Source organism: Pseudomonas sp. NY15356 (assembly GCF_048068175.1).
Classification (GTDB): Bacteria; Pseudomonadota; Gammaproteobacteria; order Pseudomonadales; family Pseudomonadaceae; genus Aquipseudomonas; species Aquipseudomonas putida_K.
Genome location: NZ_JBLUPW010000019.1, coordinates 54,616 through 98,260, shown reverse-complemented (window position 1 = coordinate 98,260; position 43,645 = coordinate 54,616). Strand labels below are relative to the sequence as shown.

Annotated in this window: 42 protein-coding genes (1 of these 42 cut by a window edge); 27 read left to right on the top strand and 15 right to left on the bottom strand. The window is 64.6% G+C overall.

Annotated elements, in window-relative coordinates:
* The 3 genes from ACNFCI_RS16200 to ACNFCI_RS16190 all read left to right on the top strand — a co-directional run.
* Positions 1–190: hypothetical protein (locus ACNFCI_RS16200; RefSeq protein ID WP_324724994.1), on the top strand; the 190-nt coding region annotated here is incomplete at its 5' end.
* 305 nt (positions 191–495) lie between these two features.
* The gene (locus ACNFCI_RS16195) at positions 496–1,128 is read left to right on the top strand and encodes a hypothetical protein (RefSeq protein ID WP_368829715.1); all 633 of its coding nucleotides are present in this window, start codon (positions 496–498) and stop codon (positions 1,126–1,128) included.
* A gap of 16 nt (positions 1,129–1,144) precedes the next feature.
* A complete protein-coding gene (locus ACNFCI_RS16190; protein WP_084858356.1) occupies positions 1,145–1,774 on the top strand; it encodes a helix-turn-helix transcriptional regulator in 630 nt (209 codons plus the stop codon).
* 52 nt (positions 1,775–1,826) lie between these two features.
* Here the strand turns inward: ACNFCI_RS16190 and ACNFCI_RS16185 are convergent, their stop codons facing one another.
* Positions 1,827–2,552, bottom strand: a complete 726-nt coding sequence (locus ACNFCI_RS16185) for a TorF family putative porin (protein WP_368829714.1) — start codon at positions 2,550–2,552, stop codon at positions 1,827–1,829.
* Positions 2,553–2,697: 145 nt separating this feature from the next.
* Complete coding sequence (locus ACNFCI_RS16180; RefSeq protein ID WP_368829713.1) at positions 2,698–4,419, bottom strand: amidohydrolase; 1,722 nt, start codon at positions 4,417–4,419, stop codon at positions 2,698–2,700.
* Between the two features lie 244 nt (positions 4,420–4,663).
* Here ACNFCI_RS16180 and ACNFCI_RS16175 point away from each other — a divergent pair, with 244 nt between their 5' ends.
* From ACNFCI_RS16175 to ACNFCI_RS16165, 3 genes are all read left to right on the top strand, one after another.
* The gene (locus ACNFCI_RS16175; protein ID WP_224456531.1) at positions 4,664–5,593 is read left to right on the top strand and encodes a LysR family transcriptional regulator; all 930 of its coding nucleotides are present in this window, start codon (positions 4,664–4,666) and stop codon (positions 5,591–5,593) included.
* A 153-nt stretch (positions 5,594–5,746) separates the two neighbouring features.
* Positions 5,747–6,817, top strand: a complete 1,071-nt coding sequence (locus ACNFCI_RS16170; protein ID WP_368829712.1) for a C45 family autoproteolytic acyltransferase/hydolase — start codon at positions 5,747–5,749, stop codon at positions 6,815–6,817.
* Positions 6,818–6,876: 59 nt separating this feature from the next.
* Positions 6,877–8,211 (top strand): MFS transporter, encoded by a 1,335-nt coding sequence (locus tag ACNFCI_RS16165; RefSeq protein ID WP_324819213.1) that lies wholly within the window; start codon positions 6,877–6,879, stop codon positions 8,209–8,211.
* Between the two features lie 119 nt (positions 8,212–8,330).
* Here the strand turns inward: ACNFCI_RS16165 and ACNFCI_RS16160 are convergent, their stop codons facing one another.
* Positions 8,331–9,221: a LysR family transcriptional regulator gene (locus ACNFCI_RS16160; RefSeq protein ID WP_368829711.1), complete on the bottom strand. Its 891-nt coding sequence runs from the start codon at positions 9,219–9,221 to the stop codon at positions 8,331–8,333.
* Positions 9,222–9,544: 323 nt separating this feature from the next.
* Between ACNFCI_RS16160 and ACNFCI_RS16155 the strand changes: the two genes are divergently transcribed.
* The 5 genes from ACNFCI_RS16155 to moaB all read left to right on the top strand — a co-directional run bounded on the left by ACNFCI_RS16155 (position 9,545) and on the right by moaB (position 17,118).
* Positions 9,545–12,100: a type VI secretion system Vgr family protein gene (locus ACNFCI_RS16155; RefSeq protein ID WP_416768057.1), complete on the top strand. Its 2,556-nt coding sequence runs from the start codon at positions 9,545–9,547 to the stop codon at positions 12,098–12,100.
* Positions 12,097–14,103, top strand: coding sequence for an effector protein Tle3 domain-containing protein (locus ACNFCI_RS16150; RefSeq protein ID WP_368829709.1), 2,007 nt, complete (start codon positions 12,097–12,099; stop codon positions 14,101–14,103). The genes ACNFCI_RS16155 and ACNFCI_RS16150 overlap by 4 nt, the downstream gene beginning before the upstream one ends.
* Before the next feature lie 17 nt (positions 14,104–14,120).
* Positions 14,121–15,782, top strand: a complete 1,662-nt coding sequence (locus ACNFCI_RS16145) for a type VI lipase adapter Tla3 domain-containing protein (RefSeq protein ID WP_368829708.1) — start codon at positions 14,121–14,123, stop codon at positions 15,780–15,782.
* A complete protein-coding gene (locus ACNFCI_RS16140) occupies positions 15,782–16,051 on the top strand; it encodes a PAAR domain-containing protein (RefSeq protein ID WP_084858367.1) in 270 nt (89 codons plus the stop codon). Before ACNFCI_RS16145 ends, ACNFCI_RS16140 begins: the two co-directional genes overlap by 1 nt.
* 527 nt (positions 16,052–16,578) lie before the next feature.
* Positions 16,579–17,118 (top strand): molybdenum cofactor biosynthesis protein B, encoded by a 540-nt coding sequence (moaB, locus tag ACNFCI_RS16135; protein ID WP_084858368.1) that lies wholly within the window; start codon positions 16,579–16,581, stop codon positions 17,116–17,118.
* Positions 17,119–17,148: 30 nt separating this feature from the next.
* Here the strand turns inward: moaB and ACNFCI_RS16130 are convergent, their stop codons facing one another.
* Positions 17,149–18,048, bottom strand: coding sequence for a bestrophin family protein (locus ACNFCI_RS16130; protein WP_368829707.1), 900 nt, complete (start codon positions 18,046–18,048; stop codon positions 17,149–17,151).
* 20 nt (positions 18,049–18,068) lie between these two features.
* On the bottom strand, positions 18,069–19,073 hold the full coding sequence (moaA, locus tag ACNFCI_RS16125; RefSeq protein ID WP_368829744.1) for a GTP 3',8-cyclase MoaA: 1,005 nt from the start codon (positions 19,071–19,073) through the stop codon (positions 18,069–18,071).
* Between the two features lie 279 nt (positions 19,074–19,352).
* On the opposite strand from moaA, the gene ACNFCI_RS16120 reads away from it, so the two are divergent.
* The gene (locus ACNFCI_RS16120) at positions 19,353–21,677 is read left to right on the top strand and encodes an FdhF/YdeP family oxidoreductase (protein ID WP_368829706.1); all 2,325 of its coding nucleotides are present in this window, start codon (positions 19,353–19,355) and stop codon (positions 21,675–21,677) included.
* A gap of 117 nt (positions 21,678–21,794) precedes the next feature.
* Here the strand turns inward: ACNFCI_RS16120 and ACNFCI_RS16115 are convergent, their stop codons facing one another.
* Positions 21,795–22,253, bottom strand: a complete 459-nt coding sequence (locus ACNFCI_RS16115; RefSeq protein WP_224456519.1) for an Lrp/AsnC family transcriptional regulator — start codon at positions 22,251–22,253, stop codon at positions 21,795–21,797.
* 156 nt (positions 22,254–22,409) lie between these two features.
* Between ACNFCI_RS16115 and ACNFCI_RS16110 the strand changes: the two genes are divergently transcribed.
* Positions 22,410–23,591, top strand: a complete 1,182-nt coding sequence (locus ACNFCI_RS16110) for a PLP-dependent aspartate aminotransferase family protein (RefSeq protein ID WP_368829705.1) — start codon at positions 22,410–22,412, stop codon at positions 23,589–23,591.
* Positions 23,592–23,676: 85 nt separating this feature from the next.
* Here the strand turns inward: ACNFCI_RS16110 and ACNFCI_RS16105 are convergent, their stop codons facing one another.
* Positions 23,677–23,910 (bottom strand): YdcH family protein, encoded by a 234-nt coding sequence (locus ACNFCI_RS16105; RefSeq protein ID WP_084858373.1) that lies wholly within the window; start codon positions 23,908–23,910, stop codon positions 23,677–23,679.
* Between the two features lie 265 nt (positions 23,911–24,175).
* On the opposite strand from ACNFCI_RS16105, the gene ACNFCI_RS16100 reads away from it, so the two are divergent.
* From ACNFCI_RS16100 to ACNFCI_RS16075, 6 genes are all read left to right on the top strand, one after another.
* Positions 24,176–25,816: a phosphoethanolamine transferase gene (locus ACNFCI_RS16100; protein WP_368829704.1), complete on the top strand. Its 1,641-nt coding sequence runs from the start codon at positions 24,176–24,178 to the stop codon at positions 25,814–25,816.
* A gap of 79 nt (positions 25,817–25,895) precedes the next feature.
* Positions 25,896–27,026 carry a ribonuclease D gene (gene rnd, locus ACNFCI_RS16095; RefSeq protein ID WP_324817005.1) on the top strand — a complete coding sequence of 377 codons (1,131 nt, stop codon included), beginning with the start codon at positions 25,896–25,898 and terminating at the stop codon, positions 27,024–27,026.
* Positions 27,026–27,319, top strand: coding sequence for a YcgL domain-containing protein (locus tag ACNFCI_RS16090; protein WP_043215465.1), 294 nt, complete (start codon positions 27,026–27,028; stop codon positions 27,317–27,319). The genes rnd and ACNFCI_RS16090 overlap by 1 nt, the downstream gene beginning before the upstream one ends.
* A 78-nt stretch (positions 27,320–27,397) precedes the next feature.
* Positions 27,398–28,330, top strand: coding sequence for a D-2-hydroxyacid dehydrogenase (locus tag ACNFCI_RS16085; protein ID WP_368829703.1), 933 nt, complete (start codon positions 27,398–27,400; stop codon positions 28,328–28,330).
* 258 nt (positions 28,331–28,588) lie between these two features.
* Positions 28,589–29,038: a YcgN family cysteine cluster protein gene (locus tag ACNFCI_RS16080; protein ID WP_084858377.1), complete on the top strand. Its 450-nt coding sequence runs from the start codon at positions 28,589–28,591 to the stop codon at positions 29,036–29,038.
* A 48-nt stretch (positions 29,039–29,086) separates the two neighbouring features.
* Positions 29,087–30,295: a hypothetical protein gene (locus ACNFCI_RS16075; RefSeq protein WP_368829934.1), complete on the top strand. Its 1,209-nt coding sequence runs from the start codon at positions 29,087–29,089 to the stop codon at positions 30,293–30,295.
* Between the two features lie 18 nt (positions 30,296–30,313).
* On the opposite strand, the gene ACNFCI_RS16070 is transcribed toward ACNFCI_RS16075, so the two are convergent.
* From ACNFCI_RS16070 to ACNFCI_RS16060, 3 genes are all read right to left on the bottom strand, one after another.
* Positions 30,314–30,649 (bottom strand): DUF2892 domain-containing protein, encoded by a 336-nt coding sequence (locus ACNFCI_RS16070; RefSeq protein WP_084858379.1) that lies wholly within the window; start codon positions 30,647–30,649, stop codon positions 30,314–30,316.
* Between the two features lie 103 nt (positions 30,650–30,752).
* Positions 30,753–31,223, bottom strand: a complete 471-nt coding sequence (locus ACNFCI_RS16065; protein ID WP_084858380.1) for an RNA methyltransferase — start codon at positions 31,221–31,223, stop codon at positions 30,753–30,755.
* A 68-nt stretch (positions 31,224–31,291) separates the two neighbouring features.
* A complete protein-coding gene (locus tag ACNFCI_RS16060) occupies positions 31,292–31,663 on the bottom strand; it encodes a YajD family HNH nuclease (protein WP_084858381.1) in 372 nt (123 codons plus the stop codon).
* Between the two features lie 131 nt (positions 31,664–31,794).
* On the opposite strand from ACNFCI_RS16060, the gene ACNFCI_RS16055 reads away from it, so the two are divergent.
* Entirely contained in the window at positions 31,795–32,070 is a 276-nt protein-coding gene (locus ACNFCI_RS16055; protein ID WP_084858382.1) for a hypothetical protein, read from the top strand.
* A 62-nt stretch (positions 32,071–32,132) separates the two neighbouring features.
* Here ACNFCI_RS16055 and ACNFCI_RS16050 read toward each other — a convergent pair whose 3' ends face one another.
* Positions 32,133–34,175, bottom strand: a complete 2,043-nt coding sequence (locus ACNFCI_RS16050; protein WP_368829935.1) for a S9 family peptidase — start codon at positions 34,173–34,175, stop codon at positions 32,133–32,135.
* Between the two features lie 192 nt (positions 34,176–34,367).
* On the opposite strand from ACNFCI_RS16050, the gene ACNFCI_RS16045 reads away from it, so the two are divergent.
* The 3 genes from ACNFCI_RS16045 to ACNFCI_RS16035 are packed head-to-tail and all read left to right on the top strand — an operon-like array spanning position 34,368 to position 36,185.
* Positions 34,368–34,862 (top strand): MFS transporter, encoded by a 495-nt coding sequence (locus ACNFCI_RS16045; protein WP_084858384.1) that lies wholly within the window; start codon positions 34,368–34,370, stop codon positions 34,860–34,862.
* Between the two features lie 16 nt (positions 34,863–34,878).
* The gene (locus tag ACNFCI_RS16040; RefSeq protein WP_224456509.1) at positions 34,879–35,652 is read left to right on the top strand and encodes a class II glutamine amidotransferase; all 774 of its coding nucleotides are present in this window, start codon (positions 34,879–34,881) and stop codon (positions 35,650–35,652) included.
* Positions 35,653–35,663: 11 nt separating this feature from the next.
* The gene (locus tag ACNFCI_RS16035; protein ID WP_196167096.1) at positions 35,664–36,185 is read left to right on the top strand and encodes a DUF2937 family protein; all 522 of its coding nucleotides are present in this window, start codon (positions 35,664–35,666) and stop codon (positions 36,183–36,185) included.
* 104 nt (positions 36,186–36,289) lie between these two features.
* Here ACNFCI_RS16035 and ACNFCI_RS16030 read toward each other — a convergent pair whose 3' ends face one another.
* Positions 36,290–37,201, bottom strand: coding sequence for a LysR family transcriptional regulator (locus ACNFCI_RS16030; RefSeq protein WP_084858387.1), 912 nt, complete (start codon positions 37,199–37,201; stop codon positions 36,290–36,292).
* 130 nt (positions 37,202–37,331) lie between these two features.
* Between ACNFCI_RS16030 and ACNFCI_RS16025 the strand changes: the two genes are divergently transcribed.
* From ACNFCI_RS16025 to ACNFCI_RS16010, 4 genes are read left to right on the top strand one after another with little or no spacing between them, the layout of a single operon-like run.
* Positions 37,332–38,618 carry an MFS transporter gene (locus tag ACNFCI_RS16025; protein ID WP_084858388.1) on the top strand — a complete coding sequence of 429 codons (1,287 nt, stop codon included), beginning with the start codon at positions 37,332–37,334 and terminating at the stop codon, positions 38,616–38,618.
* Positions 38,619–38,655: 37 nt separating this feature from the next.
* The gene (locus ACNFCI_RS16020) at positions 38,656–39,408 is read left to right on the top strand and encodes a 5-oxoprolinase subunit PxpA (protein ID WP_416768058.1); all 753 of its coding nucleotides are present in this window, start codon (positions 38,656–38,658) and stop codon (positions 39,406–39,408) included.
* Positions 39,408–40,103 carry a 5-oxoprolinase subunit PxpB gene (gene pxpB, locus ACNFCI_RS16015; RefSeq protein WP_143515241.1) on the top strand — a complete coding sequence of 232 codons (696 nt, stop codon included), beginning with the start codon at positions 39,408–39,410 and terminating at the stop codon, positions 40,101–40,103. The genes ACNFCI_RS16020 and pxpB overlap by 1 nt, the downstream gene beginning before the upstream one ends.
* Positions 40,100–41,017: a biotin-dependent carboxyltransferase family protein gene (locus tag ACNFCI_RS16010; protein ID WP_368829938.1), complete on the top strand. Its 918-nt coding sequence runs from the start codon at positions 40,100–40,102 to the stop codon at positions 41,015–41,017. Before pxpB ends, ACNFCI_RS16010 begins: the two co-directional genes overlap by 4 nt.
* A gap of 226 nt (positions 41,018–41,243) precedes the next feature.
* Here the strand turns inward: ACNFCI_RS16010 and ACNFCI_RS16005 are convergent, their stop codons facing one another.
* The 3 genes from ACNFCI_RS16005 to ACNFCI_RS15995 all read right to left on the bottom strand — a co-directional run.
* A complete protein-coding gene (locus tag ACNFCI_RS16005; protein ID WP_368829939.1) occupies positions 41,244–42,422 on the bottom strand; it encodes a VWA domain-containing protein in 1,179 nt (392 codons plus the stop codon).
* A 12-nt stretch (positions 42,423–42,434) separates the two neighbouring features.
* On the bottom strand, positions 42,435–43,280 hold the full coding sequence (locus tag ACNFCI_RS16000) for an AAA family ATPase (RefSeq protein ID WP_084858393.1): 846 nt from the start codon (positions 43,278–43,280) through the stop codon (positions 42,435–42,437).
* A 168-nt stretch (positions 43,281–43,448) separates the two neighbouring features.
* On the bottom strand, positions 43,449–43,645 hold the 3' portion of the coding sequence (locus ACNFCI_RS15995; RefSeq protein ID WP_084858394.1) for a DUF748 domain-containing protein. It continues 877 nt past the right edge of the window; only the last 197 of its 1,074 coding nucleotides appear in the window; its start codon lies beyond the right edge, outside the window; the stop codon is at positions 43,449–43,451.

Below are 43,645 nucleotides of genomic sequence, written 5' to 3'. Positions count from 1 at the left end.
GAACCAGTCGGTGGCCACCGCCACCGAGGAGCAGAGCGCGGTGGTCGAGAGCCTGAACCTGGACATCACCCAGATCAACAGCCTCAACCAGCAAGGGGTGGAGAACCTCAACGAAACCCTGCGCCATTGCGATGCCCTGAGCCAGCAGGCGGGGCGTTTGAAGCAGCTGGTGGGCAGCTTCAGGATCTGAGGCGGCCCAATCGCCGGCAAGCCGGCTCCCACCAGTCCTGCGCTGTTTTCGCACCTGTGGGAGCCGGCTTGCCGGCGATAGGCTGCGCAGCAGCCATAAAACCTGCCACATCGATGTGCCAGGCAGACACAACGTGGCCTGGTTCGCGGCTGCTGCGCAGCCGATCGCGGGGCAAGCCCGCTCCTACAGAGGAAAGCGTGCAGGTCGGTAAGACCATTGATCGGAATTCCCGCTTGGCCCTAATAAAAACATATTTTGATGCTTAAATTATTCTTGTCAGTCCAATCCCACCCGAGGGTGCTGCCATGAATCTCAAGATCGCCGCCTTGCTGCTGCTGGCCCTGTGCGCCCAGCCAGCCTGGAGCCAAACTTCTGCCCCCGCTGCTTCTCCCACCACCGACTCCGCCGCGCTGACCACGCGCCTGGCCCTGCGCGACCTCTGGGTCGAGCATGTGTTCTGGGTCAGGAACTACGCCATGGCCAACCAGGCGGGTAACCACAAGCAAGCCGAGGTCGCCGCCAAGCAGGTGGTGGGCAATGCCACCACCATCGCCAACAGCATCGCCCCGCTGTACGGCCAGTCCGCCGCCGACCAGTTGCTCAAGCTGCTGGCCGGGCACTGGGGCGCCGTGAAACACTACAGCGATGCGACCGTGGCCAAGGACAAGGCCGGTAAGCAAACGGCCATCAACGAGCTGTCAACCAATGCCAAGGCGTTGTCTGCCTTCCTGGCCAAGGCCAACCCCTACCTGCCGGAGCAGACCCTGCTGTCGATGCTCACCGCCCACGGCGGGCATCACCTGTCGCAGATCGACCAGTTCGCCGCCGGTGACTATGCCGGCGAGGCGCAGACCTGGCAGATGATGCGCCAGCACATGCAGGCCTTGGCCGATGCCCTGGCCGGCGCGCTGGTCAAGCAGTTCCCGGACAAGTTCTGAACAAGGAGGCAACCCGATGCTCGAAGGCTTGGGCCGTACCCAGCAGGACCTGCTCAACGCGTTGCTCTACCAGCCTGGAGGCATGAGCATCGACGAGCTGTCGCAGGCCCTGGCGGTCACCCGCACTGCGGTGCGCCAGCACCTGGCGGCGCTGGAGCGTGACGGCCTGGTCCAACGCGGCGCCACCCGGCCTACCGGGCGGCGCCCGGAGCAGCTGCACCAGCTCACCGACCACGCCCGGGAGTTGTTTCCACGGCAGTATCCGCTGCTGGCCAACCTGCTGATCGACGAAGTCGCCGGGCTGATCGGCCAGGACGCGCTGTTGGCGTTGATGCGCAACCTGGGGCGCAAGATGGCCGAGGGCATGGAGCAGAAGGTGGTCGACGAGGCGCGCATCGTCGAGCACATGAACAATGCCGGCTACGAGGCGCAGGTGTTCTTTCGTTCGTCCGGCGAGGCTGAGATCGTGGCCCACAACTGCGTGTTCCACCACCTGGCCAAGGCCCACCCGGTGGTGTGCGAGCTGGACCTGGCGTTGATCGGGGCCTTGGGCGGGGGGGAGGCGGTGCATCAGGAGTGCATGTTGCGTGGTGGGGCGGTGTGTCGGTTTTCGCTCAAGGCGCCAGGTGAGCCACATCAGGCTTGATTGGGGCTGCTGTGCAGCCCTTTCGCGGTATAGCCACGCCAGGTGCTATCGATCAGAAACCTTTGCTGACCGAGGCAACCAGCGTGGCCGAGCAGACGTCCTTGAAGCCCAGGTAGCTGGCACATTCTGCCTGGGACAGGTTGGTGTCGATGTAGCTGAGCGACCAGTCCAGCGACAGCATCGTGCGGCTCAGTTCCACTTCCCATTCGTGGTAGGCGTTGCGGCTGCTGCCGTCGTTGGCGAACCAGCTCGGGTCCTTGTAGTCGTTGCGCCCATAGCGCACTTCCAGGCCGATGTCATGGGGCAGCAGGGTGCCATAGCCGACATAGCTGTAGAGCATCGACTGGTCGCCATTGAAGTCGTCCGAGTAGTTGCCGCCCAGCAGCACACCCCAGGCACGCAGTTCGGCATGGTACTCGCCGTAGTTGAAGTTGCCCTGGCGAGGGTAGACGTACTTGATGTACGAGGTGTCGAGGGTGACATCGTCGCTGATCTGCCAGAAGTAGCCGGCGTAGTAGTCCAGCTCCTGGCGGGTGCGGCTGCCGAAGCCGAAGTCGACGTTGGAGCTCCAGACCCCGGCGTACAGGCCGCTGCTGTGGGCGAGGGTCAGCGAGCCTTGAAGGGCCGGATCGTTCTGGGTCTGGGAGATGCCGCGGGTGCGGTAGTCGCTGAAGATGCCGACCTTGGCCTCGAGGCTGAAGTCGTCGTCGAGGTCGATGGCATGGGCGAGCGGGGCACAGGCCAGCAGGCCGCCCGCGATGAGGGTGCGTGGGGTCATTCGAGGCTTTCCATTTATTGTTGTTGTGTACGTGAAGCGGGGTGTGGCGTTCGCGGGTGAACCCGCTCCCACAGGGACCTGTGTCGTGCTCGTGGGAGCGGGTTTACCCGCGAAAAGGCCAGCGCTGTAGGACGGCCGGACGCGATCAGCGCTGGTAGATCTGCTTGCCGGCAAACCAGGTCTGCAGCACCTGGGTGTCACGCAGTGCTTCAGGCTCGACGGTGAGCACGTCGCGGTCGAGGACGATCATGTCCGCCTGCTTGCCGACCTTGAGCGAGCCGACCTGCTGTTCCAGGCGCATGGCCCGCGCGGCATTGAGGGTGTAGGCCTGGAACATGGTTTCGCGGTCGATGGCCTCTTCGGCGTTGAGCACACCCTTGGGGCCCTTGCGGCTGATCGCCTGGTAGATCGCCTTCCACGGCTCCGGCGTGGTGATCGGCCAATCGCTGGCCCCGGCGATGGTCGCACCGTTCTTCAACAGCGACCGGGCCGGGAAGGTATGCATGAAGGCCATGGCGTCGACATACGGCTTGACCAGGTCGAGGTTGTTCTCGTCGGCGCTGGCCCAGTACAGCTGCATCGAAGCGATCACGTCCAGGCCCTTGAAGCGGGCGTATTCCTTCGGGTTGACCATCTGCAAATGGGTGATGGAGTGGGGGATGCCGCTGTGGCGCTCGCGCCGAGCCTGCTCCACACCGTTGAGCGCCTCGCGCACGGCGCGGTCGCCGATGGCGTGCACGTGCACCAGCCAGCCGCGGGCATCGGCGGCGCTGACCAGCTCGCCGAAGTGTTTCGGGTCCAGCAGCAGTTCGCCGTTCTGCCCGGAGTTCTTGTAAGGCTCGAGCATCGCCGCGGTCTGTGCCGGGGCCTCGGCAACGCCGTCGGCGAACACCTTGATGCCCGGCAGGGTGAGGTTTTCTACGCCAAGAAACTGCTGGCGCACCTTGTCCAGCTCGTCCAGGTCGGCAGGGCGCGCCTTGGAGTCGGCCATCAGCAGGGCGGCGACGTGGGCGGTCAGCTCGCCGCGCTCGGAAAGGGCCTTGTAGACTGGCAGCACGCCCAGCGAATCGTTGTTGACGTCGGCCCCTGGCAGTTCGTTGGCCAGTGGGTCCATCCAGCCGGTGATGCCCAGCTGCTTGTTGTAGTCCAGGGCCATGCGCCCGGCGGTCATCAGGGTGTCATGGCTCAGCGGCGGCAGCAGGTCGGTCACCGGGTAGTAGCTGGCGTCGGCGAGAAAGCCGTTCGGGGTACCGTCCGGGTGCTGGCCGATGGTGTTGCGTGCCTCGGCGGGCAGCGCCGCGATGGTCTTTGCATCGATCCCGGCGCGCTCGAGCATGGCCTGGTTGGCCCAGCCGGTGTGCATGTCGTTGGCCGCCAGGAGGATCGGCTGCCCGGCCCATTCGCCATGGTTGAAGCGTTGCTCCAGGGCCGGGATGTCGTCCCAGTAGGTGCCCGGCACGCCACCGACGGAGAGGAATTCGCCACGTACCGCCTTGCCATCCTGGCGCCACTGGCGCAGGCGCTGCTCCAGCTCGTCGAGGGGCAGCTGCTCGCCGGCCAGGTTGGCCAGCTCCAACTGCAGGCCGCCCTTGATCGCATGGGAGTGGGAGTCGAGCATGCCTGGCATCAGCACCTTGCCGCCCAGGTCGATCACCTGCGTGCCACTGACCTTCAGGCGCAGCACGGCCTGGTCGGAACCCACCGCGACGATCTTCTGGCCCTCGACTGCCACGGCCTGCTGCAACGGCTGGCCTGGCTCGGCGGTATAGACCTTGGCGTTGTGCAGGATCAGGTCGACCGCCGCGAAGCCTGGCAGGGCGGTGCAGGCCAGGCCGGCGCTGATCGCCATCTTCAGGAGCTGCTTCATTCGATGCCTCGTTCTTGTTGTGATGGGGCCGCAGCCTAGCCAAGGCGCAAGGGCGATTAAATGCGACGGCAGGCACAACTTTTTTCGCGCTGGGGAAATAATCCGTCGCCTATGATTGCCGTGGTGCAAAGCCCGGGCCTGCCGGTGCCTATTCAAATCGCGCGGCATTTGCCGGTTTGATGAAAAGGCGCAGATACTCGCCGCGCCTTCGCATTGCCTCGCTTGTGCCGAACAGGAAGAAACCATGGACAAAATGACGGCCCTGACCATTTTCGTCGCCGCCGCCGAGCACGGCAGTTTCAGCCGTGCCGCCGAGCAGTTGGGCAAGACCCCCTCGGCCATCACCAAGGCCGTCGCCCACCTGGAAACCGAACTGGGCGTGCGCCTGTTCGAGCGCACCACCCGGCGCATGGCGCTCACCGAAGCCGGCACCCTGTACCTGGAAGGCGCGCGCCAGGCATTGATGCACCTGCAACTGGTGACCGAGGAAGTGGAACAGCTGCAGCACGAGCTGCGGGGCACCTTGCGCATCACCGCGCCGCCGTCGTTCGGCCCGGCATTTCTCAACCAGGTATGCTGCCGGTTCATGCGCGAACACCCGCAGGTGCGCCTGGAGGTGAACCTCAACGATGCCAATGAAGACCTGATCGACGGCGGCTACGACCTGTCGCTGCGCGACGGCCCCACCGACCAGCCTGAACTGATCGCCCAGCCGCTGATCGAGAACCGCGTGATCCTCTGTGCCAGCCCCGACTACCTGGCCCGGCGGGGCGACTCGATCACCCTGGAGAACTACGCCCAGCACGACTGGCTGCTGCTGCGTCACCCGTTGCTCAACCGCAGCTACTGGTGGATCGAGCAGGGCGGCCAGACCCTGCGCGTGCGCCAGCCCACGCCCAAGTTGGTCAGCGACAACTTCGACTTCCTGCTGGCCTGCCTGCTCGATGGCCAGGGCCTGCAGTTCGTGCCCACTTGGTGCGCCGCCCCCTACCTGGCCAAGGGCCAACTGGTGGAAGTGCTGCCCGACTACTGGCGGGCCTTGAGCGCGTTCGGGCCCTGGGTGCATGTGCTGTACCTGCCGCACCGACGCAACACGCGCAAGGTGCAGGCCTTCATCGCCTTGCTGCACGAACACCTGCGGGGGCAGGGCCTGGAGGCAGCTGAGCGGGGCTGAGTTTTTCCGCCTGGGCACAAAAGTTGTGCGGGGTGTGAGGATGATCGGCGGGAGGCGGCTCGCTAGGCTAAGGGTGGTCGCCTGAGCAGGCATTCCACTCTTTCCCAAACAGCAACGATGCCTTGAGCCCGCTGTACCAGGAGTTCCCCCGCAGTGAAGATCCACACCCTCGTCACCGACATCCGCAACCCCGCCGAGCGCGGTCGCCAGATCGGCGAACGTTTCGCCGAGCAGATCCGCCAGACCACCCAGCTGTACCTGGACTTCTTCCCTCGGGTCGGCGTGTCGCTGCGCGAGGCCCAGCGCATCGGCGAGAACAGCCTGGCAGCCCTGGAAGCCTGGAGCCCGAACCTGGCGGCGGAAGTGGTCGGCATGGCCAGGGGCGCGGACCTTGCGCTGTGGCAACTGGCGAGCTTGAACGCACGCACTGAGGTGCTGGCCGCTCGCACCCGCCACAGCGAATGTTCCACCACCGTGCACGCACCTCGCGGTCCGTGGGCACCGCAGACCCTGCAGACCTGGGACTGGCACGACAGCCTCTGCCCTCATGGCCTGATGCTGGGCCTGCACACCGAGCGTGGCATGCAGGTCAAGCTGTTCTGCGAATTCGGCATGCTGGCCAAGCTGGGCGTGAACAGCGCAGGTCTGGGCCTGCACTTCAACATTCTGCACCACACCAGCGACAACGACAGCGGCGGGGTGCCGGTGCATGCCATTGCCCGGCGCCTGCTGGAGGACGCGAGCAGCGTCGAGGAAGCCGTGGAGCTGGCGCGTTCGGCGCGGGTCAGTGCCTCGACCGTGCTGACCGTGTTCTCCCGCGAGGACTGCAGCCCGCGCGCGGTGAGCATCGAACTGAGCCCCGAGCGTACTGCGCTGGTGCTGCCACGCGAGGACGGCTGGCTGCTGCACACCAACCACTTCCTCGACCCGCAATTGAGCCTGGGCGAGCACGTGGCCGACCGCGCCGACACCCAATGCCGCCTGGGCCACCTGGAGCAGGTGATCGGCCAGATGGGCAGCAGCGACCTGCGCGCCCGCGCCGAGGCCATGTGTGGCGCCGAAGGCGACAACGCACCGATCTGCTTCCACCCGGACATGGCCATGCCGGATACCGAACGCTGGGAAACGCTGCTCAGCGTCGGTATCGATACCGAGCACTGTTTCCTGGACTACGTGGCGGGCACGCCGCTGCAACTGGCCAAGGCCGGCTTCGAACGTTTCTGAGCCAACCCGGTGCCGCTGCCTGTCGTGGGGGCGGCACCCGCAAAACGAGAACAACAACAATGCATGCGGAACATTCCCACCCTGCGTCATCCCGGTCTGCGTTGCGGACCTTCTGCGTCTCCGGCCTGGGCACTGCGCTGGAGTTCTATGACTTCATCATCTATGGCACGGCGGCGGCGCTGGTGTTTCCCCAGGTGTTCTTCCCGCAGATGGACCACCTGACCGCGACCCTGGTGGCCTTCAGCGCCTTCGGTGCCGGCTTTTTCGCACGCCCCCTGGGTGGGCTGGTCTTCGGCCACTTCGGTGACCGCATCGGCCGCCAGAAGGTGCTGGTGGCGACCTTGCTGCTCATGGGCCTGAGCACCTTCCTCATCGGCTGCCTGCCCAGCCACGCCAGCATCGGCGTGATGGCGCCGGTCCTGCTGGTGCTGCTGCGCCTGGTCCAGGGTTTTGCCGCAGGCGGCGAGTGGGGTGGTGCCGCGCTGTTCGGCATCGAGTCGGCACCACCAGGTAGGCGAGGGCTGTGGGGCAGCTTCACGAGCATGGGCATCGGCGTCGGCGGCATCCTTGGCGCTGCGGTGTTCGCCATCGTCAGCGCGGCCTTCGACGACAACCTGGTGGACTTCGCCTGGCGCATCCCGTTCTGGCTCGGTGGCACCCTGGTACTGATCGGCCTGTATGCCCGCCTCAGGGCCCCGGCGCCGCTGGCGGCACCTGCCGCCAAGCCGGTACGTGCCCCTCTGGCCGAGGCGCTGCGCCAACGGCCACGGCAATTGCTGCTGTGCACCGGCATCGCCTTCGGTTACTGCACCATCGCCTATATCGGCAGCACATTCTTCCTGACCTACGCCACCCAGGTGGGCTACGGCAGCACCCAGGCGTTGATGTTCGACCTGACCCTGTCGATCGCCATCGTGCTGTCGGCGCCTTTGTTCGGCTACCTGTCCGATCGCCTGGGCCGGCGCACGGTGATGGTGTTCGGCGCATTGGTCATGGCCCTGGGGCTGTTCGCCTTCTTCGCCCTGGTGGGCATGCAGAGCTTCGCCATCGCCCTGTTCGCCTACAGCCTGACCGGCCTGCTGATGGGGGCGACCCAGGGGCCGATCCCGGCGTTCCTCGGCGAGCAGTTCCCGCGCAGCATGCGTTACTCAGGGATCTCTGCCAGCTACCAGATCGGTGCGGCGCTGGGCGGCGGCACGGCCTCGAGTATCGCTACGGCCATTCTGATCCTTACCGACCACGACCCGTTGGGTGTGGCGTTGTATGGAGCCGGGGCGCTGGGGTTGGTGGCGGTGTGTTCGTTGATGTTGCGCGAGACGTCGCGGCTGAGCATGGCGCAGATCGACGAGGAACCTTCGGGGGGTGCTGTAGAGGCGGTGTTGGCCCGGCATTGATGGACAGGGGCTGCTGCGCAGCCCTTTCGCGGCACAAGGCCGCTCCTACAGGTCTCGCGCTGGCTCTGGAGCGGCCTTGTGCCGCGAAAGGAGCGCGAAGCGCTCCCCGGACACAGGCCTCAGGGCGTGGCAGTGAACAACGCCTTGGCTTCGGTGAAACATTGCTCGGCAATCGCCGAGCGTGGCTCGCTGCGACGCAACAGCAGCCCCACCGGGCTGTGGATGCTGGCATCGGCGATCGGCAGGATGCGCATGTGCTCGGACAGCTCCTCCAGCCCACAATCCAATGGCATGACGGCGCAGCACATGCCGGTATTGATGGCCTGGATCAGCTGGAAGGTGGAGTCGCTCTCCAGCACCGCGGCCGGTTCCAGGCCGCGGCTACGCAGGCTCAGGTCCAACGACTGGCGGTAGTGCATGCCTTCGCTCAGCAGGCCCAGGGGCAGGTTGGCCAAGGCCTCCCAGCGCAGCTCGGGTGTGTCGAAGTCGAAGTAGCGGGTGTCGTGCAGCAGGCCCATGGTGGTGGTGCCCAGCTCGATCACTTCGAAGAAGCTGGCATTGACCTGGTCCAGGTAGCAGATGCCAAGGTCCAGCTGGTTGCGGCTCAGCCCATCGATGATCTGCTCGGAGCTCAGCGAACTGAGTTGAAAGTGCAGCTCCGGAAACTTTTCGCGCAGCGGCAGCAACAGCTGCATAGGGTTGAAGCTGGCCAGCGGCACGGTGCCCAGGCGCAGGCTGCCGACCACCTGGCCGCGGCAGCTGGCGGCCTCGGCCTGCAACCCATCGTGGGCGGCGAGCAAGGTGCGGGCCCAGGCCAGGATGCGCTCGCCGGCCTCGGTGAAGCCTTCGAAGCGCTGGCCACGCTTGACCAGCACCAGGTCCAGTTCGTCCTCCAGGTTGCGCAGGCGCATGGACAGGGTCGGCTGGGTGATATGGCACAGCGCCGCGGCCTGGCCGAAATGGCGGGTCTGGTCGAGGGCGATGAGGAACTTGAGCTGCTTGATGTCCATGGTACGGCCTGGTGGAAGCGGGATGGGCAGACCTTAACCAAGTCTTCCGGCGCTGGCCAATGTTTAATGCGGTCGGCTCAACATTGTCTGGTGGAATAGGTCAACTGTTCAATTGTTTGTTTTTTGCTGCTTTGTTGTCAAAAATTTTCTTGGTGTTTAGCTTTTGGCTATTTCTTGTGTATGGAGTTTTTTATTTGTAGGAATTTTCCTGGTTTTCTTAACGATTTGAAATGAAATATAAGTCGGTTGCGCTTGGATATTCGCGTGTAAAAATAGAGGGCGTTTTCATTGCCTCTTTCACGGTCGAGTAGAGTAAAGTGCAAATGGACTTAGAACGGGTGTTTTCGCCTCAACACCGCCGACTGATCAAACTGACCACGCCCCTCGATGGCGAGCAGGCCTTGCTGCTCGAGCGCTTCAGCGGCAACGAAGGGCTGTGCACGCTGTCCGGTTTCGAGTTGTGGTTGCTCAGCCAGGACGCCTGCATCGAACTCAAGTCGCTGATCGGCCAGCCGGCGAAGTTGGAAATAGCACTGGCGGGCGGCGGCACCCGTTATATCCATGGCCATATCACGATGTTCAGCCTGCAACGGAGCGATGGTGGGCTGGCCTATTACCAGGCGAAGTTGCAGCCCTGGTTGTGGATGCTGACGCGGCGCATCGACTCGCGCATCTTCCAGGGCCAAACCGTGGAAACGGTGATCGGCACGGTCCTGGCCCACTACGGGGTTTTGGCACGCTTCGAGTTCCGCCTGTATCACGACCTCAAGCCCCACAGCTACCTCACCCAATACCGTGAAACGGACCTTGCCTTCGTGATGCGCCTGATGGAGCAGGAGGGGCTGGTCTTCTACTTCGAGCATACCGCCGACGACCATACCCTGATCATCACCGACTGCTCCCAGATGCTGGGACCGCTGGCCGAGCAACCGCAGGTCCGTTACCACAGTGCCTGCGTCACCGAGCCCACCGATTCGATCACCCAATGGCGCAGCCAACGTGAACTGCAGCCGGGCAGGATGGCCCTGCAGACCTTCGACTACAAGCAACCTCGCAATCGGCTGCCTATCCAGATGGACACCTTGAACGAGCAGGGTGACTGCGGGAGTTACGAGGTCTATGAGTTCCTGGGCGCCCGCAGCCACCGCACCGTGGACGAAGGCAACCTGCTGGTGCGCAACCGCCTGGAGGCCATCGAAGCCCAGGCCAAGACCTTTCGCGGCAGCAGCACCTGCCGGGCCATGCGCCCGGGCTACACCTTCGAGCTGACCGGGCATTTCGACCACGACCGCGAGGCGCAGGCCGAGCGCGAGTTCCTGTTGCTGTCGGTGACGCATCGCGGCTGTAACAATTACCTGTCGGACCAGCCTGCCGACTACGACAACGATTTCGTCTGTATCCGCAAGAAGATCCCTTACCGCCCCCCGCTCAGCGTGCCGCGCCCCACCATCAACGGGCCGCTCAGCGCCATCGTGGTGGGCCCGGAGGGTGAAGAGGTGTTCACCGATGAACTGGCGCGGGTCCAGGTCCGCTTTCCCTGGCAGCGAGGTGACAGCCTGCCGGAGGGTACCACCTGGCTGAGGGTGGCGATGCCCAGCGCCGGCAGTGGTTTCGGCCACCAGTTCGTGCCACGCATCGGCCAGGAGGTGCTGGTTTCGTTCATGGCCGGTGACATCGATCGGCCAGTGATCACGGCGGCGCTGTACAACGCCGAGCAGGTTCCGCCGCGCTTCAGCAAGGCCGTTGGCCTGCCGGGCAACCGGGCGTTGTCGGGTATCCGGACTCAGGAGCACAAGGGGCGCGGCTTCAACGAGTTGCTTTTCGATGACACGTCGGGCGCAGTGCGCACCCGCCTGGCCAGTACCCACCAGGCCACCGCGCTGAACCTGGGCAAGCTCACCACGCCGCGCACCGACGGGCGTGCCCAGCCCCGTGGCAGCGGTGCCGAGTTGCGCACCGATGCCGCCATCGCCCTGCGTGCCGCCCAAGGCATGCTGCTGACTACCTATGCGCGCCGCGACGCCACGGGGGCGCAACTGGACCGCCAGGAGCTGCTGCAGCTGCTGGCCGACTGTGGCGAGCTGTTCAGGGCCTTGGGCCAGACTGCTGCGGCGCGCGGTGGCGAGGCGGTGGACAGCCAAGGGAGCGATGCCGTGCGCCAGGCCCTGGCGCAATGGCCGGCTGCGGACAGCGACGCGACGGGCGATCCGTTGTTGGCGTTGGCTGGCGAGGCGGGGATCGCCAGCGCGACCCCGCGTTCGCAGCTGCACTACGCCGGCGGAAACCATGACACCACTGCCCAGGACAACCTGCAGCTCACCAGTGGTAGTGCCATGCGCCTGCAGGCCGGCCAGGGAATCAGCGCCTTCGCTCAGGACGGCGGCATCAGCGCCATTGCCAACCGCGGCAAGGTGCAGGTCCAGGCCCAGGACGACGACATCGCCCTCAATGCGCAAAAGGACCTGCGCTTCTCGGCTGTTGAAGGCGAGGCCGTGGTCACCGCGCCCACCATCCGCCTGGTGGCCGACGACGGCAGCTACATCAAGATCGGGGGCGGCATCGAGATCGGTACCCAGGGCAAGGTCACGGTGAAGGCCAGCGAGCATGACTGGACCGGCCCCGGCACCGATGCTGCCCAAGCCCCGGTCTTCAGCCGCGACCCGGCGGCCCAGCGCTTGCTGTTCCACTACGCGGGGCATGCCGAGGACAGTGTCCGCCTGGCAGCCAGCCATGCCTACCGGATCACGCTGGAGGACGGCAGCACCGTGCAGGGCCGTACCGACGCCAGCGGCCGGACCGAGCGCGTCGAGCGCGACCAGATGCACCAGGCCCAGGTGGCTGCCCTGCGTGACAACGGCTCGAAAGGAGGCGCGCAATGAAGGGGTCCGAGCACTGTGTCGTAGCGGGGTGCAAGACACGCCTGATCCCCAACGCGAATACCGATCGCAGCCTGGAGGTGCCCGCCGACCTGCCGGGGGTGGTGATCTTCCTGCACGGGGTGAACGACCCTGGGGCTTCGTACGAGGCGGTGGAAGAGGGGTTGTGTCAGGGCGTCAACGAGCGTCTGGATCGGCCGGATCTGAAGGCGGGGCGGTATGGGACCGTTTACCAAAAGGCCATGAAGCGCGCTCCCGAGGAGCGCAATAACGATGACAGGACCGCGCTCGACGATCCCGATACGTATCTCTACAAGCGCGACACGGACGACCCCAAGACCCGTAGCCTGATGATCCCGTTCTACTGGGGATATCGCGCTGCACCGGAGGAGATAAAACGGGACAAGGAAGATAATCCCGTCAAGCTGCGTGATCAGTACCAGGACGTGTTCGAAAACCGGCTGGACAGGCATTTCGCCAAGGGCGGCGGCTTCTTCGCAAACGCCACCAACAATCTGCTGGAGATGTATGGCGAGGGGTTCGGTGCCTTCAAGCGTCAAGGGGCGCAACTTGCCTTGCCCAATACCTTGTTCATGGGCAGGGGCCCTCATCGTCGTTATTTCGTGCTGGCCGCCACCCGTCTGGCCATGCTCGTCAGCGAGATCCGCCGTGTATCGCCCGACGAGACCATCACCATCATCGGGCATAGCCAGGGGACCCTGATTGCCCTGCTGGCCCAGGCCATGCTGGTGGACAAAAGCCAGCGCTGCGCGGACACGTTGATCATGGTGGATACGCCTTACAGCGTGCTGCCGAACGTGACGCCCAAGCACCACGACACGCTGTCCACCTTGCTGCGTATCGTCAAGGCGGTCACCGCCACGCCTCACCCCGAACCGCCCTTGTCTGCATTGCGCGATCCCCAGACCTACGGCGGCCGCACCGGCCCCCGTTGGTCGCCGACCCAAGGTTCACGCAAGGACAAGGTCGGCAACCTCACTGTTTTCCCCGAGCGGGACAACCGCGGCAAGGTGTACCTGTATTTCTGCCCGGAAGACACCACCGTGGCCCTGGATGACGTAAAGGGCATCGGCACCTACGGCGTGCCGGACACCCTGCCGGATGGAACGCCCGCGATGCAGGCGTTGCACCCGTTGCGCTTCTACCAGCGGCTGTGGACCAAGCGCCATCGCAATGGCAAGCCGGTACGGGTGGGGGAAGCGGCCGGGCCGGACAAGCTGCGCGCCAAAGGTGAGCACCGCTATCCAGGAAACAACCTGTTCGTGGGCTTTGCCTCCCAGGGGGGCATGGCCGTGGGCGAAGAGCGCTTGATCAATGGCGAGCCGCTGAATCCACCCCATGCACCGCACATGTTCGGAGGTGAGGAGCAACCCGGCTCACCTGAACAGTCCGGGCTCGACAGGCCGGACGACGTGAGCATCAGCAATGCCCTGGGTAATCCGGTGGCCCGTTTCCAGTGGCGGAAGATCGCTTCGGTGCCTGCACGGATCGACCTGGAAAAAGCCCGCGCTGCCTGGAACAAAGGCAAGGAAGCTGGCGACCAGACCGGCGCCCTCAAGCAAGAGCGCAAATACGGTAACTGGATACTGGGCACACCGGATTATTTCGACATTCTGCGAGAGGAAACACCCAACGAAATCCGAGCACGGATGAGGGTCGAGCTCGATGTGCTGGAAAAAAATAGTTACCACTCGGCCGTGTTGCGTAGCCCGGAAAATCATCGGTGGGTGACGGCGATGGATATTGCGATTGGACAGGCGCATTGCCTGGATGATCCGGAGTTGCGGGAGGTGTTGGTGGCGATTGCGGATTGGCGAGTTGGAGATGAAGAATTTTCGAAATTTCCCGCAATGCCAGGTTGGAGACGGCTAAGTAATGAAGCTAAGAGATTGGTGGAAGCTAGTTGTTCATATTATGAAAGGGGCGAATTTCCTTCGCCTGACCTGGTGTCAATGGAGCCACCCTCCTCGATTTTTGGATCTTGAAAAAGGCAGACTGTCTTATGGAAGTGGATCAGATAGTAAGTGGTGTGCGGCCTGGTTTTAAGGTGTACATCTTGCTGATAGCGATATTTGTCTTGGTCTGGTTTGGTTTTGTGGCGATTTTTTATACCAAGGGGCAGGAGGGTGTTAACTATCGTGATATTAAGCCTTTGTTGGCTTTAGGTGCTTCGTCCATTATAGGTGTTGCAGTCATAGTTTTTAGTGTGCATTGGTGGCTCAATGCATTGACGAGCGAAAAGGCCAGGCTTGTAGCCAGCAGGGCTGAGCTTGAAGCCAAAATCATCAAGCAGAACGCCATGCATACGCGGAATTTTGCATTGGAAATGCGTGGGGTTGGGCTTGCGATCCACAAAGACGCTCAAACCAAGATATGGGAATTTATAAAAAATAAAAATGACAACTTTCTGTCGGTTTACTCGCGCGATTCTAAGGATTACAGTGATTCCATTACGGCCAGAATATCTTCCAGTAAGATAAAAATGATCTTGGCTTTTAAAGGCTCAGCCGGCGAATCAGTAGCCTACTGGCCCCTTCCGGTGTTTGCCTTGGCTCCGCCTAATCCATATGGCAGTGCATACCGAGCTGCTAACTTGATTGGCTCTGGTCGTAATGCGGCTACGTTGGGTGTCACACTGTTTCTATGGGAGGGAGACGAAAATACTACGCATGCCCAAGCCATGATTGAGAGGTTATTTAAGTTTTTTGATGATAATCCTAGGGTGCCTGAGGCTCTAATAGTTAGTAAGGATGGTGATGTGGTGCGCAATATGTATCGCAAGCCAGGTACGCCGGATTTGCGTAGCGATCCAGGAGTGCCTGTTGTATATGAAAATATGATGGGCTTGTTGGTTGCGCGATCTGATCGAGTAGATCGCTATATCCGCCCTTATGCCATCAGTCAAGCGGAAAATAATCAAAACAAGAAGACAGATTTGGGAAAGCTGTGGGCTTTCTATTGGGAGCAGAATAGAGCGCACCTATATTGGTATCGGGACAAAGAGCGAGCCAAGGGCGTTGAATATCCTATACCACCACTTATGTCCACCGCCTACTGGCACTCCAAACTCCCCGAACTTTGGAAAACCATCAGCAACCGAGGCCCCGGTCATTTCGAGCCTTCTCCCTGGCTACCGGTCCGCTGGGCCCAGCATCAGGTCGATGAGTTCGACGCCTCGCCGGTACTGGGCTATCTGCACCGTCCGATCAAAGTCCCGATGCACGATGAAAACGGCAAGCGCCTGAAACCCGCGCTCCAGGCCAAGGCTCTGCAAGCCGGCTGGCTAGAGGCATTGGACACCCTGCCCAAGGGGCACAAGCCGGTGCGGGTGTTCTACGACACCACGGACAACCTCGAAGCTGAAATCGCCCTGACCAACGCCCTGCATGAGCTCAATACCGACGGCCACGGCCTGGACATCGGCAATGTGGAAGAGGGCTACGACATCGGCCGCCGCCTGGGCAATACCGGTGTCAGCAGCGCCCTGGTGCAGATCAACCTGGCATGCATCGCCAGCTACCTGGACGGCGGTACGAGTGCAGTGGTGTACGCCGGTGCGGACGGCAGCCTGACGGTGCAGATGGTCCGCCCGCCAGATGAGGCGCGCAAAGAGAAGAACCGCAAGAATCGCGGTGTTGATCCTTTCAACTATGGTTTGCCCTAATGAGCCATCCTATTTGCCTGGGTGACCCTACCAGCAGCGGCGGCCGCGTGGTGGTCTGCCAGTTGGCGGGATCCCATACGATCAAGGGCAAGACGCCGGCTGTGCTGGGCGACAAGGCCACCTGCCCGAGGCACAAGGGGGAGTTCGCGTTCATCGAAGGCCACCCGACGCGGCGGATGAACGGGATTCCCGTGGTGCTGCAAGGGCATCGTCTAGCGTGTGGCTGCCAGGGTGTTGCAAGCCATGCTGTGGATGTACGGGTGTCCTGACCCTGTGATGCTCGAGGTGGAGCAGACGCTGCCTTGGCACTGCGATGGCAGGGGCGGCCCACTCGCAGGCTCCGCCAGCTCTCATAGAACAACGCATGACCATTTGATTTGCGGCACCCTGTGGGAGCGGGCTTGTCCCGCGATCAAGGGCGAAGCCCTTGCCAGGCGACGGTGATATCGGGCCCGGCCTAATCGCGGGACAAGTCGGACCGCCGCACCGCCGCTCCCACAGGGGCTACATTGGCCGCTTGTTCTCTGCGTGACAGCGCAGCCCGAAGGGCTGGGTAATCGCCCATGAAGCAAGCGGAGCCTGGGCCGTATTGGCACGGCTGAGAAGTGTTTGAGCCTGTCCAGCACCATGGAAACTCCCACAGGACCCGCTAATTCCCTCAGGGCATCTGCATCGCAGCAGACAGGGCGCGGGGATTGATAGAGGGCCTCGATAACCCGGTTCGCCATATCGATTGGACGTCACCCGGCCTAGGCCCTAGCGTGGCATGACAATGCCCTTTCGTGAGGAACCCCAGGTGAGTGTGAAACCGGACGCGGTGTTCGTACCGCTCAACATCGCCGTGCTGACCGTCAGCGATACCCGTACCTTCGACAACGACACCTCGGGCGAGCTGCTGGCTACGCGCTCGGTGGAGGTCGGCCACCGTCTGGTGGCACGGGCGCTGCTCAAGGATGACCTCTACAAGATCCGCGCTCAGGTCGCCCAGTGGATCGCCGATGAACAGGTGCAGGTGGTGCTGATCACCGGTGGTACCGGGTTCACCGGGCGCGACAGCACGCCCGAGGCGGTGGGCTGCCTGCTGGACAAGCGCATCGATGGCTTTGGCGAGCTGTTCCGCGCGCTGTCGATCCTCGATATCGGTACCTCGACGGTGCAGAGCCGGGCCTTGGCCGGGTTGGCCAACGGCACGTTGGTCTGCTGCCTGCCGGGCTCGACCGGGGCTTGTCGTACGGCCTGGGAGGGGATTCTGGTGGAACAGCTCGATGCGCGGCATCGGCCATGCAATTTCGTGCCGCACCTGAAGGCGGTGGGGATGTGTGAGAGTCGGGGGTAGGTGGGGGGCTGCCTGGCAGCCCCGTCGTTCTCAGCTCAACACATGATCCACCGGCACCAGCGCCGGCGGCAGCGGTTCATGCCCCAGCGCCGACAGTACGTCGCGCTCCAGGGTACGCACCATGGCATCGGTGGGCAGGTCGTTTTCGTCACGGCCGAACGGGTCTTCCAGCTCGTTGCCGATGGCATCCAGGCCGAAGAAGGTGTAGCTGATGATGGTGGTGAAGATCGGTGCCAGCCAGCCCAGCGGCTCGGCCAGGGCGAACGGCAGCAGTACGCAGAAGATGTAGCTGGTGCGGTGCAGCAGCAACGTATAGGGGAAGGGCAATGGTGTGCCCTTGATCCGTTCGCAGGTGGCCTGGACTTCCGACAGGCCCACCAGGCGTTGTTCGAGCAGGGTGTAGCGCCATTCGCTGATCGACTGGTGCTCGGCCAGGCGTGAGCAATGCTCGCCGACCTGGCGCAGGATGCCGTCGCAGGTATTGTGCGGGCTGATCCTGGCGCCCTGGTCCAGCCACGGCCGAGCGGCGGCCAGCTCATCCTCATTGCGCAAGCGGGCGTTGAGCGCATGGGCGAAGCCGCACAGGCCGCGCAGCAGTTCGGCACGCAGGCGTTCGTCGGCGATCGCCTGGCTTTCGCGAATGAACGAACGTACCTCGATGATCATCCGCCCCCAGGCCTTGCGGCCTTCCCACCAGCGGTCGTAGCAGACGTTGTTGCGAAAGCTCATGAAGATCGACAGCGACAGGCCCAGCAGGGTGAAGGGCGTGGCGCTGACCGGGTAGAAGAAGGCCGGGTAGTGATGCTCGATCAGCACGATCAGGGCGGCCAGCAAGGTCACCATCAGGCAGCGCAGGGCGATGCGCTTGACGATCGAGCCCTTGAGGGTAAAGAGCACACGCAGTACATCGGGACGGGGATGGACGATCATGGTGTTCCAGTGGCGGGCGATCAGCCGCCGGTCATGTTCATGAAGCGCAGGATCTGTACCTCGCCGCCCACCTCGAAGTGGTGGCGGAAGGGCTTGAGGTGCATGGCGTCGCGGATGGCTTTTTCCAGGCGTTCGGTGTCGCCGGGGTGGGCGCGCAGGATCTGTTTGAGGTCCATCGAGTGCTCGTTGCCCAGGCACAGCAGCAGGCGGCCTTCGACGGTCAGGCGCACGCGGTTGCAGGTGGCGCAGAAGTTGTGGCTGTGCGGCGAGATGAAGCCGACCCGGGTTTGTGGTGCCTCGGCGACCCGCCAGTAGCGCGCCGGCCCCTGGGACGATTCGGCCGACTCCACCAGGGTGAAGTGTTCGGCGATGCGCGCGCGCACTTCGTCGCTGGAGCAGTACGACTCGCCACGCTCGTGCTCGTCGATTACGCCCAGGGGCATTTCCTCGATGAACGAGATATCCAGTTCGCGCTCGACGGCGAAGCGCACCAGGTCGACGATCTCGTGGTCGTTGCGGCCCTTGAGCACCACGCAATTGAGCTTGGTGCGCCGGAAGCCCGCGCGGCGCGCGGCGTCGATGCCGGCGATGACCTGGTGCAGGTCGCCGGTGCGGGTCAGGCTGCGGAAACGTTCGGCATCGAGGCTGTCGAGGCTGATGTTCAGGCGCGACACGCCGGCATCGAACAGCGGCTGGGCCAGGCGACCCAGTTGCGAACCGTTGCTGGTCAGGCACAGCTCGCGCAGGCCGGGCAGGGCGGCGATACGCCCGCACAGCTCGACGATGCCCTGGCGTACCAGCGGCTCGCCGCCGGTCAGGCGGATCTTGCGGGTACCCAGGGCGACGAAGCGCTCGGCCACCTGGTACAGCTCCTCGAGGCTGAGGATCTGCTGGCGCGGCAGGAATTGCATGTCTTCGGCCATGCAATAGACACAACGGAAGTCGCAGCGGTCGGTGACCGACATCCGCAGGTAGTCGATGCGCCGATTGAAGCCGTCGATCAGTGCCTGGGTGTTCTCTTCCACGTTCATGCTCTGGGTATTGGGTGAGGCGGCGTGTCGCCGCAGGCAACCTCCAAGCTATAACCTGCGGGCACCCTCGTCAAATTGCTTTCCCTGACTGTTCGATCAGCCCTGTCTATCACGGCTGCAGGCCGCGGCCTACAAGGGCTGCACGTCATGATCGAGAGGGCTTATCACGCTTTAAGGTATTTCGATTGGACGGCTCTAGGCCGGGGTCCATAGGCTGGATAAACACCGGACCTGACCAGCCGGTGCCTTTTCAAGAGCGTGAGGATCCATCGCATGAGCCAAGACGAACATATCAGGGACTACAAGGGACCGGCCGCCGGCTGGGGCGCACTCAAGAGCGTGACCAAGAGCTGGTTGGGCAGCGACAATGCCTTCAAGAACCTGCGGGCCATGCTCAAGACCAACCAGAACGGCGGTTTCGACTGCCCTGGCTGCGCCTGGGGCGAGTCGCCCGAGAGCGACATGGTCAAGTTCTGCGAGAACGGCGCCAAGGCCGTCAACTGGGAGGCCACCGGCCGCTCGGTGGACCCGGCGTTCTTCGCCAAATACAGCGTCAGCGCCCTGGCCGCCCAGACCGACTACTGGCTCGAGTACCAAGGCCGGCTGACCCACCCGATGCGCTATGACGCCGCCACCGACCACTATGTGGAAACCACCTGGGACGAGGCCTTCGCTCTGATCGCCCGGCACCTCAACGCACTGGAGACCCCGGACCAGGCCGAGTTCTACACCTCCGGCCGGGCCAGCAACGAGGCAGCGTTTCTCTACCAGCTGTTCGTGCGCGCCTACGGTACCAACAATTTTCCCGATTGCTCGAACATGTGCCACGAAGCCAGTGGCGTGGGCATGGCCGATACCTTGGGCGTAGGGAAGGGCACCGTCGTCTACCATGATCTGGAACTGGCCGACGCGATCTTCGTCATTGGCCAGAACCCGGGTACCAACCACCCGCGCATGCTCGAACCGCTGCGCGAGGCGGTCAAGCGGGGCGCCCAGGTAGTGTGCTTCAACCCGCTCAAGGAGCGTGGGCTGGAGCGTTTCCAGCATCCGCAGCACCCGTTCGAGATGCTCAGCAACGGCTCCGAACCTACCAATACCGCCTACTTCCGCCCGGCCCTGGGTGGCGACATGGCGGCGATGCGTGGCATCGCCAAGTTCCTGTTGCTGTGGGAGCGCGAAGCCCAGGCCAAGGGCGAGCCGGCGGTGTTCGACCATGCCTTCATCGCCGAGCACACCGATGGCCTCGAGGCCTACCTGGCTGCGGTGGATGACACCTCCTGGGAACATATCGTCGAGCAGTCGGGCCTGACCCTGGTCGAGATCGAACTGGCCGCGCGCATGTACCGCAAGGCCGAACGGGTGATCATGTGCTGGGCCATGGGCGTGACCCAGCACCGTCATTCGGTGCCGACGGTGCAGGAGATCGTCAACCTGCAGCTGCTGCGCGGCAACGTCGGTAAGCCAGGCGCGGGCCTGTCGCCGGTACGCGGCCACAGCAACGTGCAGGGCGACCGCACCATGGGCATCGACGAGAAGCCCCCGGCCAAGCTGCTCGATGCCCTGGAAAAACGCTTCCAGTTCAAGGTGCCGCGCGAGCACGGGCATAACGCGGTGCTGGCGATCAAGGCCATGGAAGAGGGCCGGGCCAAGGTGTTCATCGGCCTGGGTGGCAACTTCGCCCAGGCGACGCCGGATACCCCGCGTACTCACGCGGCGATGCGCAACTGCGCGCTGACCGTGCAGATTTCCACCAAGCTCAACCGCTCGCATCTGGTCACCGGTGGCGATGCGTTGATCCTGCCGTGCCTGGGCCGTACCGAGATCGACCTGCAGGCCGAAGGGCCCCAGGGCGTCACCGTGGAAGATACCTTCAGCATGGTGCATATCTCCCACGGCCAGCTCAAACCCCGTTCGCCGCACCTGCGTTCGGAGCCGGCGATCATCGCGGGCATCGCCAAGGCCACCCTGGGCGACCGGCCGATCGACTGGGAATACGCCGTCGCCGACTACAGCCGCATCCGCGACATGATCGCCGATGTGATCCCGGGCTTCAGCGGTTTCAACGAGCGTCTGCAGCACCCCGGCGGCTTCCACCTGGGCAACACGGCATCCGAGCGCGAATGGCGCACGGCGACTGGCAAGGCGCGCTTCACCGCCAGCGAGTTGCCTCGGCAGTTGGTCAATGCCCAGGTGCTGGCCCGTGGCGACAACCCGGACCTGATCCTGCAGACCCTGCGCTCCCATGACCAGTACAACACCACGTTGTATGGCCTGGATGACCGCTACCGGGGTGTGTTCGGCCTGCGCGAAGTGGTGTTCGTCAACGAGGCGGACATCCGCCGCCTGGGCTTCGAACCGGGCGAGCACGTGGACATGGTGTCGCTGTGGGAGGACGGCCGCGAGCGTCGGGTGTCGGGCTTCCGCCTGGTGCCCTATGACCTGCCCGAAGGCCAGGCGGCGGCCTACTATCCGGAGACCAACCCATTGGTGCCGCTGGAAAGCTATGGCGAGGGCACCTACACGCCGACCTCGAAGTTCGTGGCCATCAAGCTGGAGAAGACGCGGGCCGGGAACCGGATCGAGGCGAGCGTGGCCTGATCCAGTGGGGCTGCTGCGCAGCCCAATCGCCGGCAAGCCGGCTCCCACCCGGACAGCGTTGACGCCGTACTTGTGGGAGCCGGCTTGCCGGCGATTGGGCCGCAACGGCCCCGTTGATCATCGATGCACCGGGTACGCCGTGGTGTACTTCATCTGCTCCATGGCAAAGCTCGATGTGATGTTCGACAGGCCGTCGGTGCTGGTGATGAGTTTCTTGTAGAACCGGTCGTACGCCGCGATATCGCCCACCACCACCCGCAGCATGTAGTCCCAGTCGCCGGACATGCGGTACACCTCCATCACCTCTTCGAACCCCGTCACCACCCGGGCGAACTGCTCCAGCCAGGCGCTGTCGTGGCGCTGGGTCTTGAGCTGAACGAACACGGTCAGCCCCAGGCCCAGGCGCTCGGGGTCGAGCAGGGCGACGCGGCCTCGGATGTAACCCTCGTCCTCCAGGCGCTTGACCCGCTTCCAGCAAGGCGTGGTGGAAAGATTGACGGCCTCGGCCAGGTCCTTGAGGGACATCGAGGCGTCACGCTGGAGGAGGGTGAGGATGTGTTGGTCGAAACTGTCCATATACGATGGCCGGTCGGTGCGAGAAAAAGTTTCTCGAGACTAGCGCGATCGGGGTACGAAAAGAATAGCTGGCACGGGCGTGGCGCAGGTTCATTCCCGTTCGGCGGCGCCCCACCGGATATGCGATAGTGGTGCTTTCCAACCTCAGCAGAGTCAATGGACCCGACCATGTCCGAAAAGCCGCGCAATTTCGCCACCCGCACCATCCACGCCGGCGAGCAGTCCAGCGTCGCCGACAATGCCATCTTCCCGGCCATCGTCACCACCAGTTCGTTCATCAAGCGCGGCCTGGACGACAACCCCGAATACGCCTACAGCCGGGTCAGCAACCCGACCCGGCATGCCTACGAAACCTGTGTCGCCGCCCTCGAGGAAGGCGCAGGTGCAGTGGCCACGGCCTCGGGCGTGGGGGCCACGGCCACCGTGCTCGAGCTGTTGTCCAAGGATGCCCATGTGGTGGTGATGAACGGGGTCTACGGCGGCACCTTCCGCCTGATGGAAGACTACCGCAGCCGTACCTCAGGCCTGAGCACCACCTATGTCGACCTCAATGACCTGGACGCCGTGGCGGCGGCCATCCGCCCCGAGACCCAGCTGATCTGGATCGAGTCGCCGACCAACCCGTTGCTGCACCTGGTGGACATCGAGGCGGTCTGCAAGCTGGCCCGCGAGCGCGGCATCCTCACCTGCATCGACAACACCTTCTGCTCGCCCTGGAACCAGCGGCCGATCACCCTCGGCGTGGACCTGGTGATGCATTCGGCGAGCAAGTACATCGGCGGCCACTCCGACCTGATCGGCGGCGTGGTGGTCGCCGCCAACGACGAACTGCTCAAGCGCCTGCGGCGGATCAGCATGGCCGTCGGTGCGATCCAGGGGCCGTTCGACTGCTACTTGGCCCTGCGCGGGCTCAAGACCCTGGACGTGCGCATGGAGCGCCAATGCGCCAATGCCCTGCGCGTGGCGCGCTTCCTCGAGGGGCACCCGCAGGTCGAGCAGGTGTACTACCCGGAACTTGAAAGCCACCCGCAGCATGCGCTGTGCAAGCGCCAGATGCGCACCGGCGGAGCGGTGGTGGCGATGAAGATCAAGGGTGACCGGGCCGCGGTCAACCGCTTGGTGGAGGCGTTGTCGATCTTCGTGCTGGCCGACTCGCTGGGCGGGGTGGAGAGCATGATCAACCATTCCTGGAGCATGTCGCACAACTCCCTGAGCCCGGAACAGAAGGGGCAGATGGGCATCAGCGAGAACCTGCTGCGCCTGTCGGTCGGGATCGAAGACTACCGCGACCTAATCGAAGATCTGGACACGGCGCTCAAGGCTTCGGCCGAGAGCTGATGCATTCGCGGGTGAACTCGCTCCCACAGGGCATGCACGAATCTGTGGGAGCGGGTTCACCCGCGAAGGGTATCGGTCTGTGCAATCACCTTGCCGGATGAACGATCCGTTCGATCTTGTCCTTGAGCAACAGGCGCTCCTTGCGCAGGCGGTTCACCGCATCGTCGGCAGTGCCGTTACCTTCGGCGGCCACCACCTCCTTGTCCTTGGCGTTGTACTCCTTGTGCAGTTGATGGAGCGTCTGGTCCTTGTCGATCAGCGCCTGGAAATCGTCAGCGGAAATGTGCAGGTCAGCGAGCAGATCATGCGGGACTGGCATTTCTTCACCTCGGGTCAGGGGTTGGCAAAAAGTCCTGAATCTTGAGGATAGTCGCCTTTGCCCGGTTGCGGAGGGAGGGTGCGCCAAGGGGCCGCACGCCGTGCCGGCAAACATGAAATTCATTTCATCTGGAAAAACCGCACCGTCCATTATTCGTTGGCGTCTTTTTCACGAAATGTTGATGGCACGCTTTCTAGAGTTCGGCCAACTTCCCCGGTGCCCCGCCTGGTGCGACGGCCGATAATAACTCTCATCTGCGAACATCATGCCGAACTTCAAAACCCTGCGGGCCGAATGGGTCACGTTGCTGGCCAGTCTTTACCTGTTGATCGGTTTCAACACTGCGCTGTGGGAGCACCTGCAGGCCGTGGTACCGCCCGGCGTGGTGGGGCTGTGGCTGCTGTTGGCATTCGCCGTGCTGATGTTCTTCGCGTTCAACCTCATCCTCACATTGGTGGCGTTCAAGTACGTACTCAAACCGGTGCTGATCTTGTTGTTCATGAGTGGCGCGGGCGTCGCCTACTTCATGAACCAATATGGTGTACTGGTCGACACCGGCATGTTTCGTAATATCGCCGAGACCAATGTCACGGAAGTACGGGACCTGCTTTCCCTGAAGTTCGCCCTGTATATGATCCTGCTCGGCATGTTGCCTTCATTGCTGGTGTGGAAAGCCCCCATCGGCTATCGCCCCTGGCACCGCGAGCTGTTCGGCAAGCTGGTGGTCAGCGGCGCGTGCGTCGCGGCCCTCGGCTCGGTGGCACTGGTCAACTACCAGGGCCTGGCCTCGCTGTTTCGCAACCACCACGAGATCCGCCTGATGCTCACCCCGAGCAACATCGTCGGGGCTTCGTTCGGCTATGTCGGTGAACGCCTGGGCAGTGCTGCCCGGCCATTCCAGCATTACGGAGAGGACGCCAAGCGCGACAGCGCCGCCTGGCAACGCCACACGCGTAAGTCGCTGACCGTGCTGGTGGTGGGCGAGAGCGCCCGGGCGCAGAACTTCGGCGTACTGGGCTACGGCCGCGACACCACCCCGAACCTGGGCAAGGAGCAGGGCCTGCTGGCGTTTTCCGACGTGCATTCCTGCGGCACCGAGACCGCCGTGTCGGTGCCGTGCATGTTCTCCGGCATGCCACGCAAGGACTACGACGCCCGCGTCGCCAAGAACCGCGAGGGGCTTCTGGACATCCTCCAGCGTACCGGCTTCACCGTGCAGTGGCGCGACAACCAGTCCGGCTGCAAAGGCACCTGCGACCGGGTGCAGTTCGTCGACGACAGCAACCTCAAGGACCCGAAACTGTGCGCTGACGGCGAGTGCCGCGACGAGATCCTCCTGCAGGGCCTGGGCGAACTGCTCGACAACCTCGACCACGACACCGTGCTGGTGCTGCACCAGATGGGCAGCCACGGCCCCGACTACTACAAGCGCTACCCGGCCAGCGCCCAGCGCTTCACCCCAGTGTGCCAGAGCAATGCCTTGAACCAGTGCGATGAGCAATCGATCGTCAACAGCTACGACAATACCCTGGCCTATACCGACCAGGTGCTGGCCTCGCTAATCGACCTGCTGCGCAGCCGCCAGGACAAGGTCGATACGGCGATGATCTACCTCTCCGACCACGGCGAATCCCTGGGCGAATACAACCTCTACCTGCACGGCACCCCCTACATGCTGGCCCCTGAGCAGCAGCGTCACGTGCCATTGTTGATGTGGTTTTCCGACAGCTACCGCCAGGACTTCGCGCTCGACAGCGACTGCCTGGGCCGCTTGCGCGACGCGCCGTTGAGCCAGGACAACCTGTTCCATTCGATGCTTGGCCTGTTGCAGGTGCGCACCGAGGTCTACCGGCAATCGCTGGACATGTTCGCCAGCTGTCGCCCCTGGATGACCGCTGACCGTTGATCAAACCAAGGATGGCGCAGGTTTCACCCCCAATGCCCGCGCCGTATATACTGCGCGCCAATATTTGTGGGAGAGCCTCGTGGCCATAGAAATACACTGGATACGTGACGACCAGACCCTGGCCGAACACTGCCGGGGCTGGCACGAACTGCCCTTCGTAGCGCTCGATACCGAATTCATGCGGGTCGACACCTTCTACCCCAAGGCCGGCCTGATCCAGGTCGGTGAAGGCAACCGGGCGTACCTGATAGACCCGTTGCTGATCCGCGATTGGCAGCCGTTGGCCGAGCTGCTCGACGACCCGGGCGTGGTCAAGGTACTGCATGCCTGCAGCGAAGACCTGGAAGTGCTCCTGCGCCTGACCGGCAAGCTGCCGCAACCGCTGTTCGACACCCAGCTGGCAGCCGGCTACCTGAACATCGGTTTCTCCATGGGCTATTCGCGCCTGGTGCAGGACGTGCTGGGCCTGGAGCTGCCCAAGGGCGAGACCCGTTCGGACTGGCTGCAGCGCCCGCTGTCGGATACCCAGGTCAGCTATGCCGCCGAAGATGCCGTGCACTTAGCCGAGCTGTTCAGCGCGCTGCGGCCACGGCTGTCTGACGACAAGTACGCCTGGGTGCTGGAAGATGGCGCCGAGCTGGTCGCCCAGCTGCGCCGCGAGGTAGAACCCGAGACCTTGTACCGCGACGTCAAGCTCGCCTGGAAGCTGAACCCACAGCAACTGGCGGTGCTGCGCGAGCTGTGTGCCTGGCGCGAGCGCGAGGCGCGCAGCCGCGACCTGCCGCGCAATCGTGTATTGCGCGAGCATTCGTTGTGGCCCATGGCCAAGAGCCAGCCGGACAACCTCTCGGCCCTGGCCAAGATCGACGACATGCACCCGCGCACCATCCGCCAGGACGGCCAGTTCCTGCTGGATCTGATCAAGCGCGCCGCGAGCCTGCCGGCCGAGCAATGGCCGCAGGCCTTGCCCGAGCCGTTGCCGATCGAAGCCTCGGGCATGCTCAAGCGCCTGCGCGCGGTCGGCCAGGCCGAAGGCGAGCGCCTGGGCATCGCGCCGGAGCTCATGCTGCGCAAGAAAACCCTCGAAGCCCTGCTCAAGAGCGGCTTCCCCAACGGCCCCTATCAACTGCCCGATTCGCTGCGCGGCTGGCGCCGTGAGCGCATGGGCCAGGCCCTGCTGGACAACTTGGCGGGCGCCGGAGAATCCTGATGAAACGTATCTGCTCGATCTACAAGAGCCCCCGCAAGAACGAAATGTACCTCTACGTGCTCAAGGCCGAAGGCTTGGCGCGCGTTCCCGAAGCCCTGCTGCCGTTCTTCGGTACCCCCGTGCATGCCTTCGACCTGGTGCTGACCCCCGAGCGCAAGCTGGCCCGGGAGGATATCGCCAAGGTGCTGGAGAACCTCGACAACCAGGGCTACCACCTGCAGATGCCGCCGCCCGAGGACGACTACATCGAGCACTTGCCCGAAGAGCTGCTGCGCCGCAACGACCCGGCCTGATTCCGGCCTGGTCCCCATCGTTCGTCAAGCGGCCCGCCTGTCGGGCCGTCTTCGTTGTTTGCCAAGGTTGTTTCGTACATGCGCGTTCTGATCGCTGAACAGGATCATGCCAACTATGCCCGCCTGCTCGGCGAGGCGGCGCCGACGCTGGAGATCGTCACCAGCGATGACTCCGCCGAGCTTGCGCGCCAGGCCGCCGGTTGCCCGGTTTGGCTGGGCCAGCCGGACCTGCTGGCCAGCCTCCTGCGCCAGGGCCATCGCCCCGAGTGGATACAGTCCACCTGGGCCGGCATCACCCCGCTGCTGGCCGACGGGCTGCCACGTGACTATCGCCTGACCCGTGCCGTGGGCATCTTCGGCCAGGTAATGGCCGAATACATGCTCACCTACATGCTGATTCACGAGCGCGATGTGCTGGCGCGCCTGGTCAGTCAGGTCGAGCGGCGCTGGGACGATCGCCCGGGGCGCAGCCTGGAGGGGCGTCGGGTGCTGGTGGTCGGCACGGGCGATATCGGCCAGCGGGTCGCCGAGTTCCTGGTGCCGTTCGGGGCGATCCTTCACGGTGTCGCCAGCCAGGCGCGGGAGCAGGCGCCGTTCGTCGAAGTGGCCGGGCTCGCGGATCTGCCTCGCATGGTGGAGCAGGCCGACTACGTGCTCAACCTGCTGCCGGACACCCCAGCTACCCACGACTTGTACGATGCGGCGCTGTTCAAGCGCTTCAAGCCCAGCGCACTGTTCATCAACGCCGGGCGCGGTGTGGCGGTGGTCGACGCCGACCTGGTGCACGCCTTGAAGGAAGGCCACCTGGCGGGGGCGGTGATCGATGTCTGCCGCCAGGAGCCGTTGCCCCGGCAGCACCCGTTCTGGACCGCCTGGGGCCTGCTGCTGACTGGGCACAGCTCGGCGCCCACTTCGCCGGCGGCGATGGTGCGGTTGTTCGTCGAGAATGTGCAGGCGTACCAGGCGGGGCAGGGGTTGCGCGGGGAAGTGGATTTCTCGAGGGGCTATTAATCTGCATTGACTGCATTGGCCCTATCGCCGGCAAGCCGGCTCCCACAGGTACGACGTCAACGCTGTCCGGGTGGGAGCCGGCTTGCCGGCGATAGGCCTCTGCAGCCAGCTGGCATGTGGCGCCCGACTGGACGGGGAAAGCGCGCACGCTACTGCGTCCAGCCGGCACTGACAAGCGGTCTGGCATTGGCCCCGGACAGGCTCTAGACTGGCGCCGCCGCGCGCCGCGGATTGAAGTTCAATGCAGGAACACGTGTGATGATCGCCGACAACGCGCCCTTCTGGCGGCGCAAGACCCTTGAACAGCTCGACCCGCAAGAGTGGGAGTCGCTCTGCGATGGCTGCGGGCTGTGCTGCCTGCAGAAGCTCGAGGACGAGGACGACAACAGCGTCTACTACACGCGCATCGCCTGCAAGCTGCTGGACCTGACCACCTGCCAGTGCAGCGACTACCCCAACCGCTTCGCCCAGGTGCCCGACTGCATCCAGCTCACCCCCGGCAAGGCCGACCAGTTCAAATGGCTGCCGAGCACCTGCGGCTATCGCCTGGTCAGCGAAGGCAAGGACCTGCCAGCCTGGCACCACCTGGTGTGCGGCGACCGCACGCAGGTGCACGAACAACGTATCTCCCAGTCCGGGCGCATGCTCAGCGAGCATGATGTCGACGAAGACGACTGGGAGGATCACCTGATCTTCCGCGCGAGCTGAGCGACTCGCGCCTGCCTTTATTTTCGCCTCTGGAACAAGGAGTTCTGCATGCGTTGCCATCTGTTGTGGGTCCTGGGCCTGGTGGCCTGTGCGCCGGCCTGGGCCAAGAAGGTCGACCTGGACTACCAGGTGCGCCTGTTGCCGGCCAGCGGTCAGGCCGAGGTGCAATTGACCCTGGCCGATGGCAGCGCCGTGCGCAGCCTGGATTTCGACCTGGGCAAGCAGGGCGCCTACAGCGACTTCCAGGCCGATGGCCAATGGCAGGTACAGGGCGAGCGGGGCGTCTGGCACCCGGCTGTGGGCAAGCCCCGGCTCAGCTATCGTGTGCAGCTGGACCAGAAACCACGCGGCGGTGCCTACGAGAGCCGTATAACCCCGGATTGGGCGCTGCTGCGCGGTGACCAGTTGGTGCCGCCGGCGCGTCTGGACCAGCAGGATGGCACCGAGCTGGTGGCGCGCCTGACGTTCGAGCTGCCGGCCGGTTGGAAAAGCGTCGAAACCGCCTGGCCGCGCATCGGCAAGCAGAAGTTTCGCATCGACGATGTCTCGCGGCTGTTCGACCGGCCCACCGGCTGGATGCTGGCCGGCAAGCTGGGCAGCCGCCGCGCGCGCTTGGGCGCTACCGAAGTGACCGTGGCCGCGCCGCAGGGGCAGGGCATGCGCCGGATGGACACCCTGACCCTACTGACCTTCGTCTGGCCGCAGCTGCAGGCGGTGTTCCCGCGCAACCCGCCCAAGCTGCTGCTGGTGGGCGCTCGCGATGAGATGTGGCGGGGCGCGCTGGCCGGGCATCATTCGATCTACCTGCACAGCACCCGCCCGCTGATCGGCGAGAGCGGCGCCAGCCCGCTGCTGCGTGAGCTGGTGCAGCTGTTCGCCCAGGTCAACGACCGTGACGGCAGCGACTGGCTGGGCGAAAGCCTGGCCGACTACTACGCCACCGAGTTGCTGCGCCGCGCCGGCGGCATCAGTGACGACCGCTATGAGGCCTGGCAGGCACGCCTGCACAAGCGTGGCGCCAAGGTTTCCCGGCTGCGTGGTGAACACGCCGATGTCGGCCAGGTTGCTCGAGGCGTGCTGCTGCTCCAGGCGCTGGATCGCGAGATCCGCCTGCACACTCACGACAAGCGCTCGCTGGACGATGTCACCCGGGCGTTGATGCGCCTGCCCAGTGTCAGCACCGAGGAGTTCATCCAGCTCAGCGAGAGCGTGCTGGGGCGGCGGTCCGAGGTGCTGGAGAGCAAGGTCCTGCATTGAAAGGACGGCCCTGCCACCTCAGCCCTTGGCCTTAGTCTCGACCCCGGTCACCGTCACGCCCTGTGTCGCTGCCTCGGCGCTGGCCTTGAGCGCCTTGAGCTCTGCAGCGCCGCGTTCGATGTCCCCGCGAAGTCGCAGGTAATCGGCCCGGTGTCGCTGCCACCAGGCCTTGGTCGAGCAGTGCCCACTGACGCCCCGGGCCAGGGCCATGCCACCCACCACGATCTGCAGCAGGCCGACCAGGCCGCCGTGGCGCAGGCCCTTGCTGATCATCAAGGCGCCGCCGGCCAGGGAGCTGGCGCGCTCCCAGCCGTGGACGTTGCGTGTATGCACAAGCAAAGGGGTATCGCGCATGACGAACTCTCCAGTTGAGGTGTAAGCAGCTGACCCGCTGCACCACCTGCCCGTTCAGTCCGATTGCCGGGTGGTGCGGTACTGGCTATGCAAGGCGGCCTTTTTATTTGAATTTGGGCCCTGAGCGGGTATTGAGCCCCTTGGCCATGCGGTCGTACAGCACCACGTTCACGGTCGCCGCCAGGTTCATGCAGCCCTGGGTGGGGATATAGATGGTCTCTTCGCACCAGGCGCGCACGCTCGCGTCGAGGCTGCCGTCTTCGGGGCCGAAGATATAGAGGGCGCGGTCAGGGTGGGTGTATTCGGGGAGCGGGCGGGCGCCTTCGACCAGCTCCACGGCCACCGGGGTGCACCCCAAGGGGATGATGCGCTGCAGGTCGTCGATGCCGATCAGCGGGATGTCGTAGTGCACGCGCTTGGTGTCGGTGACGAAATCGCGGGCGCGCTCATAGCGCTTGCCGGTGTAGAACACCGAGTTGACGCCATAGCAACCCGCCGCACGCATCACCGAACCTACGTTCTCGGCGGACTTGGGGTTGAACAGGCCGATGCAGCTGTACCGTTTGTTTGCCACGTACCGGGGCCCTTCGCAAAAAGCGCGATTATACGGGCTCACCGGCAGCAGCGGGGGGCGATTCGGGGTCAGTCCTTCTTGAGCAGGCTCGCCAACCCGGCAAACGGGTTGTGGGTGGCCTTGGCGATGCTCGGCGTGCTGGTGGACCCTTCGCTGAAGTACTGCTGGTCGGTGTAGCGCGAATGCTCGTTGTCGTGGCAGTACAGGCACAGCAGTTCCCAGTTCGAGCCGTCCTGGGGGTTGTTGTCGTGGTTGTGGTCGCGGTGGTGCACGGTCAGCTCTGACAGGCGCTTGCCGGAAAACTCGCGGGCACAGCGGCCGCAGACATGGGGGTACATCTTCAGGGCCTTGTCGCGGTAGCCCATTTCCTTGTCGCGCTTGGCATCGGCAAGGATGCGCTCGAGGCGGGCGGTGGCGGCGGAGGTGGAGGCCGAACTCATGGTGTTACCTTTGTTGTAATCGGGTAGATGACGGTTATGTCACTGAGTCTAGCGCGCCTGGGCCCTGCTCGGACAGGCGAAAACGCCTGATTGGGCATAGCCTGTAGGGATACCCTGACAGGAGGTTGCCGATGGTTCATGCGATCCTCGCCGCGCTGATTCTCGCCGCCGCGCCGTTGGCCGACGCGGCTGGCCAGCAGCCTCGGCTCTTCACGCCGGTGCCCGGTGCACCGGGTACGCCGACGCCGACCCCCTATCCACAGATCACTCCGAGCACGCCGCCCAAGGCCGGTGACAACCAGCCCGGCGCGCCGCTGCTGCCGCCGATGCCGGTGCCAGGGCCGCCCAAGGACCAGCCGTTGCCGGGGTTGCAGGAGCCGCCGAAACAGCCACCCAGGCAAGACTGAAATGGCCTCGTTGTGGGGCGGGACAAGCCCCACAGGAGGCCGCGGATCCACGCGGCCTGTGGCTACACCACGCCCAACTCGTTGAGCACGAACGCATATTCCAACGCCACATCGCGTAGCCCCTGGTATCGCCCGCTCATGCCGCCGTGCCCGGCGCCCATCTCGGTCTTGAGCAGCAGCAGGTTGTCATCGGTCTTGCAGGTGCGCAGTCGCGCCACCCACTTGGCCGCTTCCCAATACTGCACGCGGCTGTCGTTGTAGCCGGCGACCACCAGCATGGCCGGGTAGGCCTGGGCCTTGACGTTCTCGTAGGGGGCGTAGGCCTTGATTCGCTGGTAGACCTCCGGCTCCTCGGGGTTGCCCCATTCGTCGTACTCGGTGACGGTCAGCGGCAGTTCCGGGTCGAGCATGGTGTTGAGCACGTCGACGAACGGCACCTCGGCGATGGCGCAGCGGAACAGCTCCGGGCGCTGGTTGAGCACTGCTCCCATCAGCAGGCCGCCGGCGCTGCCGCCGCTGATGGCCAGGCGTTCGCGGGTGGTCACGCCCTCGGCGATCAGGTGCTCGGCACAGGCGATGAAATCGTCGAAGCTGTTCTGCTTGTGCGCCTGCTTGCCGGCCCGGTACCAGGCTTCGCCCAGCTCGCCGCCACCGCGCACATGGGCGATGGCGAAGGCCACGCCGCGTTGCAACAGGCTCAGGCGGGCATGGGAGAACCACGGGTCGAGGCTCTCGCCGTAGGCGCCATAACCGTAGAGGTACAGCGGTACGCACTGGCCCAGGTCGTCGCGCCGGCGCACCAGGCTGATGGGGACGCGGGTGCCGTCCTTGGCCACGGCCCATAGGCGTTCGCTGACGTAGTCGTCGGCATCGAACTCGCCCAGTACCGGGGTCTGCTTGAGCACAACCTGCTCGCCGGAGGCCAAGTCCAACTGGCGCACCTGGGCCGGTCGGTTGAGCGCTTCATAGCGCAGCCGCACACGGGTGCTGGCGAACTCCAGGCTGTCCTGCACATACAGGCTGTAGGCGGCATCCGGCAGTTCGACACGGTAGGGCGCCAGGCGCTGGGGCCGCACTTCGATGATCGGCAGGCCGCCTTCGCGCAGGCTCAGGGTCAGGGCGCTGGCATTCAGGCTCAGGCCTTCGAGCATGACCTGGTCGCTGTGCGGTACCAGCACCTGCCATTGCTCGCGGCTGGGTACCTGCTCGGCCGGGGCTTGGAACAGGGCGAAGTTGATGCCGTCCTGGTTGCTGCGGATGAACCATCGCCACTGGCCGTCGAGCTGGCCATGGTCAGGGAAGTACTCGTGGCCCTCGACCCGTGGTGCCAGGCAGGTGAAGGCCGCATTCGGGGTCGCGGCATCGAGTACCCAGGCTTCACTGGTGGTCTTGCTGTTGAGCAGCAGCACCAGCTGGCGCTCGGAGCTGGTCCGGTAGCAATGCAGGAAGAAGCGCCCGTCGGGTTCTTCGAACACGGTCTGGGCCTCGCGGCTGCCCAAGGTATGGCGACGCAGGCGCCAGGGGCGGTGGGTATCGTCCAGTTCGGCGAAGAACAGCGTCTGGCTGTCGTTGGCCCAGGTCAGGCTGCCGTCGCAGTCGTCGAAGGGCAGGGCGGTGACCGTGCCGCTGGCCAGGTCCTTCACGTACAAGGTGTAGATTTCGTCGCCACTGGTGTCGAGGCTGTAGGCCAGCAGTCGATGGTCGGGGCTGACGTTGAAGGCACCCAGGGACAGAAAGCCGCCGTTGGCCAGGGCGTTGGGGTCGAGCAGCAGTTGTTCCTGGCTCTGGTCGACGGTATTGGAGTCATCGGCTGGGCGTGGGCAGCGGTAGTGACGCGGGTATTCATCGCCGGCCGTGGTGCGGGTGTAGTACAGGTAGGGGCCCCAGGGGGAGGGCAGCGACAGGTCGGTTTCGAGGATGCGTGCCTTGATTTCCTCGAACAGCTGTTCGCGCAGGGGCGCCTGGTCGGCCAGGCAGGCCTGCTGGTAGGCGTTCTCGGCTTGCAGGTACGCGAGGACCTCGGGCGTATCTCGCTGCTGCAGCCAGGCGTAGGGATCGGTGGCGTTGTCTTTGCGAGCGACGGGCGGCTGGGGCGTGTTGGGCATTGGGGATCTCTTGGCTGGGGCTGCATGCCCTGGCGCTGTCGCCGGCAAGCCAACTCCCACATAAGCCTCGAGGGCAGCGTTGAATCTGTGGGAGCCGGCTTGCCGGCGATTGGGGCCGGGACAGGGAGACGCTGTGTGCGCCCTGAAAAGTGTTTATCATAGGCATCTCTTTACCTGGCTTGCACGAACACCATGACCGAGAACGACTATACGCTCGCCTGGGGCCTGTATGCCCTGGCCGCCCTTGGCTGCCTGTGGGTAGGCTTCAAGCTCACCGGTTGGATGTGGCGCTGGCTGCGCGAACCGCTGCGGGTGGTCCTGGCAGTGCTGCTGCTGACCCCGACCATCGTCGACCCGGTCAAGGAGAGCTTCGCCCCGGCCATTGCCATCACCGCCCTGGATTTGGCCTTCAAGGTCGGCAACAACGCCTGGCGTGCCGCTTCGGACCTGGCCATGTACGGCTTGATCGCCTTCATCCTGTATGGTGTTTTCGTCTTGGTGCGCTGGCCGTTGGAAAAGCGCGCCCGTGAACGCCGGGCCAAGGCTGATGCCGCCGCCCAGCGCCAGGCCGTCGAGGACGAGCAGGTGACAGCCCGCGCTTCGGTGGCTGCCGGGCGCCACGACCGCTACCGCGACGACCCGCAGCCGGTGGCCACCGGCCGCGGCCGGGTCGAGCCACGGTTGTAGGCGGAGGGCCTGGAGCATGTGCGAACTGCTGGGCATGAGCGCCAACGTTCCCACCGACATCGTCTTCAGCTTCACCGGCCTGATGCAGCGCGGCGGCCGTACCGGCCCGCACCGCGACGGCTGGGGCATCGGTTTCTACGAAGGGCGTGGCCTGCGCGTGTTCCAGGACCCGGCAGCGAGCAGCGAGTCGGAGGTGGCCAACCTGGTGCAGCGCTACCCGATCAAGAGCGAAGTGGTCATCGGGCATATCCGCCAGGCCAACGTCGGCAAGGTCTGCCTGTCCAACACCCACCCGTTCGTGCGCGAACTGTGGGGGCGCAACTGGTGTTTCGCGCACAACGGCCAGCTTGGCGAATTCCAGGGTCAGGTCACCTTCTATCGGCCGGTAGGCGATACCGACAGCGAGGCGGCCTTCTGCGACCTGCTCAACCGCGTGCGCGCCGCCTTCCCGGAGCCAGTCGAGATTGAACAGCTGCTGCCGGTGCTGGTCGAAGCCTGTGCCGGGTACCGCGGCAAGGGCGTGTTCAATTGCCTGCTCAGCGATGGCGACTGGCTGTTCTGCTTCTGTTCGACCAAGCTGGTGCACATCACCCGGCGCGCACCGTTCGGCCCGGCGCGTTTGAAGGATGTCGACCTCAATGTCGACTTCCAGTCCGAAACCACCCCCAACGACGTGGTCACGGTGATCGCCACCGAGGCCCTGACCGACAACGAGACCTGGCAGCGCTACGAGCCGGGTCAATGGGCCCTGTGGCGCCATGGCGAATGCATCGCCCAGGGGCAGAGCTAGGAAGCCGTTGCATGTTCAGAGGTTACCTGCGGTTGCTGCTGTTCACCTTCGGCCTGCTGGCCGGGCTCCAGGTGCCCGGGCTGATCAAGGATTACAGCCAACGGGTCGAGGCGCACCTGTTCGAGTCGCGCGAGGCGCTCGATGGCTTCCGGCAGACCGCCGAACGCTTCTTCAACGGTGACCTCCAGGCACTGGTGCGCCATTACCGCACCAGTGACGACCCGGTGTTCAACAGTGACGCCAACAGCATCGAAAGCCTGCTGGTTCGCAACCAGCTGCTGGAAAAGGAATGGCAGGCATTGCAAGCGCCCTGGCCGAGCCGCACCTGGCATGTGCTGGTGCAGGCCGATCCGCAACTGCGTGACGAGACGCTCGCGGGCTACAGCTACCAGGTGCTGTTGGTGCCCGAGGCTATCGGCTGGGGGCTTGGCGCGGGGTTCGTGCTGGCGTTGGTGGTCGAGAGCCTGCTGGTGGGGCTTGGCTGGGTGGTGCTTGGCGGTCGGCGCAAGGCTGTCAAAGAGAGTTGGCGCTAGGCCTGGGGCCGCTTTGCGGCCCTTTCGCGGCACGAGGCCGCTCCTACAGGTACGTGGCCTGCGCCATTTGCGCGAAAGGGGCGCGTAGCGGCCGCAGGGGCCTGTCAGACCAGCACGATCCGCTGTTCCCCCACATCCCGCGCATAACGCTCCAGCACCTGCTTGCACACCCCTACCACCTCATCCACCAACGCCACGCCGGTCTGCCAGGCCACCACCAGCTCCAGGCTCGGCGGTGGCTGCAGCCCGCCCAGCAACACCAGCTCGCCGCGGGCTAGTTCGGCATCCACCAATGCCGGCGGCAGGGCGCCGATGCCGAAGCCATCGCGCAGCAGACGCGTGATGGCGGCGACCGAGTTCACGCAGTTCAGCCGTGGCGCCTGGGCACCTGCGGCCTGCAGCAGGCTGAGCACTTCTTGGTGCGGGCGGGAGTTCTTGGAGAAGGTGACGATACGCTCCCGGGCCAGCTCCGCCAGCGAGGCGTAGTCGCGGTGTTGCAGGGAGCCCGCTGCAACGACCCAGCCCATGGGGTAGCGTGCCAGGTCGGTGCTGCGGATCGACTCCTGGCGTAACAGGTCGGTCTGCAGAATCACATCGAGAAAGCCTTTTTGCAGCTGTTCGCGCAGGTTCAGCGCTGTATCGGCCACCAGTTCGATCTCCACCTGGGGGTAGCGCTCGGTGAGCTCGGCCACCAGCGCGCTCATCCAGGTATGGATCACCGTGTCCATGACGCCGATGCGGATCCGCCCGACCTTGGTCCTGTCGCTGTCCAGTGACTGCTTCATGGCCTTGGCGGTATCGAGCATGCGTTCGGCGTACTCCAGCACCTTGCTGCCTTCCGGGGTCAGGCTGACGCCGCGGGAGTCGCGCAGCAGCAGTTTCACCCCAAGGTCCGCCTCCAGCGCGGCGATGCGGCTGGACACCGACGCCTGGGTGGTGAACAGCTTCTCGGCGGTGAGCCTGAAGCTCTTGAGTCGGGCGACCCAGACGAAGGTTTCGAGAAAGCGCAGATTCATGATCAGTTTTTCTTGTTCCAGACCGGCGGTTTTTATCGTTGGACGCTACCCCCGCAGCCTTTGAACAATGATACCCAGGCCGCGACGCCAGGCGTCGTCCATAAAACAATACCAACAAGCCGAGGCATTCATGAACCCAACCGGCGTGCAGCAACAGGCGCCCACCCGCCCGTCCACCGGCCCCTTCGCCTGGTACCGCGACATCGACCGTCAGCAGCGACGCACCTTCTGGAGCTGCAAGATCGGCTACGGCCTCGATGGCATGGACACCCAGATGCTGAGCTTCGTGATCCCCACCCTGATCCTCATGTGGGGCATCACCACCGCCGAGGCCGGGTTGATCCACACCAGCACGCTGATCGCCTCGGCCCTGGGTGGCTGGATCGCCGGCATCCTGTCCGACCGCATCGGCCGTGTGCGCACCTTGCAGCTGACGGTGCTGTGGTTCGCCTTCTTCACCTTCCTCTGCGGCTTCGCCCAGAGCTACGAGCAGTTGCTGGTGGCGCGTACCCTGATGGGCTTCGGCTTCGGTGGTGAATGGACCGCCGGCGCGGTGTTGATCGGCGAGGTGATCCGCGCCCAGGACCGTGGCAAGGCGGTGGGCATGGTGCAGTCCGGCTGGGCCATTGGCTGGGGCCTGACGGCCATCCTGTATGCGCTGCTGTTCTCCGTCCTGCCACCGGAGCAGGCCTGGCGCGCGCTGTTCCTGCTGGGCATCGTGCCGGCGGTGTTCGTGATCTTCGTTCGCCGCCTGGTCAAGGACCCGGAGGTCTATCGCGAGGCCAAGGCGGTGGAGAAGAGCGAGGCGCCGTCGCGCTTCTACGAGATCTTCGCCCCAGGCATGCTGTGGACTACCTTGCGCGCTTCGCTGCTGACCACCGGTGCCCTGGGAGGCTACTACGCCATCACCTCCTGGCTGCCGACCTTCCTCAAGAACGAACGCGGCCTGAGCGTGCTGGGCACCGGTGGCTACCTGGCCATGGTCATCATCGGCTCCTATGTCGGCTACGTGGTCAGCGCGTACCTGACCGACCTGCTCGGCCGCAAGAAGAACTTCATCCTGTTCGCCGTCGGCTCGTTCGTCATCGTGCTGCTCTATACCCAGATGCCGGTGAGCGATGGCGTCATGCTGTGGCTGGGCTTCCCCCTGGGCTTTTTCGCCTCGGGCATCTTCAGCGGAATGGGCGCCTTCCTCACCGAACTGTTCCCCACGCGTATCCGTGGTTCGGGGCAGGGCTTCTGCTACAACGTGGGGCGGGCCATCGCCGCTTTCTTCCCGCTGCTGATCGGCATGCTCAGCCAGAAGGTGCCGCTGGGGCTGGGGATTGGTGGCTTCGCCGCGGTGTCCTACGGTGTGGTGATTCTTGCCGCCCTGAGCCTGCCGGAAACACGCGGCAAACAACTCAAGGCACGGTAAGGTAGGCAACATGAACAGCCACAAGGGAACCCCACCGGTGAAACGCCTGCTACTCAATTGCGACATGGGCGAGAGTTTCGGCAGCTGGCGCATGGGCCTGGACGCCGAGGTCATGCCCTACATCGATTGCGCCAACATCGCCTGCGGCTACCATGCCGGCGACCCGGGCACCATGCGCCGCACCGTGGCCCTGGCGCTGGCGCACGGTGTGACCATCGGTGCGCACCCGGCCTACCCGGATCTGGTCGGCTTCGGCCGCCGCTCCATGGCCTGCAGCAGCGAGGAGATCCGCGACCTGCTGCACTACCAGATCGGCGCCCTGGATGGCATCTGCAGGGTGCTTGGCGGCCGTGTGGCCTATGTAAAACCCCATGGCGCGCTGTACAACGACATGATGGCCGACCCGCTCAAGCTGCGTGCCGTACTTGAGGCCGTGGCCGCCTATGACGCCAGCTTGCCGCTGATGCTCATGGCCACTGCCGACGACAGTGCCGCCCGGGCCCTGGGCGAGGCGGTGGGTGTGCCGCTGTGGTTCGAAGCCTTCGCCGACCGCGCCTATACCGCCAGTGGCCACCTGGTGTCCCGGCGCCTGCCCGGCGCGGTGCACCACGACCCGACGCAGGTACTCGAACAGGCCCTGCGCCTGGCGCGTGGCCAGGCACTGGTGGCCGATGACGGCAGCGCCGTGCAGCTGGATGCCAGCACCCTGTGCGTACATGGCGACAACGACAGCTCCGTGGCGGCAGTGCGGCAGATCCGCCAGGCCCTGGATGCGTTGGTGCAACTATGATCAGCCCACGCATCGAGGTGGTGGCCATCGACAGCGTGATGGTGCGCCTGTTCGACACCATCGAGGAGGCCAACATGCCCTGGATACTGGCCGCCAGCGAGCGTCTGCGTGCGGCTTTCGGCGCGCGCCTGGTCGACCTGGTGCCGTCCTACACCACGCTGATGGTGCAGTTCGCGTCGGCTCCGGGCGAGGCGAGGGCGTTGATCGGCAAGGCGCTGGAGGGCTTGCAGCCGGACACCGGCAATGCCGGGCGCCGGCACGAGATGCCCGTGTGGTACCACGCCAGCGTCGGGCCGGAACTGCCGCAGCTGGCAGCCCGGAGCGGCTTGAGCGAGGCCGAGGTGGTGCGCCTGCATTGCGCGCGCGAATACCCGGTGTTCGCCTTGGGCTTCGCCCCAGGGTTCGGTTTCATGGGGCTGGTGGACGAACGCCTGGCCAGCCCGCGGCTGAATACCCCGCGCAAGCGCGTGGCCGCCGGCAGCGTGGGTATCGCCGAGCGGCAGACTGCCGCCTACCCGGCGGTGTCTCCGGGGGGCTGGAACCTGATCGGCCGTACCCCGGTGAAGCTGTTCGACCGCGAGCGCGACGGCTACAGCCTCTTGCAACCGGGGGACCGGGTACGCTTCGTAGCGGTGTCCCATGCCGAGTTCATGGCGTTGGGCGGCGATGACACCCCGTTGGAGGCCCTGGCATGAACCAGTTGACGATCGACACCTGCACGCCGCTGTGCCAGGTGCAGGATGCCGGGCGTTTCGGCGTGCGCCACCTGGGCGTCACCCAGGGCGGTGCTTTGGACTGGGTGGCCCTGCGCTGGGCCAACTGGCTGCTGGGCAATGCCTGGGATGCGCCGGTGGTGGAGGTGACCCTGGGAGGCTTCAGCGTGGTGGCCGAGCAGGACTGTACGCTTGCCCTGGCAGGCGCTGACCTGGATGCACAGGTCGACGGCCAGCCTGTCCAGCCCTGGCGCAGCGTGCGGCTCGCCAAGGGCCAGCGCCTGAGCCTGCACCAGCCTCGGCAGGGCGCACGCGCCTACCTTGCGGCACCCGGCGGGTTCCAGGCCGAGGCGGTGCTGGGCAGTTGCGCGACAGTGGTGCGCGAGGGCCTGGGCGGCCTCAACGGGCAAGGCGCGGCGCTTTCCAAGGGCCAGGTGCTGGCGTTCTCCGGCAGCTCGCCGACGTTGCGGGAGGTGCCGGAGTCATTGCGACCGGGTTACCAGGGCACGCCAGAGCTGGACCTGGTGATGGGGGCGCAGATCGGCCAGTTCAGCGGCACCAGCCTGTTCGAGGCGTTCAACCGCGACTGGACCCTGGACAGCCGTGCCGACCGCATGGGTATTCGTCTGCTGGGCCCGCAACTGGTCTACCAGGGGGCGCCGATGATTTCCGAAGGGATACCGCTGGGGGCCGTGCAGGTACCCCCGGATGGGCAGCCGATCGTGCTGCTCAATGACCGGCAGACGATTGGCGGGTACCCGCGGCTGGGGGCGTTGACGCCGCTGGCGTTGGCGCGCCTGGCGCAGTGCCTGCCGGGAGCGGTGGTGCGGTTCAGGGCGGTGGTGCAGGATTTGGCGTGGCAGGAGCAGCAGCAATACCTGGATCGTTGGCGGTAGGCCACCGGCCCAATCGCCGGGCCGCCGGCGCCCCCCCGGGGGGGGGGCCTTTTTGGGGGGCGGCGGGGCGGGGGGTTGGGGGCCCCCCGCTTTTGGGATGTGGCCGGACCCCCCCAAACACGTGGATCGTGGGCGGTCGCCCACCGGCCCAAGCCCCGCCAAGCCGGCGCCCACGCGGGGGGCTGCCTTTTGTGGGAGCGGGCTTGCCGGCGATTGGGGCAGCACGCTATTTGGACAGGTAGCGCATCCCTTCCTCCAACCCTTGCAAGGTCAGCGGATACATCTTGTCTTCGATAAGGTCGCGCACCAGGTGGGTCGAGGCGGTGTAGTCCCAGGCCTGCCTCGGATAGGGATTGATCCAGATGATCTTCCTGAACTTCTCCATGAAGCGCTGCATCCACACATACCCGGCTTCCTCGTTCCAGTGCTCCACGCTGCCACCGGGCTGGGTGATTTCGTAGGGCGCCATGGCCGCATCGCCGACGAAGACCACCTTGTAGTCGTCGCCGTACTTGTGCAGCAGGTCGAACGTGGAGAAACGCTCCGAGGTGCGACGCAGGTTGTTCTTCCACACCGATTCGTAGACGAAGTTGTGGAAGTAGTAGTACTCCAGGTGCTTGAACTCGGTCTTGCAGGCTGAGAACAGTTCTTCGCAGACCTTGATATGGGCGTCCATCGAGCCGCCGATGTCGAACAGCAACAGCAGCTTGACCGTGTTGCGTCGCTCGGGGCGCATCTGGATGTTCAGAAGCCCGGCATCCCGGGCGGTATGGTCGATGGTGCCATCGATGTCCAGTTCCTCGGCGGCGCCTTCGCGGGCGAACTTGCGCAGCCGGCGCAAGGCCAGCTTGATGTTGCGTGTGCCCAGTTCGACCTGGTCGTCGAGGTTCTTGTACTCACGCTGGTCCCAGACCTTGACCGCCTTGCCCTGGCGCTTGCCGGCCTCGCCCACGCGGATGCCCTCGGGGTTGTAGCCGCCGGAGCCGAACGGGCTGGTGCCGCCGGTGCCGATCCACTTGTTGCCGCCGGCATGGCGTTCCTTCTGCTCCTCCAGGCGCTTCTTGAATGCCTCGATGAGCTTGTCCAACCCGCCCAGGGACTGGATCTGCGCACGCTCCTCATCGCTCAACGAGCGCTCGAACTCCTTGCGCAGCCAGTCCTCGGGAATCAGTGCCTCCAGGTGCCGGTCGAGGTTTTCCAGACCCTTGAAATAGGCCGAGAAGGCCCGGTCGAACTTGTCGAAATGCCGTTCGTCCTTCACCAGGATGGCCCGGGCCAGGTAATAGAACGCGTCCATGTCGGCGAACACCACCCGCTGCTGCAAGGCATTGAGCAGGTCGAGCAGTTCGCGCACCGACACCGGCACCTTGGCCGCGCGCATTTCATTGAACAGGTTGAGCAGCATGGCCGGCTCCTGTCAGCGATTGCCGCGCCGGCTCATGAAGGCCAGGCGTTCGAGCAGCTGCACGTCCTGCTCGTTCTTGACCAGGGCGCCGGCCAGCGGCGGGATGGCCTTGGTCGGGTCGCGTTCGCGAAGAACCGCCTCGCCGATGTTGTCAGCCATCAGCAGCTTGAGCCAGTCGACCAGTTCGGAGGTGGAGGGCTTCTTCTTCAGGCCTGGCACCTTGCGCACGTCGAAAAACACGTCCAGCGCCTCGCTGACCAGCGATTGCTTGATGTTGGGGAAGTGCACGTCGACGATCTGCTGCAGGGTGTCGCGGTCGGGGAAGGCGATGTAATGGAAGAAGCAGCGGCGCAGGAAGGCGTCCGGCAGCTCCTTTTCGTTGTTGGAGGTGATGATGATGATCGGACGCTGCTTGGCCTTGATGGTCTCGTCGATCTCGTAGACGTAGAACTCCATCTTGTCGAGCTCCTGCAACAGGTCGTTGGGGAACTCGATGTCGGCCTTGTCGATTTCATCGATCAGCAGGATCACCCGCTCCTCGGCTTCGAAGGCCTCCCACAGCTTGCCCTTCTTCAGGTAGTTGCGCACGTCATGGACCTTGTCCACGCCCAATTGCGAGTCGCGCAGGCGGCTGACCGCATCGTACTCGTACAGGCCCTGGTGGGCCTTGGTGGTGGACTTGATGTGCCAGGTGATCAACCGGGCGCCGAAGGAGGCCGCGAGCTGTTCGGCGAGCATGGTCTTGCCGGTACCCGGCTCACCCTTGACCAGCAGCGGGCGTTCCAGGGTGATGGCCGCGTTGACCGCCAGCTTCAGGTCGTCTGTGGCGACGTAGTCGCGGGTGCCTTCGAACTTCATGAACCGATCCTCTGCGCAAGCCTGCATCGGCCCTGTCGCCGGCTTGCCGGCGACAGGGCCCGTGCGGGCAACCTCTGTTTGTGATTTGTCAGCGACTATAACGCCGCGCCCGGCGCCTGCAAACGCAGACTGGGTATTCAGTCTCTGAATGGTGCGTCGCGCCTCGGTTCAGTCGGAATCGGGCGGCGACTGCTCGTAACGTGCATTGAACGCCTGGATGAAGCCATTGCGCAGGATCTGCAAGAACGCCTCGAACCCACTGATGTCGCGCTGGTGCACGCTGCCGCTGAGCTCCACACGGGTGGCGAACTGGTTCTTGGGCTGGTTCTTCAGCACCGTTTCGCTGGCGCCGACCAACGCTTCCC

Bases quoted from the DNA above. Each gene is read 5' to 3' on its own strand.
- ACNFCI_RS16195 (WP_368829715.1), top strand. From the start codon at position 496: ATGAATCTCAAGATCGCCGCCTTGCTGCTGCTGGCCCTGTGCGCCCAG.
- ACNFCI_RS16190 (WP_084858356.1), top strand. From the start codon at position 1,145: ATGCTCGAAGGCTTGGGCCGTACCCAGCAGGACCTGCTCAACGCGTTG.
- ACNFCI_RS16185 (WP_368829714.1), bottom strand. From the start codon at position 2,552: ATGACCCCACGCACCCTCATCGCGGGCGGCCTGCTGGCCTGTGCCCCG.
- ACNFCI_RS16180 (WP_368829713.1), bottom strand. From the start codon at position 4,419: ATGAAGCAGCTCCTGAAGATGGCGATCAGCGCCGGCCTGGCCTGCACC.
- ACNFCI_RS16175 (WP_224456531.1), top strand. From the start codon at position 4,664: ATGGACAAAATGACGGCCCTGACCATTTTCGTCGCCGCCGCCGAGCAC.
- ACNFCI_RS16165 (WP_324819213.1), top strand. From the start codon at position 6,877: ATGCATGCGGAACATTCCCACCCTGCGTCATCCCGGTCTGCGTTGCGG.
- ACNFCI_RS16160 (WP_368829711.1), bottom strand. From the start codon at position 9,221: ATGGACATCAAGCAGCTCAAGTTCCTCATCGCCCTCGACCAGACCCGC.
- ACNFCI_RS16155 (WP_416768057.1), top strand. From the start codon at position 9,545: ATGGACTTAGAACGGGTGTTTTCGCCTCAACACCGCCGACTGATCAAA.
- ACNFCI_RS16150 (WP_368829709.1), top strand. From the start codon at position 12,097: ATGAAGGGGTCCGAGCACTGTGTCGTAGCGGGGTGCAAGACACGCCTG.
- ACNFCI_RS16145 (WP_368829708.1), top strand. From the start codon at position 14,121: ATGGAAGTGGATCAGATAGTAAGTGGTGTGCGGCCTGGTTTTAAGGTG.
- ACNFCI_RS16140 (WP_084858367.1), top strand. From the start codon at position 15,782: ATGAGCCATCCTATTTGCCTGGGTGACCCTACCAGCAGCGGCGGCCGC.
- ACNFCI_RS16130 (WP_368829707.1), bottom strand. From the start codon at position 18,048: ATGATCGTCCATCCCCGTCCCGATGTACTGCGTGTGCTCTTTACCCTC.
- ACNFCI_RS16120 (WP_368829706.1), top strand. From the start codon at position 19,353: ATGAGCCAAGACGAACATATCAGGGACTACAAGGGACCGGCCGCCGGC.
- ACNFCI_RS16115 (WP_224456519.1), bottom strand. From the start codon at position 22,253: ATGGACAGTTTCGACCAACACATCCTCACCCTCCTCCAGCGTGACGCC.
- ACNFCI_RS16110 (WP_368829705.1), top strand. From the start codon at position 22,410: ATGGACCCGACCATGTCCGAAAAGCCGCGCAATTTCGCCACCCGCACC.
- ACNFCI_RS16105 (WP_084858373.1), bottom strand. From the start codon at position 23,910: ATGCCAGTCCCGCATGATCTGCTCGCTGACCTGCACATTTCCGCTGAC.
- ACNFCI_RS16100 (WP_368829704.1), top strand. From the start codon at position 24,176: ATGCCGAACTTCAAAACCCTGCGGGCCGAATGGGTCACGTTGCTGGCC.
- ACNFCI_RS16090 (WP_043215465.1), top strand. From the start codon at position 27,026: ATGAAACGTATCTGCTCGATCTACAAGAGCCCCCGCAAGAACGAAATG.
- ACNFCI_RS16085 (WP_368829703.1), top strand. From the start codon at position 27,398: ATGCGCGTTCTGATCGCTGAACAGGATCATGCCAACTATGCCCGCCTG.
- ACNFCI_RS16080 (WP_084858377.1), top strand. From the start codon at position 28,589: ATGATCGCCGACAACGCGCCCTTCTGGCGGCGCAAGACCCTTGAACAG.
- ACNFCI_RS16075 (WP_368829934.1), top strand. From the start codon at position 29,087: ATGCGTTGCCATCTGTTGTGGGTCCTGGGCCTGGTGGCCTGTGCGCCG.
- ACNFCI_RS16070 (WP_084858379.1), bottom strand. From the start codon at position 30,649: ATGCGCGATACCCCTTTGCTTGTGCATACACGCAACGTCCACGGCTGG.
- ACNFCI_RS16060 (WP_084858381.1), bottom strand. From the start codon at position 31,663: ATGAGTTCGGCCTCCACCTCCGCCGCCACCGCCCGCCTCGAGCGCATC.
- ACNFCI_RS16055 (WP_084858382.1), top strand. From the start codon at position 31,795: ATGGTTCATGCGATCCTCGCCGCGCTGATTCTCGCCGCCGCGCCGTTG.
- ACNFCI_RS16050 (WP_368829935.1), bottom strand. From the start codon at position 34,175: ATGCCCAACACGCCCCAGCCGCCCGTCGCTCGCAAAGACAACGCCACC.
- ACNFCI_RS16045 (WP_084858384.1), top strand. From the start codon at position 34,368: ATGACCGAGAACGACTATACGCTCGCCTGGGGCCTGTATGCCCTGGCC.
- ACNFCI_RS16040 (WP_224456509.1), top strand. From the start codon at position 34,879: ATGTGCGAACTGCTGGGCATGAGCGCCAACGTTCCCACCGACATCGTC.
- ACNFCI_RS16035 (WP_196167096.1), top strand. From the start codon at position 35,664: ATGTTCAGAGGTTACCTGCGGTTGCTGCTGTTCACCTTCGGCCTGCTG.
- ACNFCI_RS16030 (WP_084858387.1), bottom strand. From the start codon at position 37,201: ATGAATCTGCGCTTTCTCGAAACCTTCGTCTGGGTCGCCCGACTCAAG.
- ACNFCI_RS16025 (WP_084858388.1), top strand. From the start codon at position 37,332: ATGAACCCAACCGGCGTGCAGCAACAGGCGCCCACCCGCCCGTCCACC.
- ACNFCI_RS16010 (WP_368829938.1), top strand. From the start codon at position 40,100: ATGAACCAGTTGACGATCGACACCTGCACGCCGCTGTGCCAGGTGCAG.
- ACNFCI_RS16005 (WP_368829939.1), bottom strand. From the start codon at position 42,422: ATGCTGCTCAACCTGTTCAATGAAATGCGCGCGGCCAAGGTGCCGGTG.
- ACNFCI_RS16000 (WP_084858393.1), bottom strand. From the start codon at position 43,280: ATGAAGTTCGAAGGCACCCGCGACTACGTCGCCACAGACGACCTGAAG.